Annotated in this window: 49 protein-coding genes (2 of these 49 cut by a window edge); 30 read left to right on the forward strand and 19 right to left on the reverse strand. The window is 42.5% G+C overall.

Annotation, left to right across the window (positions count from 1 at the left end):
- From metE to J2W55_RS04535, 3 genes are all read left to right on the forward strand, one after another.
- Window positions 1-308, forward strand: the 3' portion of a protein-coding gene (gene metE / locus J2W55_RS04525; RefSeq protein WP_310093478.1) for a 5-methyltetrahydropteroyltriglutamate--homocysteine S-methyltransferase. 1,999 nt of this gene lie to the left of the window's left edge; only the last 308 of its 2,307 coding nucleotides appear in the window; the start codon falls outside the window, past its left edge; the stop codon is at window positions 306-308.
- Window positions 309-365: 57 nt separating this feature from the next.
- On the forward strand, window positions 366-1,364 hold the full coding sequence (locus J2W55_RS04530; RefSeq protein WP_310092444.1) for a beta-ketoacyl-ACP synthase III: 999 nt from the start codon (window positions 366-368) through the stop codon (window positions 1,362-1,364).
- 113 nt (window positions 1,365-1,477) lie between these two features.
- Window positions 1,478-1,861, forward strand: coding sequence for an acyl-CoA thioesterase (locus J2W55_RS04535; protein ID WP_310092446.1), 384 nt, complete (start codon window positions 1,478-1,480; stop codon window positions 1,859-1,861).
- Between the two features lie 75 nt (window positions 1,862-1,936).
- Here the strand turns inward: J2W55_RS04535 and J2W55_RS04540 are convergent, their stop codons facing one another.
- The 6 genes from J2W55_RS04540 to J2W55_RS04565 all read right to left on the reverse strand — a co-directional run bounded on the left by J2W55_RS04540 (window position 1,937) and on the right by J2W55_RS04565 (window position 7,092).
- Window positions 1,937-2,560 carry a porin family protein gene (locus tag J2W55_RS04540; RefSeq protein ID WP_310092448.1) on the reverse strand — a complete coding sequence of 208 codons (624 nt, stop codon included), beginning with the start codon at window positions 2,558-2,560 and terminating at the stop codon, window positions 1,937-1,939.
- 145 nt (window positions 2,561-2,705) lie between these two features.
- Window positions 2,706-3,566 carry a YitT family protein gene (locus J2W55_RS04545; protein ID WP_310092450.1) on the reverse strand — a complete coding sequence of 287 codons (861 nt, stop codon included), beginning with the start codon at window positions 3,564-3,566 and terminating at the stop codon, window positions 2,706-2,708.
- A gap of 176 nt (window positions 3,567-3,742) precedes the next feature.
- Window positions 3,743-4,999 (reverse strand): aspartate kinase, encoded by a 1,257-nt coding sequence (locus tag J2W55_RS04550; RefSeq protein ID WP_310092452.1) that lies wholly within the window; start codon window positions 4,997-4,999, stop codon window positions 3,743-3,745.
- Complete coding sequence (locus J2W55_RS04555) at window positions 5,000-5,803, reverse strand: PdaC/RsiV family protein (protein WP_310092455.1); 804 nt, start codon at window positions 5,801-5,803, stop codon at window positions 5,000-5,002. It lies immediately after the preceding gene.
- Between the two features lie 3 nt (window positions 5,804-5,806).
- A complete protein-coding gene (locus J2W55_RS04560) occupies window positions 5,807-6,226 on the reverse strand; it encodes a GNAT family N-acetyltransferase (RefSeq protein WP_310093480.1) in 420 nt (139 codons plus the stop codon).
- 179 nt (window positions 6,227-6,405) lie between these two features.
- Window positions 6,406-7,092 (reverse strand): YggS family pyridoxal phosphate-dependent enzyme, encoded by a 687-nt coding sequence (locus J2W55_RS04565; protein ID WP_310092458.1) that lies wholly within the window; start codon window positions 7,090-7,092, stop codon window positions 6,406-6,408.
- A gap of 117 nt (window positions 7,093-7,209) precedes the next feature.
- On the opposite strand from J2W55_RS04565, the gene J2W55_RS04570 reads away from it, so the two are divergent.
- From J2W55_RS04570 to J2W55_RS04580, 3 genes are read left to right on the forward strand one after another with little or no spacing between them, the layout of a single operon-like run.
- On the forward strand, window positions 7,210-7,836 hold the full coding sequence (locus J2W55_RS04570) for a DUF4296 domain-containing protein (protein ID WP_310092460.1): 627 nt from the start codon (window positions 7,210-7,212) through the stop codon (window positions 7,834-7,836).
- A complete protein-coding gene (locus tag J2W55_RS04575; RefSeq protein WP_310092462.1) occupies window positions 7,836-10,199 on the forward strand; it encodes an endonuclease MutS2 in 2,364 nt (787 codons plus the stop codon). Before J2W55_RS04570 ends, J2W55_RS04575 begins: the two co-directional genes overlap by 1 nt.
- A gap of 31 nt (window positions 10,200-10,230) precedes the next feature.
- Window positions 10,231-11,316: an SGNH/GDSL hydrolase family protein gene (locus J2W55_RS04580; protein ID WP_310092464.1), complete on the forward strand. Its 1,086-nt coding sequence runs from the start codon at window positions 10,231-10,233 to the stop codon at window positions 11,314-11,316.
- A 10-nt stretch (window positions 11,317-11,326) separates the two neighbouring features.
- Here the strand turns inward: J2W55_RS04580 and J2W55_RS04585 are convergent, their stop codons facing one another.
- Window positions 11,327-11,893: a hypothetical protein gene (locus J2W55_RS04585; protein ID WP_310092466.1), complete on the reverse strand. Its 567-nt coding sequence runs from the start codon at window positions 11,891-11,893 to the stop codon at window positions 11,327-11,329.
- Between the two features lie 202 nt (window positions 11,894-12,095).
- On the opposite strand from J2W55_RS04585, the gene J2W55_RS04590 reads away from it, so the two are divergent.
- The 3 genes from J2W55_RS04590 (at window position 12,096) to J2W55_RS04600 (ending at window position 13,933) form a co-directional block, all read left to right on the forward strand.
- Window positions 12,096-12,791, forward strand: a complete 696-nt coding sequence (locus tag J2W55_RS04590) for a CoA transferase subunit A (protein WP_310092468.1) — start codon at window positions 12,096-12,098, stop codon at window positions 12,789-12,791.
- 64 nt (window positions 12,792-12,855) lie between these two features.
- Window positions 12,856-13,206 carry a four helix bundle protein gene (locus J2W55_RS04595; RefSeq protein ID WP_310092470.1) on the forward strand — a complete coding sequence of 117 codons (351 nt, stop codon included), beginning with the start codon at window positions 12,856-12,858 and terminating at the stop codon, window positions 13,204-13,206.
- Window positions 13,207-13,276: 70 nt separating this feature from the next.
- Window positions 13,277-13,933, forward strand: a complete 657-nt coding sequence (locus tag J2W55_RS04600) for a 3-oxoacid CoA-transferase subunit B (RefSeq protein WP_310092473.1) — start codon at window positions 13,277-13,279, stop codon at window positions 13,931-13,933.
- Window positions 13,934-13,956: 23 nt separating this feature from the next.
- On the opposite strand, the gene J2W55_RS04605 is transcribed toward J2W55_RS04600, so the two are convergent.
- The 4 genes from J2W55_RS04605 to J2W55_RS04620 form a co-directional block, all read right to left on the reverse strand.
- Window positions 13,957-15,042: an NHL repeat-containing protein gene (locus tag J2W55_RS04605; RefSeq protein WP_310092475.1), complete on the reverse strand. Its 1,086-nt coding sequence runs from the start codon at window positions 15,040-15,042 to the stop codon at window positions 13,957-13,959.
- 156 nt (window positions 15,043-15,198) lie between these two features.
- Entirely contained in the window at window positions 15,199-15,831 is a 633-nt protein-coding gene (locus J2W55_RS04610) for a uridine kinase family protein (protein WP_310092477.1), read from the reverse strand.
- Entirely contained in the window at window positions 15,824-16,843 is a 1,020-nt protein-coding gene (locus J2W55_RS04615; protein ID WP_310092479.1) for a DPBB and LysM peptidoglycan-binding domain-containing protein, read from the reverse strand. Before J2W55_RS04615 ends, J2W55_RS04610 begins: the two co-directional genes overlap by 8 nt.
- 21 nt (window positions 16,844-16,864) lie before the next feature.
- Window positions 16,865-17,626, reverse strand: a complete 762-nt coding sequence (locus J2W55_RS04620; RefSeq protein ID WP_310092481.1) for a DUF4905 domain-containing protein — start codon at window positions 17,624-17,626, stop codon at window positions 16,865-16,867.
- 95 nt (window positions 17,627-17,721) lie between these two features.
- Here J2W55_RS04620 and J2W55_RS04625 point away from each other — a divergent pair, with 95 nt between their 5' ends.
- From J2W55_RS04625 to J2W55_RS04640, 4 genes are all read left to right on the forward strand, one after another.
- Window positions 17,722-18,201 (forward strand): Dps family protein, encoded by a 480-nt coding sequence (locus J2W55_RS04625; protein ID WP_310092483.1) that lies wholly within the window; start codon window positions 17,722-17,724, stop codon window positions 18,199-18,201.
- Window positions 18,202-18,374: 173 nt separating this feature from the next.
- A complete protein-coding gene (gene kduI / locus J2W55_RS04630; RefSeq protein WP_310092485.1) occupies window positions 18,375-19,205 on the forward strand; it encodes a 5-dehydro-4-deoxy-D-glucuronate isomerase in 831 nt (276 codons plus the stop codon).
- A 31-nt stretch (window positions 19,206-19,236) separates the two neighbouring features.
- Window positions 19,237-20,055, forward strand: coding sequence for an SDR family oxidoreductase (locus J2W55_RS04635; RefSeq protein WP_310092487.1), 819 nt, complete (start codon window positions 19,237-19,239; stop codon window positions 20,053-20,055).
- Between the two features lie 122 nt (window positions 20,056-20,177).
- A complete protein-coding gene (locus J2W55_RS04640; RefSeq protein WP_310092488.1) occupies window positions 20,178-20,960 on the forward strand; it encodes a DUF4350 domain-containing protein in 783 nt (260 codons plus the stop codon).
- A gap of 307 nt (window positions 20,961-21,267) precedes the next feature.
- On the opposite strand, the gene J2W55_RS04645 is transcribed toward J2W55_RS04640, so the two are convergent.
- Together J2W55_RS04645 and J2W55_RS04650 are read right to left on the reverse strand one after the other, a co-directional pair.
- Window positions 21,268-21,459: a hypothetical protein gene (locus J2W55_RS04645; RefSeq protein ID WP_310092490.1), complete on the reverse strand. Its 192-nt coding sequence runs from the start codon at window positions 21,457-21,459 to the stop codon at window positions 21,268-21,270.
- Window positions 21,460-21,660: 201 nt separating this feature from the next.
- Window positions 21,661-24,135 (reverse strand): DUF5686 and carboxypeptidase-like regulatory domain-containing protein, encoded by a 2,475-nt coding sequence (locus J2W55_RS04650; RefSeq protein ID WP_310092492.1) that lies wholly within the window; start codon window positions 24,133-24,135, stop codon window positions 21,661-21,663.
- Window positions 24,136-24,734: 599 nt separating this feature from the next.
- Between J2W55_RS04650 and J2W55_RS04655 the strand changes: the two genes are divergently transcribed.
- The 6 genes from J2W55_RS04655 to J2W55_RS04680 are packed head-to-tail and all read left to right on the forward strand — an operon-like array spanning window position 24,735 to window position 32,053.
- Entirely contained in the window at window positions 24,735-25,571 is an 837-nt protein-coding gene (locus tag J2W55_RS04655; protein WP_310092494.1) for an ATP-binding cassette domain-containing protein, read from the forward strand.
- Between the two features lie 4 nt (window positions 25,572-25,575).
- Window positions 25,576-26,367: a hypothetical protein gene (locus J2W55_RS04660; RefSeq protein WP_310092496.1), complete on the forward strand. Its 792-nt coding sequence runs from the start codon at window positions 25,576-25,578 to the stop codon at window positions 26,365-26,367.
- An 11-nt stretch (window positions 26,368-26,378) separates the two neighbouring features.
- Window positions 26,379-26,780: a GntR family transcriptional regulator gene (locus J2W55_RS04665; RefSeq protein WP_310092498.1), complete on the forward strand. Its 402-nt coding sequence runs from the start codon at window positions 26,379-26,381 to the stop codon at window positions 26,778-26,780.
- Window positions 26,764-27,498, forward strand: coding sequence for a hypothetical protein (locus tag J2W55_RS04670; protein ID WP_310092500.1), 735 nt, complete (start codon window positions 26,764-26,766; stop codon window positions 27,496-27,498). Before J2W55_RS04665 ends, J2W55_RS04670 begins: the two co-directional genes overlap by 17 nt.
- A gap of 19 nt (window positions 27,499-27,517) precedes the next feature.
- On the forward strand, window positions 27,518-28,405 hold the full coding sequence (locus tag J2W55_RS04675; protein WP_310092502.1) for an ABC transporter ATP-binding protein: 888 nt from the start codon (window positions 27,518-27,520) through the stop codon (window positions 28,403-28,405).
- A 12-nt stretch (window positions 28,406-28,417) separates the two neighbouring features.
- On the forward strand, window positions 28,418-32,053 hold the full coding sequence (locus tag J2W55_RS04680) for an ABC transporter permease/M1 family aminopeptidase (protein WP_310092504.1): 3,636 nt from the start codon (window positions 28,418-28,420) through the stop codon (window positions 32,051-32,053).
- A gap of 48 nt (window positions 32,054-32,101) precedes the next feature.
- On the opposite strand, the gene J2W55_RS04685 is transcribed toward J2W55_RS04680, so the two are convergent.
- Genes J2W55_RS04685 through J2W55_RS04700 form a run of 4 tightly spaced genes read right to left on the reverse strand, consistent with a single transcriptional unit; the run spans window position 32,102 to window position 34,794 of the window.
- Window positions 32,102-32,761, reverse strand: coding sequence for a response regulator (locus tag J2W55_RS04685; protein ID WP_310092506.1), 660 nt, complete (start codon window positions 32,759-32,761; stop codon window positions 32,102-32,104).
- Between the two features lie 3 nt (window positions 32,762-32,764).
- Window positions 32,765-33,559 carry a sensor histidine kinase gene (locus tag J2W55_RS04690; protein WP_310092508.1) on the reverse strand — a complete coding sequence of 265 codons (795 nt, stop codon included), beginning with the start codon at window positions 33,557-33,559 and terminating at the stop codon, window positions 32,765-32,767.
- Window positions 33,517-34,185: a hypothetical protein gene (locus J2W55_RS04695; protein WP_310092510.1), complete on the reverse strand. Its 669-nt coding sequence runs from the start codon at window positions 34,183-34,185 to the stop codon at window positions 33,517-33,519. The genes J2W55_RS04690 and J2W55_RS04695 overlap by 43 nt, the downstream gene beginning before the upstream one ends.
- A 6-nt stretch (window positions 34,186-34,191) precedes the next feature.
- The gene (locus tag J2W55_RS04700; RefSeq protein ID WP_310092512.1) at window positions 34,192-34,794 is read right to left on the reverse strand and encodes a hypothetical protein; all 603 of its coding nucleotides are present in this window, start codon (window positions 34,792-34,794) and stop codon (window positions 34,192-34,194) included.
- Between the two features lie 181 nt (window positions 34,795-34,975).
- On the opposite strand from J2W55_RS04700, the gene J2W55_RS04705 reads away from it, so the two are divergent.
- Entirely contained in the window at window positions 34,976-35,599 is a 624-nt protein-coding gene (locus J2W55_RS04705) for a Vps62-related protein (protein WP_310092514.1), read from the forward strand.
- Window positions 35,600-35,701: 102 nt separating this feature from the next.
- On the forward strand, window positions 35,702-42,013 hold the full coding sequence (locus tag J2W55_RS04710; RefSeq protein ID WP_310092516.1) for an FG-GAP-like repeat-containing protein: 6,312 nt from the start codon (window positions 35,702-35,704) through the stop codon (window positions 42,011-42,013).
- An 81-nt stretch (window positions 42,014-42,094) separates the two neighbouring features.
- Here the strand turns inward: J2W55_RS04710 and J2W55_RS04715 are convergent, their stop codons facing one another.
- The gene (locus J2W55_RS04715; protein ID WP_310092518.1) at window positions 42,095-42,265 is read right to left on the reverse strand and encodes a hypothetical protein; all 171 of its coding nucleotides are present in this window, start codon (window positions 42,263-42,265) and stop codon (window positions 42,095-42,097) included.
- A gap of 208 nt (window positions 42,266-42,473) precedes the next feature.
- Between J2W55_RS04715 and J2W55_RS04720 the strand changes: the two genes are divergently transcribed.
- Window positions 42,474-45,428 carry an endopygalactorunase gene (locus J2W55_RS04720; protein WP_310092521.1) on the forward strand — a complete coding sequence of 985 codons (2,955 nt, stop codon included), beginning with the start codon at window positions 42,474-42,476 and terminating at the stop codon, window positions 45,426-45,428.
- A 252-nt stretch (window positions 45,429-45,680) separates the two neighbouring features.
- Complete coding sequence (locus J2W55_RS04725) at window positions 45,681-46,277, forward strand: RNA polymerase sigma-70 factor (RefSeq protein WP_310092523.1); 597 nt, start codon at window positions 45,681-45,683, stop codon at window positions 46,275-46,277.
- An 83-nt stretch (window positions 46,278-46,360) separates the two neighbouring features.
- On the opposite strand, the gene J2W55_RS04730 is transcribed toward J2W55_RS04725, so the two are convergent.
- Window positions 46,361-46,828, reverse strand: coding sequence for a GNAT family protein (locus J2W55_RS04730; protein ID WP_310092525.1), 468 nt, complete (start codon window positions 46,826-46,828; stop codon window positions 46,361-46,363).
- A gap of 199 nt (window positions 46,829-47,027) precedes the next feature.
- Here J2W55_RS04730 and J2W55_RS04735 point away from each other — a divergent pair, with 199 nt between their 5' ends.
- From J2W55_RS04735 to J2W55_RS04765, 7 genes are all read left to right on the forward strand, one after another.
- Complete coding sequence (locus J2W55_RS04735; protein ID WP_310092526.1) at window positions 47,028-48,095, forward strand: FecR family protein; 1,068 nt, start codon at window positions 47,028-47,030, stop codon at window positions 48,093-48,095.
- A gap of 220 nt (window positions 48,096-48,315) precedes the next feature.
- Window positions 48,316-51,657: a SusC/RagA family TonB-linked outer membrane protein gene (locus tag J2W55_RS04740; RefSeq protein WP_310092527.1), complete on the forward strand. Its 3,342-nt coding sequence runs from the start codon at window positions 48,316-48,318 to the stop codon at window positions 51,655-51,657.
- A 10-nt stretch (window positions 51,658-51,667) separates the two neighbouring features.
- Window positions 51,668-53,110, forward strand: coding sequence for a RagB/SusD family nutrient uptake outer membrane protein (locus J2W55_RS04745; RefSeq protein WP_310092529.1), 1,443 nt, complete (start codon window positions 51,668-51,670; stop codon window positions 53,108-53,110).
- 15 nt (window positions 53,111-53,125) lie between these two features.
- Window positions 53,126-53,818: a fasciclin domain-containing protein gene (locus tag J2W55_RS04750; protein WP_310092531.1), complete on the forward strand. Its 693-nt coding sequence runs from the start codon at window positions 53,126-53,128 to the stop codon at window positions 53,816-53,818.
- 77 nt (window positions 53,819-53,895) lie between these two features.
- Complete coding sequence (locus J2W55_RS04755) at window positions 53,896-55,587, forward strand: glycoside hydrolase family 28 protein (protein WP_310092533.1); 1,692 nt, start codon at window positions 53,896-53,898, stop codon at window positions 55,585-55,587.
- Between the two features lie 143 nt (window positions 55,588-55,730).
- The gene (locus J2W55_RS04760) at window positions 55,731-57,149 is read left to right on the forward strand and encodes a chondroitinase-B domain-containing protein (RefSeq protein WP_310092535.1); all 1,419 of its coding nucleotides are present in this window, start codon (window positions 55,731-55,733) and stop codon (window positions 57,147-57,149) included.
- 4 nt (window positions 57,150-57,153) lie between these two features.
- On the forward strand, window positions 57,154-57,671 hold the start of the coding sequence (locus tag J2W55_RS04765) for a discoidin domain-containing protein (RefSeq protein WP_310092537.1). The gene runs 1,543 nt beyond the window's last position; only the first 518 of its 2,061 coding nucleotides appear in the window; it begins with the start codon at window positions 57,154-57,156; its stop codon lies off the right edge, out of view.

Here is a 57,671-nt window from a genome sequence, read left to right on the forward strand (position 1 = left end):
CTGATGTGATCACCATTGAAACTTCGCGCTCACAGATGGAATTGCTGGAAGCTTTTGCCAATTTTAAATATCCAAATGAAATTGGGCCCGGCGTGTATGACATTCATTCGCCGCGGGTACCTACGGTTGACGAGATGGCAAACCTGCTTGAAAAAGCCTCGGCATTATTACCGGCCGGAAATTTATGGGTTAATCCCGATTGCGGTTTAAAGACCCGTAAATGGCCCGAAACCCAAACCGCGCTGGTAAATATGGTGAAAGCAGCAAAACAACTTCGTCAGTTAGTTGTAGAAACAACAGTTTCCTGACGGGTAAAACAGGCAATTTGCGTATAATTGCCTGTTTTTTGAAGAATTTGAGTATTTATGAGATTAAAGAGTAGCGCGGTTATAAGGGGCGTAGGTGGTTATGTTCCGGATAGTGTCCTGAGTAACAGCGATTTAGAGAAAATGGTTGAAACCAACAGCGAATGGATAGTTTCAAGAACCGGTATAAGAGAGAGAAGGATTTTAACCGATAAAAAGCTCGCTACCTCTGATATGGCCACCTGGGCTGTAAAAAATTTGCTTGATAATACTAAAGTTTCTCCAGACGAAATTGATTGCATCATAATTGCTACCTCAACTCCCGATCACCTGCTGCTGTCAACCGCCAGCATTGTTTGTGATAAAGTGGGTTTGGTTAACGCTTGGGCAACAGATGTTAATGCTGCCTGCAGCGGGTTTCTATATGCCTATACCATGGGTTCAAGTTTGGTTGAAGGTGGTCGTTATAAAAAGGTAATTGTTGTTGGTGCCGATCAAAACAGTGCCATCATCAATTATAAGGACCGGAATACCTGTATACTTTTTGGCGATGGGGCAGGGGCCGTTTTAATTGAGCCCGCAACCGATGGTACTGGCTTAATTGACAGTGTTTTTAAAACTGAGGGCAAAGGCAGGGAGCATTTACTGGTTCCGGCCGGAGGCTCAAAGATCCCGGCTACAAGCGAAAGCGTTGCCCATCATAAACATTTTATACATCAGGATGGCCGTGTAGTTTTTAAGGCCGCTATTAACGGTATGACAGATACCTGTAAGGCTATACTGGAACGTAATGAGCTAAATATTGATGATATTGACTGGCTGATACCACACCAGGCCAACTACAGGATAATACATGCTGTTGGCGATCATTTGGGTTTACCTGCCGAACGTGTGAAAGTAAATATAGACAGATACGGAAATACAACCGCCGCTACCATACCACTATGTCTTTGGGATTTTAAAGACGATTTTAAATACAATGATACCATGATATTAACTGCCTTCGGGGCTGGGTTTTCATGGGGGGCCACCCTCCTTAAATGGGGAAAACTGAGATAGGTGTAAAGCACTTTTCCATAATTTATCATTAAATAAAAATGCGCGTTATTGCGAGGACAAGCAATAACACGTGTTTTGCCATGGATTGCCCTTCCTCATCAACAATAATCAAAATGACAACAGAAGAAAGAATAAAAGCGTCCGAAACACGGATATTTAAGGCCGTGTTCCCTAATACAACCAATCATTACGATACGCTTTTTGGCGGCACCGCCATGCACCTGATGGACGAGGTAGCCTTTATAACCGCTACCCGTTTCACCCGCAAAAGAATGGTAACCGTGTCGTCAGACAGGATAGATTTTACCCGGCCAATACCTGCCGGTACCATCATTGAACTCATAGGCAAAATATCCTATATAGGTAATACCAGCCTAAAAGTACAGGTAGAGATCTATATTGAAGAAATGTACTCCTTTGAACGCGAAAAGGCCATCACCGGTACATTTACCTTTGTAGCTATTGATGAGCATAAGCAAAAGGTAAGCGTGTTGTAGCAATAAACCTAAAGGCAGGCATCTCGCGAGCGGGAATAAAAAAGGGCAGAAAGCTTAGCTTTTTGCCCTTTAATCTTATTTTATTATAAAATTAAGTCCAATGTTAAAGCTGCCGCGACCGTTTCTAACGGCTGAACCCGTGTTTTCTTTAAAAATATTGGTTATACCGGCCTGCTCATCGTATTCAAGTAAGAGTTTAACCTTGTTCGATAGTTTGATCTTGGTGCCAATCCCTAATGCCAAGCCAAAATCAGTGCTGTGGAAAGAGTCTTTAACATCTATATCGCCATTGGTTGCCTCAGCGCCTGCTAAATAACCCGCATAAGGGCCAAAATTGAGGTACCAGTTGCGTTTTTTACCAAAATGCCAGTTGGCCATTATGGGTAGGGTTATATAATTTAAACTAAAGTCGGTAGCGAATTTTTCGTCGCTAACGTTTGCAAAGAAGCCGGGACCCCAACCTTTTTGATCGAAAATTAATTTTGTTTTCAAGCTCCAGCGATTGGAGAAATAAAAGTCTGTGGCTATGCCAGCATTAAAGGCTGATTTAAAACTGGAATTGAAAAAATCAGAATTACTAATGTCGGAAAAGCTGTAACCAATATGGATGCCCAGTTCAACGTCGCCTTTTTTCTGTTGTGCCAATGATGCGGTATAAACGCCAAATACAATAATAATTGTAGTAAAGATTTTTTTCATATATGTGATTTAGTTTAGGCCGTAAAGGAAATACTTTTTGCAGTAATTGTCCTATTATTAAAAAAATAGTTGACGATTTTTTTTGACTAAAACCAAATGTTTAATCACAGGGAATTGCATGGCGGTTAATAGGTTAAGTAAAGATTTAATGCAGGCCCTTGCGTTTAAGCAAGCCACCGGTAGTGTCATCAATGCTTTGCTGCACAATAAATGCCTTGGGGTCAATGTCCAGAATGGTTTGTTTGAGCGATGGTATCTCGAGGCGTGTGGCTACGGTAAAAACAATATCCCGTGGGTCGTTAATATGGCCATCCTTACCATAACCGCTTTTGCCCTGGTAAATGGTTACGCCGCGGCCCAGGGTTTCGGTAATGGCCTTGCGTATAGCCTCGCTGTGGGTTGAGATAACTGTTATTCCCGAATATTGCTCAATACCATTCAAGATAAAATCGATCATCTTGGCAGCAGCCATATAGGTAAGTATAGAATACATGGCCGGTTCAACACCCAGAAAAAATGCAGCCATGCTAAATATCAATACATTCAGCAGTAAAATAAAATCGCTTACCTTGAGCAATTGGGTTTTTTTGCTCACCAAAACGGCGGCTATTTCGGTGCCATCAAGCACGGCGCCGCCGCGCATAGCCAAACCGCTGCCGGTACCAATAAATACCCCGCCGAAAACAGCAGTAAGTAGTTTATCATGGGTTACATCCGGAAATTGTATGATCACTAAGCTAAGAGAGAGCAGGCCAATGGCCAGTGTGCTTTTGATAGCAAACTTCATCCCCAGTTTTTTATAACCAAGCCACAGAAACGGTACGTTGATAAAAAAGATTAGAACAGAAATAGGCGCATACGTAATATCTGATATCAGCATGGATATACCGGTAGCACCGCCATCAATAAAATGACTCGATAATAAAAAGCCTTTTAACCCAAATCCTGCTGATAGTATTCCAAGTCCTATTGTTATTGTATCCTTAACCGTTTTGATAGCGTCCATGCCCAAATATAACAGATTAGGGCTAAAACGGACAATGGCGAGCGGGTTTAGTTAGTTTTTATCCGCCATAACTATGAACTTGTTTTGGCATCCCACGCACTGGATGACGGTACTGGCATCCATTTTTTGCAGGTGAGATGCTGGATTCAATTCAGCATCTCACCATCTTTAAATCCTTACTTTACTACTACCTGTGCAGTGTTCCGGCTAACCTGTTCAAGCAATATGGTTTTACCTGCGGTTAATTCTTTTAATGAATTTTCCGGATGATGCCTTACCGTGATCAGTGTGAGGTCTTTATTATATTTAACCTTAAAATCCTGCTGAAGGCTATTGAGCAGTTTTTCAAAACGATCTTCGTAAAAATCAAAACAAACAGAAAAGCTCAGCGCCGATGTTTGCATTACATTTACCTTTACCTGATTTTGCGCAAACAGGCGGAAAATATCGCTCAGGTGATCTTCGCTTATAAAAGAATAGTCTTTGGAGGATACTGAAAGCAACACCTGATTCTGTTTCAGTATAATTACTGGTTTAACAAACAGGTTAGCGCCATCTTCCTTAATAATGGTCCCGGCGGCGGCAGGATTGGCAAATGGTTTAACCAGCAGCGGGATATGCGCGTTTTGGAGTGGCTTTAAGGTTTTTGGATGAATCACGCTTGCCCCGTAATAGGTCATCTCGATAGCTTCAGAGTAAGACAGCTCATCGAATTTTACCGTGTCCTTAAAAAATTTCGGGTCGGCGTTTAGTATACCCGGTACGTCTTTCCAGGTGGTGACAGACTCGGCACCCAGGCATGATGCGAATATAGATGCCGTATAATCAGATCCCTCGCGGCCCAGTGTGGTGGTAAAGTTTTCAGAGGTGCCGCCCAAGAAGCCCTGGGTTACAACCAGGCCTTTCTGCAGTAAAGCAGGGATATCCTTGCTGATGCTTGCCCTGGTTTTGTCCCACTGCACAACGCCCTCGCGGTAGGTATTATCGGTGTGGATATAGCCTCGTACATCAACCCACTGATTTTTTACACCGGTATTGTTCAGATAGGCGCTGATGATGCGTGTCGATACCAGTTCGCCGATGGATACGAGCTGGTCATAAATAAAATCATAATCGTCATGGGGCTCGTCCTCAATCATCCAGTCAATCTCCACAAAGGTGTTGGCTATATCATCAAATACCGGGTGTTGCGGTTCAAACAGCTCATGCAGTATATCAAAATGGTATTGTTTTATACCATCATAAATAAGGTGCATATTGTCGCTTTGGTCAACATAGGCTCGGGTAAGGCTTTCGAGCGCGTTGGTAGTTTTACCCATTGCCGATACCACGATGAGCAATTGATTACCGGTATATTTTTTTACAATACCGGCCAGATTAATGATACCGCTTGCATCCTTAACTGATGCACCTCCGAATTTAAAAACAAGCATTTATTTAGCGTATTTGGCCACAACCGTATTTGGCCGCAGTAGTGATTTTATTTGTGAATAGGGGATAACCAGCGTAGTGGTACCTGCCGCATAAGGCTTAATTTCGTACTGATTGTATAAGAACTTAAGGCCTATTGGCGTAATTAAAAAATTATCATTCAGGGCGAATTTATTGTCTTTGAAAAAATAATTATTAGCTAAGGACGCTGTATCGCTCAGCTTTTCATCTTTTCTGAATATTTTTTCGGCAATGCTATCCAGCTTGTGATGATACCCCTCTGTAAAAAGATCATTAAGGGCAAAATCCTTATTGATTTTGGTGTTCCAGTTTATAAAAACGGTAACCGAGGAGCCATGGGCTCCGCCCTGAAAAGTATAGCCGCTGATCTCAAGTGAGGTAAGGCCCGAGTCCTGTATTATAACTTTGGCCTGGCTATTTAACTCAAAATACATTGCCGATCTGGGATCACTTTTTTTAAAATCGGTATAAGCCTGCAAAAACTTCTTACTCATCAGTTCAATACTGCTATCGGGTTTGCCATCCATAGCAAACAAGCCGGTTAGTTTGCGGGTAACTGAATCATTGAGGGTTTTCTGACCGGTAAAAACCGGGTACTTTACCTGTACAACGGTACAGGCGCTGTCTGGTTTATTACCGCAATCTGCCGCGCGCTCATGTATGGTTTTATAAGTATAGGCAAGCGTATCTGGCGGGCCTTCCTGGTGCTTGTTGGGTACACCCCATTGGCACGATGCAAATAAAAAACTTACGGCGGTTAAACAGATCAGGCTATTTATTTTCATAGGTTAGTAGTTAAAAAGCTGCTCCCTTGATAACGATGCATTGAGCCACCCGGCTTCAATACTGGCTTCATATTTTTTGTAAAAGTTTATCGCGGGCTCGTTCCAGTCAAGTACCTGCCACACCATGCCGCTAAACCCAAGCTCTTTGGCCTCGGTAATTAACCGGTCAAATAGTAATTTACCAACGCCTTTGCCACGATAGTCTTCGGTTACAATAAGGTCTTCCAGGTACATGCGGCAGCCTTTCCAGGTAGAATAGCGAATATAATAAACGGCAAATCCTACGATCAATCCGTTGGTTTCGGCTACAAAAGCTTTCCATACAGGTTTGGGGCCAAAGCCGGCATCTTCAAATTCCTGCAGGGTTACGGTAACCTCCTCGGGTGCTTTTTCAAAAAGTGCAAGTTCATTTACCAGTTCCATCAAACGCGGGCAGTCTTCTTTGGTGGCCGTCCTTATGGTGAGCCCATCAACTTCCTGAAGGGGGAGTTTTTGACCGGTGTGGGCTGATATATTGTTATTATCCATGTTTTGTGCTTGTTAAGTATCCTGATGATCTGGGATGGATCCGGGATCTCAATTTCCGAGATACGAAATCAGGATCAATTATTTTTCCAGTGTTTAATAATCCGGTTGCCAAAAATAGTGCTTCCAACACGGATCATATTGCTGCCCTGCTCAATGGCCAGCTTATAATCTGCCGACATCCCCATCGATAAGGTATCAAAACTATCTACCTTTCTGAAATAACTTTGCTTAACGCCATCAAAAAAAGTCTTCAGCTCATAATATTCTTCCTTGATCTGCTTTTGGTTATCAGTATTGGTAGCAATACCCATCAGGCCACGTATACGGATGTTTTTAAACATGGCGAATTCTTCTGAGCGCAGCAGTTCAATGGCTTCATCAAAGCCAAGTCCAAATTTGGTTTCCTCGTCGGCAATATAAATTTGCAGCAGGCAATCAATCACCCGGCCGGCCTTTTCGGCGTGTTTATTTATTTCATGCAACAGTTTCAGGCTATCAACAGACTGTATCATAGTTACAAAAGCGGCAATATATTTTACCTTGTTGGTTTGCAAATGCCCAATTAGGTGCCATTGAATATCTTTTGGCAGTTGTTCATATTTCTCAACCATTTCCTGCACGGTGTTTTCGCCAAACAGGCGTTGCCCGGCATCGTAAGCCTGCTGCAGATCGGCGGCAGGTTTTGTTTTTGACACAGCCAATAAAGTTACACCTGCGCCCGTTTCTATTTTTAAGTTTTTGATATTATCTGCAATGCTCATTTATCCGTAAATTTGTCGTTGTAAAAAAGCCTCACCTTGTTCTCCCCAAAAAAGAGGGTTCAAAATAGGATTTAGGTGAGACAATTTTGCTTAATTAATCAGCCGCTAAATTACAGAATGCATAAATATTTAATCTTGTTTTTTTCAGTTACCCTTTTTTTATGTGCCTGTAAAAGCAATGGTGTCCCAAACGGGGTCATTAAGCCTGATGTTATGGCTAACCTGCTTGCCGAGGTCCACATCATTGACGGCAGTTTGTACAACGGCTTTCAAAGCCCGGATACTTTGTATAAATATGGCATGGGCAATTACCTGGCCACCTTCGAAAAGTACCATACCGATTCGGCCACGTTCAGAAAGAGTATGAATTATTACGCAACAGATCCTGACAAACTTTCAACGATATATGACCAGGTTGATGCTAAGATCAAGGCCCTGTCTGATTCTGTTAATCTTATTCAAACCAAAAAGCGGCAAGCCACGTTAAAAGCCGACTCGCTGAAAACAGATTCAATAAAAAAGGCGCAGAAAAAAATGTCAAAGGCCGAGTTAAGGGCTGACTCTTTAAAAAAGGTCAAAGAGCAAAAGTTAAAGGCCGCTCATATCGTGGATTCTTTGAAAAAGTTGCAGATAAAAATGCCAAAACCAGTACAAAGGATCGATTCTATTAAAAAAGCGATACGGCAAAAAAGAAAAGCCCATATTGCCGATTCTCTTAAAAAAGTTAAAACAAAAACATCCTGATGCTTTACCCAAAAAATAGTGTTGATAAGCTGGGGTTTACCGAGGTAAAAGAATTAATAAAAGCACATTGCCTGAGTGAAATGGGTCAGCAAATGGTTGACAAGATACAGGTGATGAGCAATTATGATCAGATATATAAGTTTTTAAACCAGGCCAATGAGTTTAAAAATATACTGGTTAACGATGCCGCGTTACCCATTCATCATTTTTTCGATATCAAATCCCTGGCCAATAAGGCCCGCATTGAAGGCGTATTTTTAACCGAAGAAGAATTTTACCAGGTGCAGGCCTCCCTGCAAACGGTGTTTGCAGTAATTGCCTATTTCAGCGAGCGCGAGAGGTTATATCCCAACCTCGAGGCTTTATTTGAGCACCTGCCCATTGAAAAAGCTATTCTTAAAAAGATTGATGCCGTTATTGATGCCAAAGGAAAAATAAGGCCCAATGCATCGCGCGAGCTTAATGAAATAACAATGGGCATTGCTAAGGCCGAGCAGGAAGCCCGCAAAAAGATAGATCATATATTTAAAGCGGCATCATCCAGCGGCTGGACCGCTGATGGCTCACTTACCGTGCGCGACGGGCGCCTGTGTATCCCCTTGCTGGCCGAAAATAAGCGCAAGCTTAAAGGTTTTATTCATGACGAGTCGGCATCCGGGCAAACCGTTTATATGGAGCCTGAAGAAGTGTTTACACTCAATAACCGCGTGCGCGACCTTGAATTTGAGCGCCGTCGCGAAATAGTTAAAATATTAACCGTTTTAACAGCCGAACTACGACCGTATACGCCGCTTTTACTATCATACCACAGCCTGCTTACCAAACTTGATTTTGTGCGTGCCAAGGCCTTGTTTGCCATTGATATTGAAGCCGAAATGCCGCAAGTGGTTAATGAGGCACGATTGAAATTGTTTAATGCCCGGCACCCGCTGTTATTCCTGAATTTTAAGCAGGAACAAAAAACGGTTGTGCCCCTCAACGTACATATAGACGATGCTACCCGTATCATCGTAGTATCAGGGCCCAACGCCGGGGGGAAATCGGTTTGTATGAAAACGGTTGGCTTGCTGCAAATGATGGTGCAGGCCGGTTTATTGATACCTGCCGCCGAGGCCAGCGTGGTGGGCGTATTCAAACAACTGTTTGTTGATATTGGTGATGACCAGTCGATAGAAAGTGATTTGAGTACCTATAGTGCCCACTTGAGTAAAATGAAAGCTTTTGTTGAGGATGCCAATGGCAAAACACTGGTGCTGATTGATGAGTTTGGTACCGGTACCGATCCGCAGTTTGGTGGCCCTATTGCCGAAGCCGTGCTGGAATCACTTAACCATAAAAAGGTTAGGGGCATGGTTACTACGCATTACTCCAACCTTAAAATATTTGCCAGCAATACTGAAGGGATAGAGAATGCCTCCATGCTGTTCAATAACGTGGAGATGAAACCCCTTTATCGGCTGGAAATTGGTAAGCCGGGCAGCTCTTATGCTTTTGAAATAGCTCAAAAAATAGGATTGCCTCCCAGCGTTCTTAACCTGGCCAAAAACAAAATAAGCGAGGGCCAGAAAAAGGTAGATACCCTGCTGGTTGACCTGGAACGCGAAAAACGGGAAATATTTGAAACTAAACAAAAGCTGGATAAACAGCAGCGTCGCGTTAACGAGCTGCAAGCCGAGAACGAAAAGTTAAAAAGTTATCTGGACGAAAATAAAAAGGTGTTGATCAGGGAGGCAAAGGAACAGGCCAAAAACATTATCCTGAATGCCAATAAATTGGTTGAGAACACCATATCTGAAATAAAAAGCAGTAATGCCGACAAGGAGAAAACCCGTACCCTGCGCGAAAACCTCAACATTGAGCTTAAAAAGAATACAGTTAAAACGGAACCCATAAAACAGAATGCTGCTGCTGATGAGGAACTTAAGCCCGGTGATTGGGTGAAGTTAACCGACTCTGAAACCACCGGACAAGTAATTGAACTGATCAAAGACAATGTGGTAATTGCCATTGGCGATCTGCGTACCGTTGCTAAAAAGAAACGGGTTGTAAAAGTTTCCAGGTCGTCAGTACCAAAGGATATCAGGAGGAATTTTAATTCGCATACAAGTGATTTTGCCAGCTTTAGTCCCGAAATAGATGTGCGCGGCATGCGTACCGAAGACGCGCTGCACGCCATTGAAAAGTTGTTTGACCGTGCCCTGATGATGGGTTTTAATAACCTGAAAATAATTCATGGCAAGGGCGATGGTATTTTGCGTAAAATGATCAGGCAATACCTTAAAAAATATGACCAGGTTGACCGTATGGAAGATGAACATGCAGACCGGGGCGGCGATGGTATTACGTATGTATATTTGAAATAACTTTTATAAATTTAAGCGGTAAACTTTTAAAATGCGTAAAATCTACTTTATAATCCTGTTCCTTAGTTTTAGTGTTGCGGCCAGCAATTGCACCGGGCAAAATCTTGTTCTTAAAAGCAAGGACCGGCATATCCGTTACACAGGCCGTATCAACCTCACTGATGAGGCCGCCGAACTCTACTGGACTGGTTCATCAATAAAAATTAACTTTAACGGTGCCGGGGTTTCGGCCTTGTTGCAGGACGAACGCGGCGACAATTATTTCACGGTAATAGTAGATGATAAGGTGGTTAATACCATTCACCTGGATAATACCAAAAAAGTTTACACGCTTGTGGAAGGTTTGCCGGCCGGACCGCATAGCCTGGAGTTATTTAAACGTACGGAATGGGAAATGGGGAAAACTGTTTTCTATCAGTTTATTTTGGCCAAAGAAACAAGTATTTTGCCGGCACCCGAGCCTAAAAAACGCCGCATGGAGGTTTTTGGAAACTCTATTACCTGCGGCTATGCTGTGGAAGACACAACGGGAAAAGACAGGGGCAGTGCGCCGTACGAAAACGGTTATATAGGGTACGCTGCCATTACCGCCCGCCATTTTGATGCCGATTATGTTTGCACCTCCAAAAGCGGCATTGGTGTTCTGGTAAGCTGGTTCCCGCTTATTATGCCCGAAATGTATAACCGGCTCGATCCGACAGACCCTACCAGTTTGTGGAATTTTTCGAGATATACACCCGATCTGGTGGTTATTAACCTGTTTCAAAATGATTCATGGATAGTTAAATTACCCGATAATCAACAGTTTAAAGAAAGGTTTGGAACTAAAGCACCCGAACCAGCCCAGATCGTCAAGGCATACCGCGACCTTGTGAAAAACATCCGCAAAAAATATCCTAAAGCACAAGTCATTTGCGCGCTTGGCAGTATGGATGCCACCAAAGAAGGTTCGCCATGGCCCGGCTACATAGAAAAGGCTGTTGCCGAGCTAAATGACAAGAATATTTATACTCATTTTTTCCCTTATAAAAATACAGGAGGACATCCCAGCGCCAAAGAACAGCAAGCTATGGCCGATGATTTGATCAGCTTTATTGACAAAAAGATAAAATGGTAAGCTACTAAAGCTATTCCCCAACCTTTTGCTGATCCGGAGTTTCATTAGGGCCGGGAATGTTTACCTGCTTTTTATCGCTATTGCCGTCGTCATCAGCCGTTCCTTCGCGGTAAGGCTCCTGCGGATTTGGTCTTTGGGCCGGTGTGTTTTCTTCATTATTACTTTCCGGTTGCTCGTCAGACTGCCCGGTTTGGGTAGTGGCATCCATCACCTGCCCATAGTTTGATTGTCCTGCCTGGTTAGGATCTGTAAAATTGCTGTTTTCGGGGTGTTCTTCGGCAGGTTGGGTCCGCCTGAAATATTCGTTGGTATAACCTGCTGTTTGCGATGGATTGGCTTTATCATCGCCAGAGGGGGTAATATTGTTGCTGCCAAAGCTTTGCCCGCCCATGCCCCTGCTTTCCATGCCTGGCGCATCCTGTTTCTTCATATCATCTTTTGATGTAGGGTAGCCATGTTGCAGGTCTTCTTCTGTAAGATCACTATCATCGTCAACACGATAAGCATTGGGTTTGTTACTTGTTTGTTCCTGCTGATCTTTATCATCATCATAGAACTCATTATTTTCAAGTGTCATAGATTTTGTATATTAATGTATAATTATAATGCCTGAATTTTTCAATTGTTTTAATTATTTAACTTAAAAGATAATGGAAAGAGCTTCCATGGTCATTTAACGAGGAATCATCATATGCCTGATCTTTTATCATTGATGCATCGGTTCCGCTGTCTTTCTTCCGGCTTATTTTAAGTATTTTTGAAATAACCAATTATTAAATATGAATAAAATAGTTAGTGGTGCTGATGAGGCCATCCGCGATATTGAGGATGGAATGACATTGATGCTGGGCGGTTTTGGATTATGCGGCTTGCCCGAAAATTGTATAGCCGCCCTTGTTAAAAAGAAGGTAAAGCAACTTACCTGTATATCGAACAATGCCGGGGTTGATGATTTTGGTATCGGCCTGATGCTGAAACAGCGACAGGTAAAAAAAATGATCTCTTCATACGTAGGCGAAAACGCGGAATTTGAAAGACAGTTACTTAGCGGTGAACTGGAAGTTGAGCTACTGCCGCAGGGTACGCTGGCTACCCGCTGTATGGCTGCCGGGTACGGCATGCCCGCTATTTTTACCCCGGCTGGTGTTGGCACCGAGGTAGCCGAAGGTAAAGAGGTGCGTAACTTTAATGGTAAAGATTATTTAATGGAGCTGGCCTTTAATGCCGATTTTGCCCTGATAAAAGCCTGGAAAGGCGATACTATGGGTAATTTGATATACCGGTCAACCGCCCGCAATTTTAACCCTGTAATGGCCATGGCCGGTAAGGTAACCATTGCCGAAGTTGAAGAGCTGGTGCAACCCGGCGAGCTTGATCCTGATCATATACACACCCCGGGCATATATGTGCATCGTATTTTTCAGGGTAGAAATTACGAAAAGAGGATAGAGCAACGAACGGTGAGGGCAATTTGAAAATTAAGCAATTTGAAGATCTGAAAATGAAAGGCAATGACTTGGAAACAAAGTAAATTAATTAATGAGAGACGATAAGGAAAACTTGATTGTCAAATTAACATTTGAGTTTGCGTTAGATATCATTGAGTTTTCCGAAGAATTAGAAGCTAATAAAAAGTTTGCCATTGCCAGACAAATTATCAGGTCAGGTACTTCAATAGGCGCAAACGTTCGTGAAGCTCAAAATGCTGAAAGTAAAAATGATTTTATACATAAACTAAAGATAGCTGCTAAAGAAGCTGATGAAACAGAATACTTTTTACTGCTTTGTAAATCTTCTAAAAGCTATCCGTTTAACGAAACATTGATTGGTAAATTAAAGGCGATCATTAAAATTATATCAAAGATCATATCAACTTCTAAAAGTAATTAGTCAATTGGAAAATAGATTTTTAATCAATCATTTTCAAATTTTCAAATCAACAAATTTTCAAATTAATAACATGCTTGATAAAACTGGAATAGCAAAGCGAATAGCTAAAGAAATAAAAGATGGTTATTATGTTAACCTGGGTATAGGTATCCCTACGTTGGTGGCCAACTACATACCCGAAAATATGGATGTGGTGCTGCAGTCAGAAAATGGCTTGCTGGGCATGGGGCCGTTTCCGTTTGAAGGGGAGGAGGACCCGGATGTAATTAACGCGGGCAAGCAAACCATTACCATGCTGCCGGGATCGGCCATATTTGATTCGGCCATGAGCTTTGGTATGATACGGGCCAAAAAAGTTAATCTGACCATACTGGGTGCCATGGAGGTATCTGAAAACGGTGATATAGCCAACTGGAAGATACCCGGTAAAATGGTGAAAGGCATGGGAGGTGCTATGGACTTGGTGGCATCGGCCGAAAATATAATTGTTGCTATGCAGCATGTGAACAAGGCGGGCGAGTCAAAACTGCTGCCGCAATGTACATTGCCTTTAACCGGTGTTCGCTGCGTTAAAAAAATAGTAACTGAATTAGGTGTATTTGACGTTTTGCCCGAAGGTGGTTTTAAACTGCTTGAACGCGCGCCCGGCGTAAGTGTAGAAGACATCAAAAAAGCCACAGCAGGGAAACTGATCATAGCCGGAGAGGTTCCCGAAATCGTTATTTAAAATGAGGAGAGAGCTTATTATTACTATTTGTATTTAGTGATCTTACGTACCACAAAGTTGTAGTAATTATAGCTTTCAGGAATGTAAATTGCATTTTCATGAATACAAATTGAAGTTACATCGGTAAACAGTGATATGCTATATTCTTCATATGGGTTGGCATTTTTGCTATAGATATTTAAAGGGGTTTCAACTCCGTTTGTGCCCCAATGGGTAATCTTATTGCTGCGGTGAAGTATAAATATACTTTCATAAGGCGAAAGATTGAAGTTTTTGTCTCTTTTTGCTATAGCTATATTCCTGATATAATCATCGCGCGTGCCGACATAATTTAATATGTATTTTGTACTTACACTACCGGTTAGGGTTACTTTTCTAATCGTTTGTCCAGTAAGATTGTTTTCATTTCCGTCAATCACCCATAATAAGCCATCGGCGGATAGCCTTATGCTGGTTGGATTTGTAAAGTGTGCCTGTTGCCCGGTGCCATCAGCGCTGCCAATAGCAGTGGCACTGCCGGCTAAGGCCGAGCAAACGCCCTGAGGCGTTACTTTTAACACCTGGTGTAAACCAATATCAGTAATATAAATAGTTCCGTCATCACTTAAGGCCAGGTCGGTGGGCTCTTTTAGTTGCTGGCCGGTTATGGTTAAATAATGTATAACACCATCTGGCGTTATTCTGCCAATGCCGTATTTATTGTTGTTGTAGCCAACAATATAAATATCACCATTTTTTGCAGCTTTTATTCCTGCGGTATTTACCGGGCCGCCAAACTGACTTACAACACCTTGCGGTGTTACCTTGCTTATGCCAACGTAATTGGTAAAACTACAGGTAACATAAAGATTCCCTTTGGGGTCGCTGCAAATTTTAATTGCGGATTTAATGGGTACAGGATTTGTAGAAGTACGGGGTGTTAAAATTCTTTGAAACAGGGAATCGCCAGCTGAGGTGGTTAACACGCTCACATTGTTTTTAGCGATAGCGTTTTGAGATGAGTCTGCTATTTGTGGCTTTATTGATTCCGCTTTTTTACAGCTTTGCCATATCAGTAAACATAAAACACCGCTTGCAAACAGCGCGTATTTACAGGATAAGCTTTTCATAAAGTATTTAAAATTGGGTTTACCTATCAAAAATACCTGTTAAAGCAGCTCTTAAAACATGTTTATTAATTATGTATATTAAAATGATTAATTTAACAAAAGGAGAAATAATATGAGCGATTAATTTAAATAGACCGGACGGGAAACATCAATTTTTTAAAACAATTTTTTTCTTAGCTCGGCAGATATTTCTTGAGTTACAGCAATAATATCCTGTGCTACGTGGCTGTTATTGGTAATAATCCTGTCGCATTCGTCTTTGTAGGGCAATAGGTACTCTTTGTAAGCAGGCACTACATGGTTCATCCATTTATACATCACATCATCATGTGAATAGCCGCGTTCAATCAGGTCGCGCTTAAGACGGCGCTGCAGTGCTACATCTTCATCAGCATCAATAAAAACCTTGAAGTTAAGCAGGTTTGATATTTCCTTAAAATGCAGAATGAATAAGCCTTCTACAATTAAAATGGGAGCTGGCTTTATTTCCAGTATTTTAGGTATAGCAGCAGGATTGTTAAAAGTATATTCGGGCTTAAATATAGTTTCCTTATTTAAAAGTTTGCTTATATCCTGTTGAAAGTGCTCATGATCAATAGTGCTTGGCAAATCAAAATTATACAGCTTGTTTTCTTCGGCCGTCATGTTATGGGCTACCGGAAAATAATAGTCATCTTGCGACACCAGGCACACTTCATCGGCGCTAAAATGCTCCAGAAAGCATTTCAAAAAAAAGGTTTTGCCGGATCCGCTACCGCCGGCAATTCCAATGATATAAGGTTTATTCATTCGGGCTACCGTAGCTGATATTTACGTGAATGCGTTTATCTAAAGCACCTAATGCATCGGCAGTGTTCTTGGTCATCACAATAAGCACATCCTTAGTGGCTTCACTTTCTGTAAAACGGCCAACAACCTTTGCATATGTGGTATGGTTATTCATTGGGTTTGTAATTTTAATTACGGTACCGATAGGAGCTGTACGGTGCAGCACCAGTTCTTTTTTAGGGTCAAGGCTGGTATCATCTATCCAGGTGGCTACGCCGGTTTCATTCTTTTCGTACAGGCCATATTTGTTGGCCTTTAGCTTATTGCCCGCACTGTCAATAGCTGCAACGGTGGAGTCCTGTTGTTTTATTGCATCCTGCTGCACTACCGGTCTTTCATCAGCTGGCAGGCCGGTACGTACTTTTATTACCTGTCCGGGCGCAAGGTTGGTTGAGGTTAAGTTGTTCAGTTTGGTAATATCTTCAACCGAAGTGCCAAAACGTTTGGCTATTGAAAAAAGCGTTTCGCCGGCTGATACCTTGTATTGTTGTACGTTATCGGTATTCACGGTTTTTTGCGGGGTTGTATCGGCAGCTTGTGTTGCAGTGGTTGCCGGTTGCTGTGCGGGCGCCTGGGTTTGCTGCTGTACCGCAGCAGGCTTGGTTTGTTGTTGTGTAACCGGTTGTTGTGCCGCGGGCTTGGTTGGCTGCTGTGCTGCAGGTTGTTGAACCTGTTGCCTGGTTTGCTGGGCTGCCGATGGGGTGGCAGTTTGTACAAATGATTGTTCTGTTGGTACTTTTATAATACCGCCAATTTTAAGGGCGGCATTATTATTAAACTGAATAACGGCTTTGGGGCTTACATTATACCGGCGGCCGATTGAGTAATAATTGTCTTTAGGATCAAGCTTATGCAGGATGATCTTTTTGCCATTCTGATTTTCAACTCCTACTGAATCGGCAGCGGATTTTGCAAAAAGGGATATAGAGAATGTAAGTAGGGGAGCGATCAATAATAAAATCTTTAATTTCATAATAAATTATAATACAGTAACTTATAAGTTTAAAACTATTAATGCCGATCTTTCTTTTAAGTAGACCAGGTTATTCTTATGTACTACAAACGCCTCCGGTTGCAATTTTTGTATATTGCTGTTCAACAAATCCTGATAAACAATTGCACCCTCGTTGTTGATAATAAATAAGTGTTGTTCTATCTTTTCCTGAAAAAATGTGTGCAAAGATACAATTCTATAATTATTGTGCTCCATATAATGCACCGTATTTCCATAAGGTTGGGCAGGCAACTGTAAATTATTAAAAAAATCAGCGGACAATAACTGCGGGCTCACAATATGGTTATGCAATAAATAATCTGCCAAAGGTTCGTAATTCCTTACGGTTTGGCCGGTTTTAATATCAGCCAAAAATAATTTGGGTGGTTGTACCTGGGTATTATAAACAACCGGACCATTTACTGATAAATGATCAAGGGCCAGTGTATAATTGCTCCACAGCGTTTTGCCGCTGGCATCAATGGCCATAAGGCCTTTGTGCGTCGGCCCGGTTGCCGATTGGTAATTATGCAGCAGCAGTACGCCATCATAAGCTGCCTCTATGCCGGTAAGCCAACGCTCGGGCGTGGTAAGGCCCTTAAAATTAACTTGGCCGTTAAATAGGTTTACAGCGCCAAAAGCTACTTTTTTTTCTTCGCTGTTTCTTAATTCAACAAATAACGAAGCGCTTTTTTCGTCAATTTCCATACGCCAAACCGGCCAGTCAAATTGTTCATGAATAAAAGGTAGCAACTTTGTCATAAAGTACACAAATATGAATATTAAAATCAAATCTCCTTATATTTACCAAACATTGCTACTAAGCCGGTGTTAACATTTAAAATCACTATTTACACATGAATGCGAAAGAAATAAGTCTTGAAGAAGGTAAAGTAAAACCTGTTGTTGACCATTTGAATGATCTGTTGGCCAATTACCATATTTACTATCAGAAAGTACGCGGATGCCACTGGAATATTAAAGGTCAAAATTTTTTCACTTTACATTTAAAGTTTGAAGAACTATATACTGCTGCACTAACAACCATTGATGAACTCGCAGAAAGAATCCTTACTTTGGGCAAACCGCCCTACAGCACCTTTAAAGATTATATTGAAACATCACAAATTAAGGAAATACAAACCATTGGTTTAAAAGACACTAAAATGGTTAAGGCTATTATTGACGACCTTGCTATTTTAATTGCAAAAGAAAGGGAGATATTGGACATTACCGCTGCTGCAGGCGATGACGGATCAAACGATATGGTGAACGCTTTTATGCAGTTTAACGAAAAAAATACCTGGATGCTGCGCTCGTTTGTTAACGAAGACTAACGAATAAGCACTCTTAAATTATCCGGAGCCGCTGATGTACAATCTGCGGCTTTTTTTATTCCGGTTATTTAGGCGCAAATGAATGAGCGCAATCGTTTGAGTAGAATAAACCGCCGAATACTTTTGATTTAATGAAGATACATTGTAGAATTGCCTAACCAAATAACAATGCCTTGAAAGTAATACATAGCGTACACCCTGAAGATTTTAAAAGCTATCAGACCACACAGATCAGAGAACGGTTTCTGATTGATCAACTGGTACAAACCGATAAGTTAAACTGTACTTACACACATTATGACCGAATGATAGTGGGTGCTGCCTATCCTGTAAATAAACCAGTTGAGCTGCAGAACTACCCCAATTTACGGGCTGAGTATTTTTTGGAGCGCCGGGAAATAGGTATTATTAATGTAGCCGGCGATGGCGAGGTTACCGCCGACGGAAAAACTTTCCAGGTAAACAAGCTCGACTGCCTTTATATAGGTAAGGGAGCAAAAAGTGTCACCTTTGCCAGTAAAAACAGTGCGCAGCCTGCGGTGTTCTATATCCTGTCGGCCCCGGCCCACGCGGTGTATCCTACCACATTAATGACCAATGACGATGCTGCCAAAGTGCACACCGGCTCAAATGAAACGGCCAATAAACGTACCATCAATAAATACATTCACCTTGAAGGCATTAAAAGTTGCCAGTTGGTAATGGGCCTCACTATACTGCATGAAGGCAGCGTGTGGAACACCATGCCTGCTCATGTGCATGACCGCCGCATGGAGGCTTATTTTTATTTTGATGTGCCTGCCGGTCAAAAAATATTCCATTATATGGGTGAGGGACAGGAAACGCGGCATATCCTGATGGATAATTACGACGCGGTGGTATCACCGCCATGGAGTATACACTCGGGCAGCGGTACTGCGAGTTATAGTTTTATATGGGGCATGGCAGGCGAAAACCTTGACTATACTGACATGGACCCTATTGCCATTCCCGACATCAGATAAATTCAATCCATTACCTAAAAAACATAATACATTGGAAAATCCATTTTCATTAGCCGGCAAAGTGATTGTAGTTACCGGCGGTACAGGAATACTTGGCGACGCGTTTGTAAACGCCATAGTTGAAGCCGGCGGAGCAGTAGGTATACTGGGACGTAAAAAAGAGATAGCAGAAGAACGGGCCGATGTCATTAATAAAAATGGCGGCAAGGCTATTGCCTTGGTTGCCGATGTACTAAATGAAGACGAGCTGATAGCGGCTAAAAATAAAATTGTAGATGCATTTGGCCAGGTTGACGGCTTGGTTAACGGCGCGGGCGGCAATATGCCCGAAGGTGTTCTGGCACCTGAGGAAGACATTTTTAAAATGAACATAGCAGGGATGAAGAAAGTAATGGACCTCAACACCTGGGGAGCTATTATACCGACACAGATATTTGGCGAGGCTATTGCTAAGACAGTTGGCGTGGGCAGTATCGTAAATATTTCGTCTATGAATTCAAAACGGGCCATTACCAAGGTATTGGGCTATAATATTGGCAAAGCCGCGGTTGATTGCTACAACCAATGGTTTGCGGTGGAGCTGGCAAACCGCTATGGCGACAAGATAAGAATGAACGCGCTTGCACCAGGCTTTTTTCTTACCGAGCAAAATCGTTACCTGCTTACCAAAGCTGAAGGGGGTTATACACAAAGAGGTGAGCTGGTGATCAAACAAACTCCATTTAAACGTTTTGGCCATGCCGATGAGTTAAAAGGTGCTCTTACCTGGTTACTGAGCGACGCGTCTGCTTTTGTAACCGGATCAATGATTTGTGTTGATGGCGGATTTTCTATATTCGGAGGAGTATAACTAAAACATTATGGGTTATTCCCGAACCTATTTTATTAAAACTAATTGAGGCATAACACTGTTTAAATAGTTTAGATCGTTATCGGGGCCTCTACTTAATTACCACATTTAAGCACGTTTTTATGAAACTCAAAGTAACCATCATAACGCTGTTGGTGAATGCTGGTCTAGTTGCCAGTGCCCAAACAGTTACGCTCGATTATTATTTTAACCACGAGGTGCATAAAAATGCCGAAGGGCAGCCGGTGCGTTTTCATTATTTATGGACGGATAAGGAAAACACTGGCTTCTCCATTTTTGGCGATGCGTTTACAACAGCGGGCGCTAAGTTAGATACGCTTAACCAAGCACCCACCACTGATAATTTAAAGGATGCTGCCATCTACATTATTGTTGATCCTGATAGTAAAAAGGAAAGCCCGTCGCCAAATTACATCCAGCCAAATGATGTTGAGCAAATTGCCAAGTGGGTAAAAAAAGGCGGTATATTATTGCTGATGGCAAATGATAGTGCCAATGTCGAATTACCACACTTTAATACGCTGGCTGCTAAATTTGGTATGCACTTTAATAATGATTTGCAGAACCATGTAATTGACGACGCTCATTTTGAAGATGGCGCGGTAAAAACAACAGGTAACCCGGTGTTTAAAACGGCCGGTAAAATATTCATGAAGGATGTATGCTCTATAAGTACAAGCGGTACTGCCGTCCCTGTTTTGAAAAACAATAATGGCGCCACTATCATTGCTTCTGCGAAATATGGTAAAGGGACTGTTGTTGCCGTAGGCGATCCATGGTTATACAACGAATATACTAACGGCAGGCTCCCGGCCGGTTACGAGAATGATAAAGCTGCCGATGACATAGTGCAGTGGTTATTACAACAGATATCAAATAAATAACTGGTAATAAATAAGACTTTTTTATTCCGACCTGCCCCTTGGAGGCGTGTTAGCGGTGCAGTGCAACTATATTTTATAACCTATACCTGACACAAGACTCCTTGTAAAATATAGCCGCAAATTGTATATTTGTGTTAAGTAACTGTTAGGTAACGGCAGTTTATTATTTCCTGTGGTGTAATGGTAACACTTCTGATTCTGGTTCAGACGATCGTGGTTCGAGCCCATGCAGGAAAACCCAACTGGGCAAGCATGGATTTTCATCGCTTGCCTTTTGTTTTTTATCATGTAACCTGCTGTTAGTCTGCTAAATAATTTCTGCAATCTCATTTATCCGGGCGGTTCTATCTATCAATTTTTCAAAGATGAATTTTTCCGGAAACATCGAACCAACTAATTCACGGTTTAATTTATCATCTTCCAAGCCAATTAAGCCATTGATTGAGGACAATGCAGTTATAACTCGGTTTAAATCGTCTTCAATACTGTGAGTGGCCATGGAAAACCAGCTGTTACAATAATTATGACATTGACGGAAATGGTACAGCTAATTATGCTTATTCAGCACAATCGCTGACTAACGAATCCTCGCCCACAGCTGCACCTATTAGCAACAAACCGCTCTCTATACAAGAATGAGTGGTCATTCGTCCTGGAATATCCACCAATTGGCGATAACGAAAAATAAGTTTCATTGGTTTTAAAATTCAGGTTGGAAACTGAATTTGATGCTGAAGATGCGCGCGCCGGGTTGGTCAAGATAAGTGTAGCGGCGAATGAGGTCGATCCGCAAAAATTTAAAAATATTGCCTATGCCGGCCCCGGCTTCAATATACGGTTTACTGCCAAAGGTGTAGGTGCCGTTGGAGCTGTTGGTTGCAGCGGGTAAGCGATAAAGGCCTGTGCTTTGTGCCGGATCGTTTTCGGCACGCAGGCCACCGTACAATACTTTGGCAGAGATGAATTCCCGCCATTTTAGGTGCTTGATTAGCGGGACTTTGTTTAACAGGAAACCGTTAAAGGTGTGCGTAAGGTTAAGGCCTAAGTAGTGATCGCTCACAAATTCAAGATAGTTCATGGCATTATAAGCATCTCGCTTATAGGCGAGCGATTGATTGGCGGGGCTAATATTGAGCAAGGGAAAAGGCACTTTGCCCAGCACATAGCCGCCGAGCAGGGTAACATCCGTAAAACCCGCCTGAGAGAGATAAAAACGTTTATAAATGTTAATGCCAAAGTCGGTATATGCATAATTGCCACCAAGGCTACGGTTAATAAGAAGGTCATAAATAGGATAAGGGTTATGGATACTATGCCGCGTGCGGCTGCCCTGAATAAGCTCTTCATGCGGCGCATAGCGTAAGTGAAGGTTTAGCTCGCTGGTAGTTAAATTGTTCACCAAGCTGCCATCATCATTTTTTTGATAAACCAGCGCTGCAGCCGGTGTTTGCCGCCAGTTTTTATAACCCAGAATGTACGAGAAATGATTTTCGAAATCACGGAAGTATTGTAGCTCAAATATTCTACTATATAGCCAATAATTGGTTTTTCCGGTTTGAAAAGATGAGAATGCTGTAGCACGGTTGGTTACCGAAAAAGTATGACCAGGCACATCTACATCATATAAATAGCTTACCTTAAAATAATTATTAGGAAAACGGTAGGGCGCTGTTTTATTTAAAGAAAAATAAGCGATTGCATTCCCTTTTACCCGATGGTCTTTAGTGCCATAGGCGCCATATCCCTCAAAATAAAAGTTGCTATCCAGCAGTGGCGTAGTTCGTCCGCCCAATTCCAAATGCAAGCCTTCCTGGCTATTAAAAGATAAAAAATGTGCAATTGGTCCGATTTGCACCGGCCCGGTATCGGCATAACCTGCCGTAAGAGTAGACAGCCACCACATTGTTCTTTTGTAAGACGGCATCTGTTCCAGTTTGTACAACTTTTCGTAAACCTGTGCCTGGCCTTTGCTAAGCGTATCAAAACCAGCTTTGCCCATAGCCACCTGTAAAGCCTCACCCTGGTAAAATGCCACAGTTTGCGGCATGCCGATTTTGTAGTTACGATATATCACCTTACGCTCACCAAATACACCCCAGCCTTTTTTAGTCAGTCCAAAATCTGCCTTAACCCTGCTGCTGGCCAGTTCATACCTGCCGTCAGTTTGCCGGGCAAAATCTAACAGCACATCAAAGCTTCTTACGAAATTTACATTAATCTTCCCATTTAGCCTTAATTCACAAGCGGTTACTGCAAAACGCCCATCCAGCGTTACAACCAACTTACCCTCAAATAACAGATCTCCTTTTGCGCGTGGCGTAAAAGCGAGCTCCACCTGTTTACCCATAGCTGTGCTAATGGTATCCGTAATAAAAAATTTATAATAATTTGGCGCATGATCCGCTATAGGGCTCAAAAACTCGTTAGCTATAATAAAGAGGTTATTTTCATAAATATCCACCTGATGGCCATACAATTGGTTTACATAAAGTTTAACCCCCGCGGTATCAATAAACTGCAATATGTTAACGCCTTTATAGGCTTTCTGTATCTGTATTTTCTTCTCCGGCTCCTTTCGAAAATAAATGTCCGACAGCTTTTCTTCCAGCAACACCGGCATAAAAGTTTGCCCCTGCACAGTATCCAACATAAACTTATATTGGCTAAAAAATTTACTCTCAACAACTTTCTGCGGTAAATTAAAAAAAGATAGCCCCATTCGTTCATACTGCTCATATTGCAAATAAGCTGCAGACTCTGCGCGGTTCTCCTGCTTATGATCGATCACTTGCTGGATGAGCGCGACTGCCGGGTTTCCTTTGTTGCGATAACGCTGCCCCCTCACCGAGGTTATCGTTACATTTGCCAGCTGATTGGCATCCCGCTCAAGCAATACTTGCAATTTATTCGCTTGCCCGGGTACAATTACTTTGACGGTGGGTAAATAACCAACATGCGAAAATGCTACCTGTGTAAACCTTGCTGCCCCGGACAGCCGAAACCGCCCCAACGAATCTGCCCGTGTGCCAACATTACTGCCTGCAAAAGTCACTGAAACTAATGCAAGGGGCTCTCCACTCGACGCATCTACCACTTGTCCTGTTACTAACGTCTGGGCTTCGGCCCATAAGCCTGATATTGAAATGCATATCAAAAAACAAAGACACAAACGCATGGTTAATTAACCGTTTCTGTGAAAATATGTTTTTACCTTAAAAAGCATTTAGATAGTGTTCACATTCTTTTGACCTAACAACCTGTAAAAAACCAATATATTCTTTAACCTGGATAAAACTGATGGTGCCACCTTCGTATTGGATACCATCTATATAATCGGTATTCACACTCGATATAGTGCTGGTTTTTCACAGTTTCCTGCCTGCGGCGTCATATGTAAAGGAGTCTGTGCCTGTAGTTGTAGTTGCCGTTTGTAGTAAATTAAGCAGGTTATAGCTGATATTGGTGACCGCCCTGCTGGCGTCGACCTTCATATTACCATTGGCATCGTACCGGTAAACCTGGTTAATAACACAATTAATGCCTTAAATTAGCGCTCCGGCAATTGAGGTCCCAATTAAGGCAAACACAAATTCTGGTCGGCTACCTGTCTCTCTGGTTATCAGCTGTAACCTAAAAAAAGATAAAAATCATACTCAATGTTGTAAATATAAACGGAGGTCCACTATCTAATTATATTTTTCAAATCATTAGGAAATATCAAAAATTGCTTGTTGATTTGTGGTGTATTAGATAACTAATACACTGATACTCGATATGATAGAAATTAGCGATCTCAGTTTTGGCTACAATAAGCAACCTTTGCTTTTTAATAACCTGAACCTGCAATTGGAGCAAGGCCATATTTATGGCTTACTCGGTAAAAACGGGGCGGGAAAATCAACTCTGTTAAAAAATATGGCAGGATTGGCTTACCCCAAAAAGGGGAAGTGCTTGCTTAACGGCAACAGCGTTTCGGGCAGGTCTGTTTCGATATTGGAAGAAATCTATTTTTTAGCCGAAGATGTTTATGTGCCCTCCTTTACTCCGGCGAAGTTTGTGGCAAATACCGCTGGGTTTTACCCTAAATTCAGTAAATCTGATTTTTATACCTACCTCAAAGCATTGGATGTTGATGAGAACGCTGTGATGGACAAACAGTCCTTTGGGCAGCAAAAGAAGGCCATGATTGCTTTTGGGCTTGCCACTAACACCAGCTTGCTTATTATGGATGAACCTACCAACGGATTAGACATTCCATCAAAAGTACAATTCAGAAAGCTGATTGCCTCGGTGCTAACCGATGAACGCTGTATCGTAATATCAACTCACCAGGTCCGTGACCTGGATAGCCTGATTGACACCCTGTTGATTTTACACGAAAAGGAAATTTTAGTTAACCGACCTATGGACGAGGTAGTTGAAAAACTAACGTTTGGCTTTTACGCCGACACAGAAGGGTTGAAGCCTTTATATGAAGAAAAAGATATGCGCGGTACCAATGCGATTTTAGAAAACACTACAGGTCGGTTTAGTAAAGTTGACCTTGAGTTGTTATTTAACGCAATAATTTGCGGCAACAAAAAAATAGTTGAATTATTAAAAGCACCGTAAACCTATGTCAAATTTTTTTAGTCCGGCCCGGTTCAGCAGGCTTTTTATAAAGCATAGCCAGGAGCATTACGCCAGGTATCTGATGTCTATGGTGGTATTGGTAGGTGTGATGGTGATGGGGGGTAGCTTTTTGATATATATGATTAATACCTCGCTTGATCCTGTGTTCCAGATGCTATTATATGCCTGGTTACTTTTGCTTGGGGGCACTATTTTCACAAGTACAATATTTGCAGAGTACGGCAACAGTAAAAAAGTTATAACAAAATTATCATTACCGGCCAGCCATTTCGAAAAATATTTGGTAGCCTGGTTATATTCTTTCGTGATTTTATTCATTATGGTCACCGTTAGCTTCTATGGCGTAATGGCGTTCCTGATCAATGTAAAGCATTTTCCACAGCAACGACCTGAACTATTTAATCTTTTGCAAAGGCCGGGTGCCCTCCAATTTCCAATAATATTTATAGTACTGGTACTATACTCGCTTTTGCATTCCATTATTTTTTACGGTGCTATCCATTTTAAAAGTCTCCACTTTATAAAAACCGCTTTTTTATTTTTTATAGCGATTGCTGTAATGATGTGCGGCAACAAGCTTTTGTATGATCTATTGTTCAAAAAAGACACGATTGCAGGTTTGCCTTTTACAAACGTAGCTTATTTGGAAAAGGGGCGCGTAGTAGTAATTAACCTTGCGGATAACAAGGAGTTTTACTCGTTGATCATGTATATGGTATTAGCGGTTATGTTTTGGATAGCAGCGTATTTTAGATTGAAAGAAAAGCAGGCATAATTTAATAATGCATGGATTTTAAAGAAAACGAACCAATATATCTGCAGATTGCCGGGTCGGTGAGCGAAAACATATTGACAGGTAAATGGCCGGCAGGTGAAAAGATCACCTCTATCCGCGATTTAGCAATTGAACTTGAAGTTAACCCTAACACGGTTAATCGCGCGTATGAACTTTTGCAAAATCAGGAGGTGATCATTAATAAACGCGGCATGGGGCTTTTTGTGGCCGCAGATGGCGCAGCAAAAATAAAAGCCATCCGCAGGGAACGCTTTATGCAGCAGGAGCTTCCTGAGTTTTTCAGGAATATCTTGCTGCTCGATATTGAGTTGAACGATCTGCAATCTGTTTATCAACAGTACAAAAAAGAAAATAAAACAAAAAAAGATGCTGGCCATGAAAACGAGCAATAAAATTTTATTAGCCATTTTACTTACACTGGTTATTTCAAATATCGTGTATGCTATAGCCATGAAAAGGGAATATCTAACCGGTCATTACAAAAATCCTTATTTTGATTTTACCACCCTGCATTATCACAATTTTAATGAAGTAACCATCAACCCGTCAGAAAACGTTAATGTAAAACTGGTACAGGGGCCGTTTAAAGTGATGGTCCGTAATATCAGAGAAGACTATTTGGTATTTAAGCAAACCGGCGGCAACCTACAGGTTGATTTGAACTGGGGATACGCACGTTTTAATACCGGCGATATGTATATGGTCATCATATCGTGCCCCAACCTTAAAGCAGTACACACAAATGCAATCTATACCTTAAATAAAGTCGGCTACACAGATACAGCTGCCTTTGATGGCTGGTCGGCTCACCATGTAATGATTGACGGCTTTAAACAGGATAGCTTAATCATTACCCAACAATGGGGGAGCCAGGTAGTGCTGGCAAACAATACGCTTAATTATTTAAGCGCCGCAACCAGCATTAATGAGCATAGCGTATCTAAACTAACTGTACTTAAAACCAATAATATCCAGCACAGTAATTTTGATATCCGTAACAAAGGGCAGCTCATTTTAGGCGATGCAAAAATTACTGATCTGCATTATCAGTTAGCAGATAGTGCCCTGCTGATCATGAATGGAGCCGCCATCAGGTCAATAAAAAAATAAACAGCTTAACCCAATCCTTATGGAATTACAGATCAATTCACTTTCCAAAACATACTCCAATGGCGTACATGCGCTCAAGGATGTATCGCTTACGCTCAATAATGGCATGTTTGGTCTTTTAGGGCCAAACGGTGCAGGAAAATCATCGTTAATGCGCACCATAGCAACGCTACAGGAGGCCGATGCGGGCAGCATTTTTTTAGATGGCCTTGACGTACTTAAAAACAAAACCGAAGTACGGCAATTGTTGGGTTACCTGCCGCAGGAGTTTGGTGTTTATCCCAAAATAAGTGCAGAGCGCATGCTTGACCATATTGCTCAATTAAAAGGCGTAGGCAATAATGCGGAACGAAAAGAGTTGGTTGCGGCCCTGCTTGATAATGTGAACCTCGGCAAGGATAAAAAGAAAAATCTTGGCACCTATTCGGGTGGAATGAAACAGCGTTTCGGCATAGCGCAGGCACTGATCGGTGATCCCAAACTCATTATAGTCGATGAACCTACTGCCGGTCTTGATCCGGCAGAACGTAACCGCTTTTATAACCTGTTGAGCCAGCTCGGGGAAAATACCATTGTGATCCTCTCAACCCATATCGTGGAGGATGTAAGCACACTTTGTTCCAACTTTGCCATTATTTGCCAGGGGAAGGTATTGTATGCAGGCGAACCGGATATCGCGGTTAATGAAATGGAAGGCCGGATTTTCAGCAAGGCCATAGATAAAGCCGAGCTGAGTTTTTACCAGGATGACTTTTCTGTGATCTCCACCCAATTAAAAACGGGCAAACTGCATATCCGTATCCTATCAGAAACGGACCCTGGTAAAGGATTTGCTCCGGCTGTGCCCAACCTGGAGGATGTTTATTTCAGCAACATTGCTACCCGCGTAGATGTAAATACCATTTAAACCCTTACCATTATGTTTTGGAAAATATTTGCTTTTGAGATGCAGAACCGCCTCAGAAGGCCCCTGGTGTACGTTTATTTTTTTGCTGCCCTTATCTTTATAACCCTCTCTTTTGCAACGGGTTCATTGCCTGTGGGTGAAAAAGAACATATTAATAGCCCTATGCTGATCGCTTTCTCTATGGGATGGATCAGCATTTTCATGATGCTGGTAACCTCAGGCATTATGGGCATGCCTTTGTATAAAGACATTGAACACAATACAAAGGATTACTACCTGACATACCCTATTACCAAAGCTGGGTATTTCTGGGGCCGCTATTTCAGCTCGCTGACATTTGTATTAATTATAGGTAGTGCGGTAATGATGGGTGTGTTTTTAGGTACAAAACTTGGACCGCTCATGCATTGGAAAGATGCCAGCAATTACGGACCCAATAACTTTATGTATTACTGGCAGCCGTTTTTATTGATAGCCATGCCCAACCTCATTTTTACCTCATCGTTATTTTATGGTTTGGTTGCCATCACCCGCAACATTAAGGTGATCTATAGCGGCGGCATCATCCTGTTTTTGGGTTATATGATAGCCACATTCTTTTTGCAGCGTACCAATAACCAATTTGTGATTAACCTGGCCGATCCTTTCGCTTTTATTGGTATCAGGTCGCAGAAGCAAATAGCTACTGCCGCTATGCAAAATACCAATATGATTGAGTTTGCCGGCCCCTTATTACTTAACCGGATCCTGTGGCCTGGGATAGGTTTGCTTATATTATTATTTACTTACATCCGCTTTAATTTTGAAGATTTTTTTAGCGGCAAACGCGATAAAAAGGTGATCAAAGATGAGGTGGTGAACCGCGGTGCGATACGTCCTAAAGTAGCCACCTCATTTAGCGGCAGCTATAACTATAAAACCCTGGTAAGCCTTACCAAAACTGAGCTGCTCAATATCATACGCGACAATTATTTTTGGATCATTATTATTTGCGGGCTTCTTTTTTTAGGATTTGCATTTTCGATGGGCAACAGCTTTTACCGTATTCCCGATTTCCCGCGGACGGTTGAATTGCTGGATATCTTTAATGAAGTTTTCCTTTTCTTTATTTTTTTCATCATTATTTTTTATACGGGCGAAACTATGCACCGCGACCGCATAACCCGCTACGCTTTCATCAACGATTCGTTACCGGCACCAAACTGGGTTTTAAACGGATCGAGGCTGCTAAGTTTAATGGTGCTGGGCCTGGGTTTATCATTAGTGCCCATGTTTTTGGGGTTGGGGGTTCAAATAGCCAAAGGCTTTACGCAGTTTAACTTCCCAGTTTACCTGCTGTCGGTTTTCGGGCTGATACTGCCGCGATTCCTGGAAATGGTAGTGTTTTCATACATGATACATGTAGTAGTAAATAACAAATTTGCAGCGCATGGTATCGGCATTACCATTTGGGTGGCCTTGTATTTTTTACATACTACATCCATTTTTGATTACAACCTGTTATTATATTCTTACACACCCGGCTATCGCATTTCAGATATGGATGGCATTGGCCACATGGCAGGCCCCGTGGCCTGGTTTAACGTGTATTGGATGGTAACGGCCGGCCTTTTAGTTATTGTAGCCGCGCTGTTTTATTACCGTGGGGTTTCTTCAACTTTTAAAGAAAGGTGGCAGTTGGTTGCGGGCAGGTTTAATGGGCCAACCCGCCTGATCACTATTGTATTGGCAGTTGGCTTTTTATCACTATCATCATTTATCTACTATAACGTTAGTTATTTGAACAGTTATCTCACCAAATCAGAAAACGATGAGCGGGCGGTATTATATGAACGAACGCTCAAATCCTATCAAAATCTGCCTTTACCCAGCGTAACATCGGTAAAGCTGAATGTAGATATATACCCCGAAAAACAACAATCTACTACACATGGATATTTTACACTGGTTAATAAATCTCCAAAGATCATCAGCCAGATACTAATGGATGGCGATGGCATTCCCGAATACGGTTTAAAAATAGGAGGGCAATCAATTCCGTTTACCACACCACTCATCTACAACCAGGGCAAATTTAACTGGTTCAGGCCTGAAAAAGACACTTCTGACTTCAGATTGTATAAATTGCGGAAACCGCTGAATACTGGAGATTCAGTTATAGTAGAGTTAAACTCGGCTGTTTATTACCATGGTTTTAGTAATGACCTGTACAGCGCAGATATACTTAGCAATGGCACATTTTTTAAAGGTGGTATACCGGGTATAGGATATGATGAAGATGATGAACTGAGCAGTCCTTATGAACGTAACCTTTACGGCTTGCCAACCAAAAAAGAAGACGTGTTTGAACAAAACGATCCCAGGGGTATCAATACTTTAAGGGCTGGTAAAAGTGCCGGGGTACAAAGTTTTGATATCACCATAAGTACAACGGCCGGGCAAACCGCCATTGCAAATGGCAGCTTGCGGAAGCAATGGACAAGCAATGGCCGCAACTATTTTCACTATGTGCAAAATAAGCCAGGCATGTATCCTGCATTTGGCATTTTAAGCGCAAAGTACGCCCTGCTACATAACGTAATTAAATTAGATAGCGGCCGTCATGTTAACGCCGAAGTATATTATAATCCGCAACATGCGGCAAACATTAATAGGTATAGCGATGCCATTAAAGATGGCATAAAATACTTTTCGGCCATGTACGGCAACTATCCTTATAATGATATGCATATAGTTGAAACCGGTGTTTACGGACCACAGTCAGCCTCATTATCAACCTTGGATACCTATTCCGAGAATAATGGATGGACGGCCGATTTTAGTAAGTCAGGCTTGTTCGATTTTTGTTATTACGCCGCCATCAGGCAGGTATCACAGCAATGGTGGCGTTACCAGGTATCGCCTAACAATACCATCGGATCGTTCGTAATTCCTGAAGGTCTGGCTTTGTACGATGCCTATGTTATGGTAGAAAAAAAATATGGTAAAGATAATATTCACGATGTTTTAGAGGATGAAATGTGGCGGTACCTCTATTTTCATAGCAGGGGCAGCGAACCCGAACATACTTTGCTTAGGGCTAACGAATGGCACCAATACCAGGGAAAAGCCGCCAATGTTTTATACGGTTTAAGAGATCTTATCGGCGAGCAGAATATGAATGCAGCTTTGCGTGAGTTTAAAGACGCCTATATGCTAAAAAAAGAGCCTCCATATCCCGGTAATAACGATTTGTATCGCTATTTGAAAAAGCACACGCCAGATTCATTGCAATATTATTTGACCGATACATGGGAAAAGATCACTTTTTATGATAACCATGTGGTTGAAACCAACGCTACCTCTATTGGTAATGGTCAATTCAAGGTAACACTTAAAGTAAGTACAGGTAAAATTTATATAAACAATAAAGGTATTGACGAGCCAGTTGCTATGAACGATTACATTGACATCGGTATTTTTGGAGCCGATACCCAAAACAGTAACGGTCAAAACAGGGTAAACCCTTTATACTTCAAAAAACATAAGCTCACTGCTGGCCAACATACCTTCACCATTATCGTTAAAGGCAAACCTGAAAGTGCTGGGATAGATCCTTATAATAAACTAATTGATCGCGTACCCAGGGATAATATTAAAGCGCTGTGATTTCGAAACAGAGGGTGAGACCGGGTTGGGTAAACAACTATTAGGTAATTAAACCTTAATGAGCTTATTCTTTATAGCAAACAGCACCAACCCTGTACGCGATTTAAGCTCAAGCTTTTGAAAAAGTGTTTCTCGGTAATTGTCAATTGTGTGCGGACTTAAGTTCATAACACCGGCAATCTCCTTATAGGTAAGCTCAGAACAGCATAATTCCAAAAATTTCAATTCCCGGTCTGATAGTTGATTTATTTCTCTCTTTGTCTCCAACTGGTCGTCCTGAACAGATCTGATTAGTTTACCCGATACAAGGTTGTTTAAATAGAATCCGTGATTAACAACGGTTTGAATGGCTATTACCAGATCGGCCGTTTTCGATTCTTTAAGTAAATAACCACTTGCCCCGCTTTTGATCATCCCAATGATAGGGGCATCCTCCTCAAACATGCTTAAAGCCAGAACTTTTATCTGAGGGTAATTTTTTTTAAGCCACTGGGTCGATTCGTACCCGTTCATAACCGGCATGGTAATATCCATTAATATCACCTCAGGTAAGGCATCCGGAGCCAGTTTATTTATCATTTCTTCGCCATTGGCTGCATCAAACATCACCTCAATTTCATTCAGTTCCGAAAGCAGACTTGCTACCCCGTTACGGAATAGGGTATGATCATCAACAATGGCAATAGGGATAATTTTATCCTGCTGCATATCTTATATTTTTTTAGGTATTCTTATAATAACTTCGGTACCTTTTCCCGGTATAGAGGTATACGTGGCCTTGCCGCCAAGTATGGCGGCTCTTCTTTGTATGGTATGCAAACCCATACCATTGGTCTCCTTCATTTTTTCATCAATAATAAACCCCTGCCCGTTATCTGCTATAATTAACTGGGTACCCTCTTCAGATTGCTCCAGGTCAACACTTATTGTTGTAGCTTTTGCATGCTTTATTACATTATTTATAATTTCCTGAAACAGCCTGAATAATATGATGTCATTCTCTGTTTGCCTGGGATCTGCCTCATAGTTGTCATTTTTAAAATTGATCTGGTATATCTCGGTTTTATTTAACCATTCCAGTTCAAATCCAATAGCGGTTTTCAATCCTTTGCTTATAAGCTCTTTGCCGTACAATAACCGTGTAAGCTGCCGCAGTTCCTTAATGCAACGGCTTGTAAGTTGTTCAGCTCTTTCTATTTTCTCCAATGCCTTAGCGGTATTGCTGATATTTATAGATGTTAAGGTTATGGTTGTGAGGCTAAGCAACTGCCCGATGTTATCATGCAGTTCTGATGCTACATTTTGCAACGTTTGCTCCTGAACCTCCATTTGCGTCTTGAGTAATTCGTTTTCAAAACTTTGCCTTAGGCCTTCCTTTTCTTCGGCGTGGGCCCGCTTTTTACGATTGTATGAAATAACATATAATATCAAAAACAGCGGCGCTATCAAAAATATAACCGAAGTTAATCCGACGAGGGAGTATATGTCCGTTGAAGATATCTGCATATAAAAGCGTATGACCAAAAACTGTATAAAATGATATTTAATATGCTATAAACAACATATCTGATGGAGTTACCGAATAATATATGAGTATCCTTAATAAGATAATTAAAAAATATATTACACGCCGTGCTGCCAAAATAAAAAAACAAGGTGCCGTTAACCCACCAAAACGGCGCGTAGGTGCTTAACCGCATATATTTTTCGTCCATAAGCATGAGGTAATAAAAATATAATGCAGCAAGTACAAACACTATTGACATTACCGATGCCGTATAAAATAAAAACTGCCCCATGTGATTTATAATGAGTTCGGTAATGTACATAGCCATAAAAATAACCAGCCACGTAATTAAGTACGGAAATACATTTTTATAGGCCTTAAAAAGGTAATAAAAGAAAAACGTGACCGTGCCGCACTCAGCCAGCAGTGAAAGGTTATAAACCGGATAATTATGAAGGTGCAGCCCCACCCGCATATAAATGCCAGCTACTTCGGTACCACAGTTTAAAAGCATGTAAAAAATGAGTAGTCTCCATACCGGGTTTTTGTCTTTCGCTAAAAAAAACAAGCTCGCGATAAGGCATACAAATTCCGCTATCGTGTTAATTGTGAAGTAGCTGGCCATATAATTTTAGTTATCCAGTAAAGTAGCACCAATATCCTTGCAGTTTGCCGGTGGCGGGCATAATTCACCGCGGTTTTCAGGTACTGTCATTACTATAAACCCATGCCCCCTGGGGTTAGAGGTAACGGAATTGGTATAGTAATCTACATGGTTGCCATTAATGTATTGCGTTGAAACCATAATCAATGTATTATAGCCCCAATATGCCCGCTCTGGTTGGTGGGGTTGTTTATTGCCGATGTACTCTTTATCATATGTCGACAAATAAAATCTTATTCCGTCGCCATGTTCTTTTTCAATCTGATCAGCAAGTGCTCTCAACCTTTGGGCGCTAAACCATATACAGCGCGTATCGGGTAAAGTATCAGTTGCTAATTTGCTTGAACCATCAGTGGTTATTTTCCTTACAACTCCGGCACGCGGCGCATAATTTTGAACATATTTTTTTGCTACTTTATAGCTAAGCAAATCAGAATCAGGTATGGCTGATGTCATTTCGCTTTTTGGAGTCTCTCTTTGCGTACAAGCGCTCATAAATAAAATAACAAATGTAGCGGCGCATAAAATGTGCTTCGTTTTTTTCTCAAAGGTTAATAATAGGTTTTTCATAATAATTAATTGATTTAAAGCCAAATTGCTTATTTATTTTTTAAAAACCTATTGGGAAATTACCTTTTTTTAAGCTGAAAAAGACCATATAAAAAAGCTGTTTTCACCCTGTAAAATAATCCGGGTAGCTCAGAGATTTGTTTTCGTAAAAATTAATATTTAACCTTTAAGAAACAAAAGTATGAGCACACTCACTATTCCGACCGTACTACGGTCAGCAGCAAAAGGCACAGCGAAAACAGCAGAAATGGGCGAACCATCATTGTATGTAAGCTATACCAGTAACTACAACTTTATATACAATGATCAGGGATCGGGGGCCGATGGGGACGTTGGTATCTGGAGACCATCGCCTACCGACAACAATTATTTTATTGTGGGCGATTACGCGCAGGGCAATTACGGAGCACCTTCCGGTTCGTCCCTTATTGTAACTGCAGTAAATGACGATCCGGACTATCCGTTACTAAAAGCTCCTATCCGTTACGACCAGATATGGAATGACAAAGGGAGCGGCGGCGATTATGATGGTTCTATCTGGCGCCCTGTAGCACCTGATGGCTATGTGGTATTAGGCTGCGTTGCCGCGCTCGGCTACGATGCGCCTTCCATACCCAACTATCGTTGCATACGTAAAGACATGGTAACCGACGCGGCCGTTGGTTCACTCATCTGGAGCGACAAAGGATCAGGTGCAGATAATGACGTATCATTATGGCAGGTTCAGGGCGTTACCGGCGCTTTTGTGGCCCAGGGAAATTACAATCCGTATACCGGTCCTTGCTTTAAGCTGGCAACTATCTAAACCTTACACCTAAACCTTACACCAAAGTGTTAAACCGGCAGCAACGCACAAGTGTACTGCCGGTTTCTTGTTTAATTACAAATCCTTTAAAAATCGTCTATCATGGCTACCCTAAAACAATACAGTACCGCCAATGCGGTTACTGACACTAATACTATACCCGCGGTTGGTATTAAATCCGCAAATTTTCAAGTAGATGGCAGCGGACAAGCCAGTTATGTTATTCCTGTTGAAGTGCCTCCCGGAATAGCAGGACTGCAACCTAAGCTGGAAATCAATTATAATCACCGGCAACCAAACGGCATTCTGGGTGTTGGCTGGAGCCTTACGGGTTTGTCGGCTATTAGCCGTACCAAAGCAAATTATGCCATTGATAATTTTAACGGAGCAGTATCATATGATAGTTTTGATCGCTATGCGCTTGATGGGCAGCGCCTTATTAATATTGATGGTGAATATGGCGAAGCCGGAACGCTTTATTACACCGAGCTGCAAAGCTGGCGCTACGTCAAAGCCGGCGCTGCAGCCGATGACGGTTTTACAGTCACTACAAAAAATGGAGAAAAATGGTGTTATGGAACAACTGATGACAGCCGCATCCTTGCTGCCGGAACCAGCGATATAAGGGTATGGGCCCTGCACTCCATTACCGACAGGAATGGCAATTCCATTATTTATACGTACACACAATCGCCCAGACTTGCCAGTGGCCAAAACGGCGCGGCAGATGAGGGCGCCTACTATATTGACAGTATAAGCTATACTTTAAGAGACGGCCTGGATGCTAACCGGTTTGTAAATTTTGTTTACGAACAACGCCCGGATGTTATTAGTAGTTTTGTAGGTGGTTATCCGGTTCCGTTAAGCTACAGGTTAATAACCCTGTCAACCGCGTTAGCTGGCTCGGTACCAGTAAAATCCTTCACATTTAATTACACCACGAGCGCAAGTACCGGTTTAAGTTGTATAACCAGCATAACCGAGTGCGGCAGCGATGAAGTTACCCAATTGCAGCCTACCGTTATTACGTGGCAGGAGCAGGATAGCCCGGGGTTTGATATCAATGACGCATCGGTACTGGATCAGCACCTTAACGCCATCGGGATTGAAACAATGGACGTAAACGGCGATGGCTGTACAGATGTTGTACAACTATGGCTGGATCATGATGGCGCCATCAATGCCTCCACCTATCTGGCAACACCGGCAAACGGCGGTACACAATACGTACTTAGCAAAAACAGTTATCTCGGCGTTTTTCCGGCTAACAGGCAAATTTTCCCTGCCGACCTCACCGGCGATGGCCGCTCAGACCTGCTTATCGCTTACGCTTCGGGTTCAACCAGTAATCTTAAGTTAGCCGCCTTCCTTTCAGACGGCTCCGGCTTTGTGGCGCAGGATGTTTTTGATACAGGCGATACCTGGAGCTCAAAACACCTGAACTTTTTCCCCATGGATGTTAACGGCGATGGCCGTACTGACCTGGTAGAAATATACGCCCATTATGACCCTTCCAGCGGCGGCGATCTGTTATATTTCAGAAGCTATTTATCTTTATTAGGCACCGGCTCCGGTCCGGCATTTACCGGCGGTATTGTTACCGAAACCACAGACCCAGCTTATCCAACACATGAACTCGCCTTTTGGCCTTTGGATGTAAACGGCGATGGTATGGTAGATCTGGTTCGTATCTGGCAAAATGGTTCCAATGATCACGTAATAGCCACTTCGTACATCAGTGTAAGTAAGGCTATTGATAATGTTTCGTTTTCTAAAACGCAAAAGAGTGATCTTGGCGTACTAAACTTCGCCAATCAGATAGCGTTTTTCCCGGTTGACGTTAATGGCGACGGCGTGGTAGATATGCTGCAGATCTGGAAAGAATCGGCAGGGGGCAAAACCACATTGCACTTCACCACATTCCTATGCAACGCGGGCGGCGGCTTTATAACCGGGCCCGACTCGGCATTTGACGGTCAAACCATTGATCCCGAAAATTATTTCTCACTCAACATTACCGGCGGCGGCTTATCCAATATCATCAATAAATGGGTATCAGGCACGGAGTTGTATTTTACGGTATATACAGCTTCGCCCTCAGGCACATATAGCTTAACTGGCGATATTCATGCCGGACAGGCAGGCTCGGCCATCAACATGGCTAAATTTTATGGCGGCGATGTAAATGGTGATGGTAAAGCCGACTTTATACGCATGTCGCTCGATCAAAATCAACAGATAAACATTGTCCCCTACGTAAGTACCGGTCTTTACCCGGATTTGGTAACTAATATTGTAAATCCCCTGGGCGGCGAAACCAGCATCAGCTATGCTCCGCTAACAAACAATACCGTGTATACCTCCAATGCTGATACCAGTTTTCCGCAAGGCCCGGGGCTGCGCTATCCTCATCCTATTACACCGGCGCAGTTCCCCGTGCAGGCTGTAATTGGCCAGTCTATGTATGTGGTTAGCAGTTATACGCAAACCGCCCATAGCGATATTAACCGGTTCACTTATCAAAACCAGTATAATATAACGTACGCGGATGCTTCTATCAATTTACTTGGGCGTGGTTTTGAAGGTTTTAAAACCATAAGCACCCTAAACATTGCTAACGGCTGCAATACTGTTCAAACCTATAATCTTGATTTTCCGCTAACCGGCACTATTGCCGAAAACCGTGTTGACGCCGATAGTTTACTGATGGCACTTACTACTACCACCTATGAGTCATTTGTACGGGCCACGGGCGTTAACCCCAATCAGCAGGTGGTTGAGGTGCTAAAAACCGCCACCTTAAATGCACAATATGATTATGGCGAGCAGAACCTGGATTATGCCATAAAAGAGACTTTTGAGTACGATGATTATGGCAACCTTATCAAAGATTCCTATCTGGGCAATGTTGATCCTGCCACCGGAAAATCGCTAAGCAGCTCAGATGTGGTTTATCATTATAAGCTTTTTGAAAATAATTTACTGGCCGATGGCTGGGTGCTGGGGTTGCCTTTATACGCCAAAGACTCGGCAAATGACAACGATCCTGATATTACCCAATTTAATGCAGGTGACTTTCATCTCGAAAAATCAACTTATACCAATGATACCTATAACGAGGCGTCAAACGGTAAATGGGACAACATAAACAATTGTTATTTGACCACTACCTACGAGTATGACGAGTATGGTAACCGCAAAAGCCAAACCTTGCCGGGTGGGGCTACTACTACTTATGAGTATGAGCCCGGTTATCATACCTATCCCATGCAAACCACGCTGCCTCCCAATGCCGATGGTGTATCGCTGGTTACGTATTATGGTTACGATCCCCGCTTTGGTGCTGAAATTGCTAAAAAGGATGTAAACGGTTTTATATCAATAAACTCATTGGATAGTTTTGGTCGTACGCAATACATCCAGGGGCCGGTTCCGCAAATTAACAACGCAGCCAGCGATCCCAACGAGCTTACCCCACTGGTAACCGGCAACACACAAATAAAACAGGATTTTCTGGATGCCAAAGTAGTAACCTTACAAACCATAACTTTTGAAAGTGACGGCTCGGGAGGTTTATTTAAGCAACTCAACTCGCTGCAAAGCTTCCCTACAGATACCGGTCGTGTTTTTGTATGGTATAAAACGTATGTGGACGGCCTGGGGCGTGAAAGGCAAACCATTCAGCAAACCGGTCAATCGTTGGGCAATATAGTGGTACTTACTGATTATGATTCGGGTGATAAACCTGTTCAAAAGAGCCTGCCATTTTTATCAACGGAATCCGTTTTGCCTCAAACCTCAAATTATATAATTTATACTTATGATGTTCTGGAGCGCATACTTTCGCAAACGCAGCCGGCCGGCGAAAAAGATAAAGGAACGTCTGTTACCACCTGGGTCTACAGCAGCGGCGGATTAGTAACCCAAACAAGCGCCTCTGGCAGCGACAGCAGCTATGTCCAGGCTTTTGTGCACCATACTTATGCCGGTAAGGATAAAGTGATCAAAAATACAGTGACTACCGATGATAATGCCATTACTACCTATAATTACGATGCGGTGGCCCGCCTTTATAAAACCACCGACCCAGCTACAGCTTCAAACCCCGACGGGGTGAGCAATTACATTACTTATGATTCGATAGACCGCCAGCTCACGCTTGATAACCCAGACCAGAATACCACCGGCAACGCTGATATAAAAGCGCTGAGTTATCAGTATGATGCCAGCACCGGCTTGCTCAGTAATCAAACAGATGCAGCCCTGGCAACAACTTCTTATGAATATGATAAGCTGGGCCGCGTGCTTAAAACAACATTCAGCGATAGCCGGGTGATCAACTATGCATATGATGATGCATCGGTAAACGGAAACGGCCGGCTTACCAAAGTGAGCTTATTAGCTGTAGATAAAACAATTGAGTCGCAGTATGAATTTACTTATGACGCTTATGGTAACACCAACCAGGTTGCCCTAAGCATACAAGGCGAAAATGATCCGTTTGTTATCACTAAAATATTTAATCCGCAAAAGCAGGTAATAAGCACCGTTTATCCCGATTCGTCAGAACTTAGCCGCATTTTTGATTTTGGTTACCTGGTAAGCCAGTCATTAGATGGTGCAAGGGTTGATTATTCACTTGATGATTATACCCCTTCGGGCAAAGCCGGGCAGATGATATTTGGCCGCGGAATACTGCCTGCTGATGGCATCATTACCAATTATACCTATAATGTATCGGATCAGCTGTATCACGAAAGCTTAACCGGTAATGCCGGAGATCTTTTAAAATTTAGTTACCAATACGATGCCCTTGGCCAATTACTGCAAGTAACTGATGACCTGGCAGGCAATAACAACCAGGTATTTACCTATCTTAATAAAAGACTGGCATCGGCCATAATCCCCGGATTTGATAACGGCGCGTATGGTTATGATCAATCCGGTAATATTATGAACAAGGACGGTTGCGATTATACCTACCAGGCCCATTTTGCCAAAAGCATCACAAAAAATGGTACGGAAGTATTTTCTGCAGTGCCCGATGCCTGCGGCCGCACGCAAACCCGTGTCTCGGGTGGCGCTACGCTTAACTTTAGTTATGATAGCTTAGGCTGTTTAAATAAGGTAACCGATGATCAGCAAAACATGGTACTGGAAGTTTCATCAGATTACAGTGGTAAGCGACTAAAGGAAACTCAATCCGATGGTTCCGTTACCTTGTATATTGATGCCGCTTACCAGGTAAAGCTATCAGGCAGCGAAACAACCATTACCAAATATCTGCAGGATGGGCAGGGCAGCGTAGCATTGGTAAGCACTATATCAACCGACAAAACCATAAGCTATTTCCGCAGGAATAATAAGGGCAGTATCACCCATACTTTTGACAGTACGGGTGCGATAGCTACTATTATTCAGTATGATGGATATGGCTTATCAAAACTGATTAAAGGCCCCGACGATTTACAGCTCAAATACGAACAGCGGCAATGGAATGAAAAAACCAGTCTCTACTATTTCGGCGCCCGTTATTACGACCCGGTTACCGGACGCTTTTTAACTCCCGACAGCGGTTTAGGCGCCAAAGATCACTTAATGGCCGACGTACAAAACAGGTATGCCTTTGAGCTTAACAACCCGGTGAATAATATTGATACTTCGGGCAACAATGCATCCTGGATAGCCGGGCTTATAATTGGCATAGCGTTAATTGTGGTTGGTGTTGCCTTAATGGTTTTTACAGGGGGGGTATCAGCGCCGCTAATTGCATTGGGATTATCAGAAACAGTAGCCGGTATTGCTTCGGGGGCCATATTGGGCGCGGTTGTAGGTGCAGGCATCAATGCCAGCATATATTCGGCAACCCATAAAAACGACGATAAGTTTTGGGGCGGTTATTTTGCCAGCGCAGCCATCGGGGCAGCCGTCGGCTTTGTTAGCGGAGGGGCATTCTCAGGTATTGGCGCTGCTGTTGAAACCGCCTCGTTTGGTATTCGGGCAGGAGCATACGTAATCGGCGGCTCGTTAGTTACTTCGGGCAGCGACGCGTTGAACCAGTTTACAAATAATGCTATAGATAAAAATATAGTGGGCAAAGATGTAAGTTTAGGTGATGGCGTTGGCCGGGCAGCTATTACGGGGGCCATATTTGGAGCCGTAGCCGGGTTCGCGCAGGCATCGGCTGAGGCAAAATTCCTAAAATCGCGTTATGTGATGGATGGCGAAAACTTGAGCGCGGAACCTTTGGAGCTCAAAACGATAGCCGCCAATGACCCCTCAGCTTCGTTATTGCCTAAACCATACTCCACCATTAAGTATGTGGAAAATACTATAAAGACCAGGGCTATAATGGTAACGATGAACACGGCATCGGCCATTACTGATGCCAGTTTGGAGGCAGCGGGTTTGTGATGATCCCGTTAAACGCGGTTAGCTGACAACTAACCGCGTTTAAATTTTAATAATGAAGCCGGGTTAATGAAGCTGCAGCATTTAAGCTTCTGTGTCAGTATGATCATTGTCATGATCTTTATGTTTCATTTCAGATTGGATTATCTCATTCTCGTAGGCTTTTTCATCTTTACGGTTTTTTTTAACCAGCCAGATCACTAACGCCGCTATCAGCACTAAAAACAAGCCAATCCACCAATAATTGATTTCCATATCGCCAGTTTACGGGTTTATATAAATGTAAATAATTAAACCGTCACCAAGGTTAAGCCTAAATTAAATCTGAGGGCTTAATACTAAATGTCAAAATAGATGAGTAGATAGCTAATCTGTTGTATGTTAAGCGCTCTGATTTGGCATTTATTTGTATAAGCCCATGTTCCGGTTCATACATAAAGGGCGTGCTAATTATTAAACCACAATGAATAAGTTATCAGCATTAAAGTTTATTGCCCTTTTGTGTTTTACTATATCTGTAATGGCAGCACAAAGTCAAACCAAGCCATTTGGAGCGGCCATCACTTTTAGTAAGAACGCTAAAAATATTGCCCGTATAGCCAACGACTCTTTAGTACTTATTAAAGGCACTACTTACCGGTTTACCGTTGATACCCCCGAAGATAAAGGTTTGATCTCTACCGGCATCGCGATAAATGATCTGGCATCTCAGCTGATCGCTGCCAACGGGGCCGCGCTCAAATACCTGGTTACTGATAAGACCGGCGTTACAAAAACTGAAGGTGAGATTAATACAGGCGACCGCCTTAAAGTAATGTCACCTGATGGGGCTCCTAAAATCTACCATATTTCAGTTGAGCAGATGGCGCTTAGCGGTTGTTTAAGCCTTGTGCAAGCGAAGCTTACAGCAAATACGATCCACAACCTGACAATCAATTTTACTGCCGGGCAGCGCAGCCCTGATGCCACCGTAAAAATTTATGTTCCGGCTGGTATCAATGTCACTATGGAAAATACCACGGTGAATGTTATCGGTAGGGGCGATGTAAAACTAAGCGGACTTGCAAAACAATCTATCGGTCGTACCGGCACAAAATATTCTTATTCCAGGGTTGGCAATGCAGCCATCAGCGGATCGGCCACCACGGGCTCGGTCATCATATTGAGGCATCTTGATCTCAGGCCGGCAAACGGTGCCGATCTTGAAATAACCATCGGCGGTGTAAACCTTAAAAAAGCGGGAAAATACCTGTTCAAGGCAACATATACCACCTCAAAGCCACAAATATTGACAAGTCCGGGCACTGGTGCCGAAACAGCGACACTCATCGCGACGCGAACTGTTTTGGATCTGGTCAGGGTGCCTGATACGGCTATGCAGTACAGGGAAACCCCCGTTATGTATACCAAAACAAGCTTTAAATGGGGATCGGGAGGTAATGCCACAGGTATACAGTTACAGCAATCTGTTGATAAGGGCAAAACGTGGTCGGCAGCCGCGGCCAAAGTTGATCTGAAAACAGCTACCGCTTCAGTTTCCGGGCTAATTCCTCATAATCTTTACCTGTTCAGGCTTAAAATTGGCAATGGCGCGCAAAAAGGTTTTTCAAATGTAGTTTCCTTTTATTCGGGCAAAATGGATATCAGGGAGTTTGGTATCACCGGTAACGGTACCGATGATACGGAGGGAATAAACCGGGCCATTGCACATATTCATGAACTGGGTGGCGGTACACTACTGTTTACCAAAGGTATTTACCCGGTACGTACGGTTCATTTAATGAGCAATGTGTTCCTGTACCTCGAAAAAGACGCGGTAATTAAAGGGCTAAAAGGCGGTGACGAGCCCGAAGCTACCTGGTTTAGCGACCGTAAATACCGTTCAGGACTTTCGCCTACGGATGCGGGCCCTTATGCCGATCCTGAAAATTATATGACCAAGCAGGATGTGGGCCATCATTATTTTAAAAACGCCATGTTTGCCGGTGAACGGCTGGACAATGTTAAAATAATAGGCAGCGGACAAATAACCGGCGATGGCAGTTTGGTCAATGGCGATAAGGTAATGAACAATGCACCGGGTAACCGCTGCGATAAGATGTTTTCTCTTAAACTTTGCACCCGTATTGAAATAGGCGGTATTTATCACCCTGAAGACCTGTGGTATGATGAAACCAAAGACGAACCCTATTACATAGGTAAGAACGGTGAAAAAATATTCGACAGCGATCATATGTTAAAGCTTGATCGCTCCGGGCACTTTGCCCTGCTGGCCACAGGTACAGATGGTATTAATATACATGATACCTACATCAGTAAAAACAACCAAACCAATGTGCGCGATGTGTATGATTTTATGGAGTGCAATAAGGTAACAGTTACCAATATATTTTCAAGGGTTAGCTCAGACGATGTGGTAAAACCCGGCTCTGATTGTTCGCTGGGGTTCACCAGGCCTGCAAGTAATTATATGGTGCGTAATATTATTGGCGATACCAATTGCAACCTTATCCAGATAGGATCAGAAACTGCGGATGATATTACCGATGTGTATGTAGATAATATTTATGTGCTGGGTGCAAACAAAGCCGGATTTTCTATCTCAACCAATGATGGCGCGCATGTAAGGGGTATCTACCTCAACAGCGGCCGCACGGGTCCAATCCGCGAGCGATCAAGAATGTACAGGGCAACTTCGCCATTTTTTATTTCTATCTCTAATCGTGGCCGTGTTATAGGCGCCGAGGCAGGACGGTACGTATTTACCGAAAATGGCAAAAAGCATGATGAGCTGCTGATTAAAAACGTAAATATAGGCGAAGTGGAAAACATAAGCCTGAAAGGTTTAGATGTATTTGAGGTGTATGGCGGCAGCTCATACAACGGCAAAAGATGGAAACCCTATGATGGCACCCAGCGAAAAGCAACACCTATTATTGCCGGTTACAAGCTGCCCGATGCTGCCGATGTTGCAGGTGGCCTTGATTTTAAACTGCCTAATGGCGAGCATACAGGCTATATTAAAAACGTAATGTTTGATGATGTGCATTTCCTGGTAAAAGGCGGCAACCCGCTTGCTGATACGGCAAACGTACCGCCCGAACTTGGCGTTGGCCAGTACAACGTAGCAGACCTGAAAGTACAGCCCTCATATGGCCTGTGGGCTCGTCATGTAAACGGGCTTACGGTAAACAATTGCACCTTTAATTATGAGAAAAGGGACAGTAGGTACGCCCTGTTTCTGGATGATGTGACCGGTGCTAAAATAAATGCTGTTAAAGCTGTGCGCGCGCAGGATAATCCTCAAATGATAGGTTTTAAAAGCTCCCGGGATGTGCAGGTACTAAACTCCGTTTGGTACAATGATACCTGGGGCAATAAACCTGCAGCATTAATATTCAGCGGCAAAGAAAATTAAATTCAATACCGCTGCTCAAAACGCCTGTAAATAAAATTTACGGGCGTTTTGTTTTAGTGCCTGTTTCCTATTAACCGGGTTTGCCTGGGGCATCAGCCAAATGACAAGGGGAAATATGCACAATTGTAAAATGAGATTAGTAAATGGTCAATATTGTTTATTTCTGCCTTGCTTTTCTAACCTAATTTAGGGCTACCAATTATAAGCATTTCTCCCACCCGGAATGTACGTACCAAACAAACCTGATTACTAATGTTAGATATTGACGTTAAAGATTTACTGTTAAAAATTGCGCACGATGATGATCTGGCATCTTTTAAAAAGATCTATTTTTTGTATTACGAAAGGCTGTTAAACTTAGCCTGTTCTTTTGTGAAGTTAACAGAAGTAGGCGAAGAGATAGTAGATGATGTTTTTGTAAAGATATGGGAAACCCGGGCCAACCTGGCCAATGTTAATAATTTAACGGTTTACTTATACGTAGCGGTTAAAAACCAGTCGCTTAATTATAATGCGGCTAACAGAATGACTTATGTGGATATTGAATCGGTTAATTTTGAGTTTAAGGACCATAGCGGCTCTGCCGAAGATATATTGATCACTGATGAACTTGCTAAAACTATTGACAATACAGTAGAGCAATTGCCCGCACAATGCAAAATGGTATATAAGCTTGTTAAAGAGGAGCGGCTGAAATACCGGCAGGTGGCAGAAATATTGAACATCTCAGTTAAAACGGTTGAATACCATATGGGCAACGCGCTGAAAACAATAGCCGCCGCAATTTCTGCCCCAACCGTCGGCCATAAAAAAGTGCTTAAAAAAATAGCTAACATTTTTCTTTTTTAGCCAGACCATATTAAAGGATGATCGGCAAGTAAAAGGCCATTGTTTGTAACTTTTTATTTGGGATGCGGGCAAAAGAGAATTGTTTATTCTTCCTGCCAAACAATCTTTACGGCTGAGATAGTTGTGGATTCGATACGGCTATCTGGAAGAATATTAAAATGATTTTTTGTGTAAAAAGTTAACGGCGAACGATATTTATCTCCGTTTACCTTTGAATCTTGATCGTGATCAATTACCCATCCAACTAAATGTTGTTCTCCTTTTTTAATTTCATTTAATATTGCGGTGCCATAACCCTTTCCATGAATTGCACTGTCTATGATAATAGCAAACCACTTTTCGTTATTACGCTTAAATGTAGCCCCCCATGCTGCAATAATTCCTTGCTTGTTAATTAGCAAATAATGTTTTTTTTCTGAGAGGCCGTTTAAATATTCGTCAAATTCTGATATGCTTTTATATTGCAGGCTCATGGGGTATTCATTATTCCACAAATTGCAGACGCTTTCTTTTTGAAAATTTGTTAAGAATGTCGAGGTTATGATCTTCATATATCAAGGCAACAAGAATGACAACTATAAATGTAATCATTCTTTATAGGTTGAGTTGGTATTTAACTATATACTTCCAGATAAAAAAATCACGACTCATCGATGAATATTTTTAGTGCAACCTGTTATTTCATTTAAATTTTATTTTTTTCACTGGGGTGTTTTCATTTTTTCCTGTCCTTGTTAGTGAGCAAAAAAAATGAACCAGGACACACTTTGGATACTTGTTGGAAAAAAACTGAATAATGAAGCTACTCCCGAAGAGCTGCATCAGTTGGAAATGCTGCTTAAGCAACCCTGGGCCAATGTTTATTCGATACAGATATTAGAAGCCATGTGGCGGCAAAATCCCGATGAGCTGCCCCGTTTTATCCCCGGCAAACTACAGCAAAAATGGGACAAACTGGAATATAAACTTGATACCCGTGATAGTGCCTCCGGGCATAACCCGGTAAATGAAGCTGGTATTTTGGCAACAAATACCAAACGAAGATTTATCCCGGTGACAGTAGCCGCGGCATGTTTGGTTTTTGGACTGCTGTCGTTTTTTTACTGGAAAAATTATTATGGTAATTATGATGTTAGAACTTATCAGATTACCGCGCCCCGGGGCAATGTAAGTAAAATTGTTCTGCCCGATGGCACTAAGGTATGGCTTAATGCAGGCAGTAAAATTGTTTATAAAACAAATTATGGCAACAAATGCCGGCGTATACAATTAACCGGCGAGGCATTTTTTGATGTGGTGAAGGACAGTGAGCACCCCTTTATTGTAACCACCGCAGCCATGCAAATAAAAGTATTGGGCACGGCTTTTAATGTGCGTTCTTATGCAGATGATAATGTTGCTGAAACCTCACTGATCAGGGGGCGGATAGAACTTACCCCGGCATCAAATCCTGATCATGTTATCATATTGAAGCCTTCTGAAAAACTCACTATTCCTAACCGGGGCAGGTTTCACAGTGACCAAAACAACGCGCTTATTACCTTAAGCGCCCTGCATACCGCAAAAAACGATTCATTACCCTCAGAGGCCCAGTGGCTTGAAAACAAGCTGGTGTTTGATAACGAATACTTTGATGAAGTTGCCAAAAAAATGGAGAGGTGGTACAGCGTTTCTATCTCATTTAAAAATGAGCAATTAAAACAGAAAAGGTTTAGCGGAAAATTTACAAAAGAGTCATTGAGTACTGCGCTGGAGGCACTTAAAGCTACCAGCGATTTTAACTTTTTGATAGATAATGGAAACGTAACTATTTATTAACCAATAATTTTTAAGATGAAAATATGCGTATGATAAAATTTGACCCATAAATCTTCATAAACCAAAAAGCGGAGAATGTTGGCGCATCCCCCGCAATATTTGGTACCCAACTACGAGTCTCTTAAACCAATAATTAAAGTAACCTAAATACTAAATTATGAAAAAAAATGCTTGCCGCATAAGCAATGTGCGGTTGCGATGCTATTTAAAAATACTTCTTATGGCAAAGTGTACCCTGATCCTGATACTCATATCTTCATTTCAGGTTTTTTCAAAAGGCTACGGTCAAAACAGGATCAACATCAATCTTCGTGATGTGTCCATAAAAAAAGCGCTTACAGAAATTGAAAGAACAAGTACCTACCGTTTCGTTTATAATGATGATGCTTTAAATGCGATACATGTAAGTGATGTAAACCTGGCTAATGCCTCCATAACCGAGGTAATGGACAGGTTGTTAGCCAAAACGGGCCTTACTTACAGGGTAGACAGCAACAACCTGGTCATCATCAGTGAAAGAAAAACGCCGCCGGTCCTTATACCCGTTACCGGCCAGGTAGCGGATGATAAAGGGCCCTTACCGGGAGTAAGCGTAAAAATAAAAGGCACCAACCTGGGCGTGCTGACAGATAATAACGGAAAGTTTACCATCAATGTACCCGATGGTAATTCTATCCTGGTGTTCACATTTGTGGGATATGTTTCAACCGAAGTAACGGTTGGCGACCGTAAAAGCATTAATGTAACGCTTAAGGAATCAGCAACCGACCTGAACGAGGTGATCGTAACCGGTTATGGCCAGTCGGTAACAAAGCGCGACCTTACAGGCGCCATCTCAACAATTTCGGCCAAACAGATAGAGGAGCGCCATCCTATTAACCTCGTGGATGCTTTACAGTCGCAGGCATCGGGCGTATTGGTAGTAAATGACTCTGGCGAACCCGGTGCTTCCGGTTCCATACAGATACGTGGCGGGTCTACCTTTTCAACCGCTGGTAATGCGCCGTTGTTTGTAATTGATGGTATTTTAAGCCCAAGCGCCGATAATGTTAACCCCAATGATATACAGTCAATTGAGGTTTTAAAAGATGCCGCGTCGGCAGCTATTTATGGTTCGCAGGCGGCAAATGGCGTTATATTAATTACCACTAAGCGCGGCCAGGCCGGCAAACCGCTTATTAACGCCCAATATGCCCGTATTTACGGTGTGATGGCCCATAAGCTGGGACAACCCAACTCCAAGGATCTGCGCATTGAACGGAATTTATATAACGGTAATAGCCCTGATAAGCCAACTACCACAAATGATTCGCTCAATGTGGTTTTCAATTCTGATAATGATAACCAGGATGTAATTACTCAGCTGGCTAAAAAAGACATTATTGATTTTGGAGTTAGCGGCGGTGAAAAAAATATCACCTACTATTCAAGTCTCCGTTATATTAATGATGAGGGCTTGATAGTTAACAGTTACTCAAAAACACTGCAGGCCCGTTTCAATCTGGATTATCAGGTGTCACCCAGATTTAAATATAGTAACCGCCTTTCCTTCGGTTATAATACCAACAATAATATCAATGAGGGCAACACGATTAACCAGGCGTTTCAGCGACCTTCAAATTTGGCTTTATATTACCCCGATGGCAGCCTGACGGGTTACATTAGCGGGCGCCGCAACCCATTATCAGTCGCCTTGCTTGAGGTTAACGTAACCAATACCTATACAGGTGATCTGTTTAACCAGATTGACTATACCATTAGTAAAGACCTTCGTTTAACCAATAACTTTGATTTTGGCCTGTCAACACCGCACAATGTGTTCTTCGATCCTAAACTTTTAAGTAGTGCCAACCCTACAGTTAACTCAGGCAAAGAAAGCTTTGCCGTTAATACCAACTGGGCCTACCAGGGGTTTTTAAATTATAATAAAAAACTGGGTGATCACCTGATAACTGCTGTGGCGGGGGTGAGTGCCGAAAAAACTCAGAATAACAATTTTAAAATAGCCGGATCAAACTATGCCAACGAAAGCATTTATACCTCTAACGTAGCAGGTACTATTGACCTAACCAACACCAACACCAATGCGGGCTCAACCAGTCGGGAGTCGTTTTATGCCCGGGCGGGTTATAATTACAAAAGCAGGTACTTATTAAGCGTAGTGTATCGTAAAGATGGGTCGTCAAAGTTTGGTAGTTCAAACCAATACGGTAACTTCTATGGTGCGTCTGCGGCGTGGCGTTTCTCAGATGAGCCATTTATGGCCTGGTCAAGAAATTTCCTTGAAGACGCCAAACTAAGGCTGAGTTACGGGCAGGTAGGGAATGACCGTATTCCGGCCAATTCCAACCTGCTGATCTACACCTTTGGATCTTCGTTCTACAATGCTGTGAATGGTGTGGTTTTAAGCGACCAGTTTGGAAACTCACAATTGAAGTGGGAAAGCAATATCCAGAAAAACATAGGTATGGATCTGCAGTTTTTTAAAGGCCGCTTGAATATAAGCGCCGATTATTATCAAAAAGTAACAAAAAACCTGCTTTATCAGCGCAATATCCCGGTTGAAACAGGCTTCACCAATGTATATGTAAACGTAGGCGATGTTACCAATAAAGGTGTTGAACTTTCTGTGAACGCCACACCGGTAACCAGCAGAAACTTTAGCTGGAATATCAATGCCAGTTTATCCATCGAGCGCAACAGGATCAAGAGCCTTTACAATCATCAGCCATTCCTGGCCTCATCAGGCGGCGCTACTTACCTGGTTCAGGAAGGCGGCAAGATCGGCGATTTTTATGGATATAAGGGCCTGGGCGTTTACCAGTACGACGCTTCAAATGCCTATGATGGCAATTGGAACAGGCTAACGCCGGTAGGGGTTTCGGCCGATGGCAAAACAGCCTCAGGTTACACCCTTAACGGGCAAACGTACTCAGGTACCGTACACCACATGTATGCAGGCGGCGCCCTATTGCTTGGCGGCGATATGATATTTGACAACGTTCAGAAAGACAGTGTAATAGATGCCAATGACCGGCAGGTATTAGGTAACGCGCAGCCGTCGTTCTATGGTGCCATCATCAATACCATCAATTATAAACAATTCAGCTTATCATTTACCTTTAACACCCTTTGGGGCGGCGAGGCTTATGTAAGCGCAAGGCAAACACTTGATGACCTTAGTACCTCGGGCATTGTGGCTGATAACTATACCACCTATCACTCCTGGAAAAATCAGGGCGATATTACTGATGTACCGTACATGGGCCGCAAACATTCTACGGCGAATTTTCCGGGCACGCAAACCCGCTTCCTGGAAAATACCTCTTTTATAAGGCTCAGTTATGCCAAGTTTACTTATAATTTACCATCAAATATAGCCTCACGCATTAAGCTCAAAAATATCGGGGCATATGTATATGGAGCGAACCTGCTCACCTGGACAAACTACTCCTGGTACGATCCTGAGTTTTCGTCGGGCTCGGCTTTAACACCGGGTAATGATGGCGGCCGGTATCCGCGCCGGCGCGAATTTGGTTTTGGTATAAATGTTAATTTTTAAACGAATTTTTATGAAAAAAGTGTTAAATATTGCTTTTTTGATGCTGGCAATCTCACTATTTAGTTGTAAAAAGCTATTAAATCAACCGCCTAAAAGCCAATTAGGGGGTGATAAGTTTTGGAAAACAGCCGACGATGCCAAGGCGGGTGTTGCCGGGATCTATGATGGCGTTCAGGATATGTTTAACAGCCAGTTTATTTATTGGGGCGATTTTAGAAGTGATAACTTTACTTTTCACCCTACTTATTATAGTTCTCTGGCTGTTAATGCTTTAACTCCCACCATCACCGGGTCTGACTGGACACTGATCTATACAACCATAAGCCGTGCTAACTTCGCTATCAAATATATTCCAACTATTGCCGTAATTGACCCAGCCCTGTCAAAAGACCTTCAGGCTCAGGCCTTAGCGATAAGGGCTTACTGCTATTTCTGGCTCATCAGGCTTTGGGGAAACGTCCCCGTATGGACAGAACCATATGAAGACCTGACAACTGACCCCTATAAGGGTGTAACACCAGCGGCTGATGTCGTAAAAAATGTTATCCTGCCTGATCTGCTCAAAGCCTATGATCTGTCAGATAAGACGACCTCAGTGGTTTGGAATATGAATTCAGGTGGCATTGCAGCCACGCTGATGGACGTTTACATGTATAATCATGATTACACCAATGCTTTGTTATGGTGTGATAATCTTTTTGCGTTGAAGCGTTATAGCCTGGAACCTACCGCTACCTGGAAAAATATTTTCACCTCTCCGTTAAATACCAAAGAGGATATCTGGAGCTTAAACTGGGATTTTACGGTTGATGGCGGTAACAAAACGTCGCAGGCAATAGGCGCCGGCGATACCAATAGCGATTTTGCCGTTGACCCGGCCATGTGGAATTATTTTACTACAGCCACAACAGACATCCGAGGCGCGCAGACCGTTGATTTTAAAGTGAAGGCACATGATAAAATTTTAAAGTATTATGCGCCCAATTTGGATAAGAACGGCAATCAGATATATCCTAATTCACCTCAGGCAAACCTGCTTTTTCCGCTATACCGCCTGGCTGATATCTACCTTTTACGCGCCGAAGCTTTAAACAGGACCGGCGACCTGGCCAATGCCTTGATTTACTTGAACATGGTACGTACCAGGGCTGGCTTGCCAGCCTACCAGGCCGGTGATTTTGCCAATGCCGACGCCATGCTTTATGGCAGCCCGGTTAACACCAACGGAATTCTGCGCGAAAGACAACTGGAATTGTTTTGTGAAGCTAAACGCTGGTTTGATCTGCAAAGGACTGGAATAACTATCAGCATTATGGATCCAATACTCAGGAACAGGCAAATACAAAAGGGTTTTCCCGCTACAGGCTTTGGCGACCCAAGGACCATATTCTGGCCCATTGATCAGGATGTGCTGAATGCAAATACTAAACTCACTCAAAATCCACCTTATTAATCAAAACTATATCATATGAAAAAGATAGAACAGGCAGGTTTATGGTTTGCTTTCGCAGGCTTTTTAATAAGCGTGGCAAGCTGTAACCTGGCCGGATTAAAGATGCAGGAAAATGCTGATTATCACCCTTATGTGCTTGATCCGCATATTGATAAAACTACCTGGCAGTTTATTAAAGACCGCAGTTACAACTTTGCTGCAAAGGATACCATTTTTAAACTGATGCGCCAGGCCATTGAATATTCGGGTATTGATACCAATTTATATATCAAAACCAATTGCACATTTATACTATTACACAACGATGCCATTTTCAGGACAACCTTAGTGAATAGTGTACCCACCATTACTGATGATTGTTATTGGGGCAAATACCTGGTAAATGGTAAACCTGGTACAAAATGGAGCGATTACCCCAAGGAGCAGGTGAAAAATTACCTGTTGTATCTTATTGTGCAAGGAGCATACTCATTTAATAATTTAACTCCGACTAACGTTACAGCTACTACGCTGCAACCGTTAAACTATGACCCGTTAAACCCTAACTCCGTAATGACCCTGCGCATTAATAACGATCAGAACTATAACATACGGTTAAATGATTTTTCCAATTCTGTTGGCTATATAAATGTACGGACAACCAATATTTTAGCCATAAACGGAGCTATACAGGTAATTGACAAGGTGCTTTACTATCAAACCAAATAATACTGATCTTACTTAATACCGGTCGTGACACCCCTGCCACGGCCGGTTAATTTAAACAAACCAAAATTGAATTACTGATGACAGATCAAGATAATAAAGCAATATCCCGCCGCAATTGGTTGGGTGCAATGGGTAAGGTTTCTTTAGGCACAGGGTTAATAGCAGTTACATCCCATACCTTTGGTGCTGGGCGCCTGCCACAAGTAAAAGCAACCGGTAATGATATGGGTGCCCGGGTTTATAACATTCGCGACTTTGGCGCAAAAGGCGATGGTAAAGCATTGGATACAGCGGCTTTGCAAACAGCAATTGATACCTGCAATAAAGAACAGGGCGGTACGGTGCTGGTGCCTGCCGGAGTATTTGTTATAGGAACGGTCGAATTAAAAAGCAACGTTACACTTCACATTGCGGCACAAGGGAAATTGTTAGGAAGTGCGGATGGCAGGCAATACCATGCCAGTGACGCTATCCCCCTTGACATTGGATGGACAATGAACGATGGAAATGTAGGGTTGATATTTGCAGCCAACGCCGAAAATATCACTATTGAGGGCAACGGGATCATTGATGGGCAGGGCGCGCAGTTCCGCAGCGATACTAAAGGAGTTTTGCCGCCCGCCGGTATTACAGGCAATCATCGGCCTTACCATTTACTTTTTTACCAATGCAAAAACCTTACCGTCCGTGACATTTCGCTTATCAACAGCGCTTATCACTCTGTGCGTGTTTGCCTTTGCTCTTATGTAAAAATGGAAGGATTGTACATTCGGGGCAAGGTGATTCACAATAATGACGGGTTCCATTTTATTGGCAGTACCTATGTACATGTGAGCAACTGCGATGTGCAAAGCCAGGATGATGCCTGTGCTCTATTTGGCAGCTGTAAGTTTGTAACTGTTTCCGATTGCTCTTTTAGCACACGATGGTCGGTGTTTCGTTTTGGGGGAGGCGAAGCCGAAAATATTATGGTTTCTAATTGCCTTATTTACGAAACCTATGGCTGTCCCATAAAAATGCGCTGTTCTCCCGGATCACGGTTTGAGAATATCACATTTTCAAATCTGGTAATGAAGGATGTAACCGGGCCCATCTCCATAGGTTTGGGTACCGCCAAATCTTCGGTTAATAAAGTTACTGACACCCCGGGGATTATACGAAATATTTCCTTTAACAATATCCAGGCTACAGTGGTAAAACCTGTTCCGCTTCGGGGTTCGGAATTTGCCAGTAAATATAATCCCGGAGAAATATTTTCCTGTATTACGCTGAACGCTATGAACGATGTTTATTTAGAGAATATTTCTTTTAACAATGTGGATGTCACTTTTCCGGGTGGAGGTACCGCAGAGCATGCATCAGTAAGGGATGTTCCTAAAGTTGCGGGCGAATATTACCAGATTGGTATTCCTCCGGCCTATGGCATGTACGCCCGGAATGTGCGGGGGTTAACGCTCCATAACATCAGATTTGCCATGACCAGCCCGGATATGCGCCCGGCCCTAATCCTTGATAATGTACAAGATGCAACAGTGAATGGCTTAAGTGCTCAGGGACAAAAAAATGCGGAATCGTTATTACGATTTATAAACACTCAGGATATTTTGGTCACCGCGCTGCGTGTGCTAACCCCAGTAACAAACTTACTACAGGCCGAAGGTTCAACATGTGCCAATATTAAAATAGAGGGCGGGGATATCTCAAAAGCCGGTAAAGCATTGGTTGTAACCTCAGGCGCATCTACCCAGGCAATAAGGTTACGGGAATAGTTACATCCGGGATACCTGTTTTGTAACAATAATGATAAGGCCAATTGAGTGTATCAATTAGCTTCTTTATACAATTAAACCACTGGGAAATAAGTCGATGTTAGTGGTTTCATATTCCCAGGTCATCATAAAAACTTTTAATAATGTATAAGAGATATCTTCAAATTTATTTAAAAACAGGCAACGCCGCATTAGTTGCTGTGCTTGTTATTTTATTGTTATTGCCGTCAAAAAAAGTCTTGGCAGGCACTATTACGGTTTCATCCATTGCCGAGCTGCAAAAGGCTATCAATAAGGCCAAACCCGGTGACGTTATCCAATTAGCCGATGGTGTGTATACAACTACGGATGATATTATTGTTAATGAAAAAGGCACGCCTTCAAAAAACATCATTGTTGCCGCTCAACATGCTGGCGCTGCAGAAATTACCGGAAAAGGCGGCTTTAGCTTAATAAGCCCCGCAGCGTATATTATTATCCGGGGATTTAAGTTTACGCATGCAGCATCACGGGCCAAAACAGGTGCGGGTACCAGCTTTTGCCGCTTTACTCAAAATATTTTTGAAACCCCCGGCGATGGTGAGGATTTTACTATTGCCGGAAGTGATCAGGAAGTTGACCACAATACCTTTCAAAATAAAAACGCCATGGGCAGATTTATTGCCATTCGCGGGCAGGATAAGCAAATTGCCGAAAGGTTACATATCCATCATAATTATTTCAACAATCAGGCAAGTCAGGGAGGTAAAAACGGTGCAGAAGCACTCCAATTTGGCTTGAGCGGGTTCAGCTTATCATCAAGCAACAGCATTGTTGAATATAACTTATTTGAAAAATGCGAGGGTGAAAATGAATTGATCTCGGTTAAAGCATCAGCAGTAACACTCAGGTATAATACTATTCGTAACTGTCCGGCGCAGTTTACACTGCGTCATGGTAATAAAAGCCTTGTTTATGGTAATTATTTTATCAATACACCGGGGCTAAGAATATTTGGCGACGACCACCTGATCTATAATAACTATTTTGAAAATTGTAGTTCGGCCATTGTAATAGGTAATGGCGACGGCGAAGTAGCCGATGGCGCACAGCTCACTGCTCATGACCGGCCCGACAGGGTACTGATTGCTTTTAATACGCTGATTAATAATAAGGAAAACATTATACAAACCAGTCGTAAAAATGGTATGGGTGCTACTTATATCACCGTGGCCAATAATATTATTCAGGGAGGAGGCCAGGCAGCTGCCATAGCCGGACCTTATTCCAATCCGCAATGGGCAGGCAATATTTTATTCAATGTAAAGGATGCCGGGAATATGCCGGCCGACAGCTATAAAATTGTAGACCCTAAGCTGGCTAAAACATCTGATGGCACTTATCACCTTCAACCAGGCAGCCCAGCTATTAACCATGCTGTTGGTTCATATTCCGGTGTAAAGTTCGACATGGACGGGCAATCGCGTACCACGCAGCTTGATATTGGCGCCGATGAACTGAGCAATTCACCTGTTAAAGCACATATCCTCAATCCCGATGATGTTGATTATAATGCTAAATGAACGTATGAAAAAAATTGCACTACTTCTGTTGAGCTTGCTGATAACCAATATTACATCGGCTCAAAAAATTGAAAGCGAATGGGTATACTGGGGTAAAGATGGTAAACTGGTTTATAAAACCACCCCGGCCGGCGATAAGATCATGGATTTTTCGCACGCTGGTTATATGGGCGGCGGTATAGCGCTGCCCGTTGTGCCGGCAAAACGACTGGTAAAACCTTCCGGCGGAAATGATGATACCCAACTTATTCAAAACGCCATTGATGAGGTAGCTGCAATGCCCTTAAAAAACGGTTTTAGGGGAACAGTTGAACTGGCTCCAGGCACATTCACATGTTCAGGCCTCATTGTTTTGTCGGTAAGCGGTGTTGTGTTGCGTGGCCATGGCAGCGGGGCAGGAGGTACTATCATTAAAATGGTTGGCAGCCCGCATACAGCTATAGTAATTGGCAGGGGTAATACCAACGTGGCATTAGGAAGAACCGAAAAAGCGGATAGCAGTACGGTTAATACTATCAGAAC

Origin of the sequence: Mucilaginibacter pocheonensis (assembly GCF_031456535.1) — a bacterium.
In the GTDB taxonomy this organism is placed as follows: Bacteria; Bacteroidota; Bacteroidia; order Sphingobacteriales; family Sphingobacteriaceae; genus Mucilaginibacter; species Mucilaginibacter pocheonensis.

Excerpts from the sequence above, each read along its gene's own strand:
- J2W55_RS04530 (WP_310092444.1), top strand. The coding sequence starts at position 366 with ATGAGATTAAAGAGTAGCGCGGTTATAAGGGGCGTAGGTGGTTATGTT.
- J2W55_RS04535 (WP_310092446.1), top strand. The coding sequence starts at position 1,478 with ATGACAACAGAAGAAAGAATAAAAGCGTCCGAAACACGGATATTTAAG.
- J2W55_RS04540 (WP_310092448.1), bottom strand. The coding sequence starts at position 2,560 with ATGAAAAAAATCTTTACTACAATTATTATTGTATTTGGCGTTTATACC.
- J2W55_RS04545 (WP_310092450.1), bottom strand. The coding sequence starts at position 3,566 with ATGGACGCTATCAAAACGGTTAAGGATACAATAACAATAGGACTTGGA.
- J2W55_RS04550 (WP_310092452.1), bottom strand. The coding sequence starts at position 4,999 with ATGCTTGTTTTTAAATTCGGAGGTGCATCAGTTAAGGATGCAAGCGGT.
- J2W55_RS04555 (WP_310092455.1), bottom strand. The coding sequence starts at position 5,803 with ATGAAAATAAATAGCCTGATCTGTTTAACCGCCGTAAGTTTTTTATTT.
- J2W55_RS04560 (WP_310093480.1), bottom strand. The coding sequence starts at position 6,226 with ATGGAACTGGTAAATGAACTTGCACTTTTTGAAAAAGCACCCGAGGAG.
- J2W55_RS04565 (WP_310092458.1), bottom strand. The coding sequence starts at position 7,092 with ATGAGCATTGCAGATAATATCAAAAACTTAAAAATAGAAACGGGCGCA.
- J2W55_RS04570 (WP_310092460.1), top strand. The coding sequence starts at position 7,210 with ATGCATAAATATTTAATCTTGTTTTTTTCAGTTACCCTTTTTTTATGT.
- J2W55_RS04575 (WP_310092462.1), top strand. The coding sequence starts at position 7,836 with ATGCTTTACCCAAAAAATAGTGTTGATAAGCTGGGGTTTACCGAGGTA.
- J2W55_RS04580 (WP_310092464.1), top strand. The coding sequence starts at position 10,231 with ATGCGTAAAATCTACTTTATAATCCTGTTCCTTAGTTTTAGTGTTGCG.
- J2W55_RS04585 (WP_310092466.1), bottom strand. The coding sequence starts at position 11,893 with ATGACACTTGAAAATAATGAGTTCTATGATGATGATAAAGATCAGCAG.
- J2W55_RS04590 (WP_310092468.1), top strand. The coding sequence starts at position 12,096 with ATGAATAAAATAGTTAGTGGTGCTGATGAGGCCATCCGCGATATTGAG.
- J2W55_RS04595 (WP_310092470.1), top strand. The coding sequence starts at position 12,856 with ATGAGAGACGATAAGGAAAACTTGATTGTCAAATTAACATTTGAGTTT.
- J2W55_RS04600 (WP_310092473.1), top strand. The coding sequence starts at position 13,277 with ATGCTTGATAAAACTGGAATAGCAAAGCGAATAGCTAAAGAAATAAAA.
- J2W55_RS04605 (WP_310092475.1), bottom strand. The coding sequence starts at position 15,042 with ATGAAAAGCTTATCCTGTAAATACGCGCTGTTTGCAAGCGGTGTTTTA.
- J2W55_RS04610 (WP_310092477.1), bottom strand. The coding sequence starts at position 15,831 with ATGAATAAACCTTATATCATTGGAATTGCCGGCGGTAGCGGATCCGGC.
- J2W55_RS04615 (WP_310092479.1), bottom strand. The coding sequence starts at position 16,843 with ATGAAATTAAAGATTTTATTATTGATCGCTCCCCTACTTACATTCTCT.
- J2W55_RS04620 (WP_310092481.1), bottom strand. The coding sequence starts at position 17,626 with ATGACAAAGTTGCTACCTTTTATTCATGAACAATTTGACTGGCCGGTT.
- J2W55_RS04625 (WP_310092483.1), top strand. The coding sequence starts at position 17,722 with ATGAATGCGAAAGAAATAAGTCTTGAAGAAGGTAAAGTAAAACCTGTT.
- J2W55_RS04640 (WP_310092488.1), top strand. The coding sequence starts at position 20,178 with ATGAAACTCAAAGTAACCATCATAACGCTGTTGGTGAATGCTGGTCTA.
- J2W55_RS04645 (WP_310092490.1), bottom strand. The coding sequence starts at position 21,459 with ATGGCCACTCACAGTATTGAAGACGATTTAAACCGAGTTATAACTGCA.
- J2W55_RS04650 (WP_310092492.1), bottom strand. The coding sequence starts at position 24,135 with ATGCGTTTGTGTCTTTGTTTTTTGATATGCATTTCAATATCAGGCTTA.
- J2W55_RS04655 (WP_310092494.1), top strand. The coding sequence starts at position 24,735 with ATGATAGAAATTAGCGATCTCAGTTTTGGCTACAATAAGCAACCTTTG.
- J2W55_RS04660 (WP_310092496.1), top strand. The coding sequence starts at position 25,576 with ATGTCAAATTTTTTTAGTCCGGCCCGGTTCAGCAGGCTTTTTATAAAG.
- J2W55_RS04665 (WP_310092498.1), top strand. The coding sequence starts at position 26,379 with ATGGATTTTAAAGAAAACGAACCAATATATCTGCAGATTGCCGGGTCG.
- J2W55_RS04670 (WP_310092500.1), top strand. The coding sequence starts at position 26,764 with ATGAAAACGAGCAATAAAATTTTATTAGCCATTTTACTTACACTGGTT.
- J2W55_RS04675 (WP_310092502.1), top strand. The coding sequence starts at position 27,518 with ATGGAATTACAGATCAATTCACTTTCCAAAACATACTCCAATGGCGTA.
- J2W55_RS04680 (WP_310092504.1), top strand. The coding sequence starts at position 28,418 with ATGTTTTGGAAAATATTTGCTTTTGAGATGCAGAACCGCCTCAGAAGG.
- J2W55_RS04685 (WP_310092506.1), bottom strand. The coding sequence starts at position 32,761 with ATGCAGCAGGATAAAATTATCCCTATTGCCATTGTTGATGATCATACC.
- J2W55_RS04690 (WP_310092508.1), bottom strand. The coding sequence starts at position 33,559 with ATGCAGATATCTTCAACGGACATATACTCCCTCGTCGGATTAACTTCG.
- J2W55_RS04695 (WP_310092510.1), bottom strand. The coding sequence starts at position 34,185 with ATGGCCAGCTACTTCACAATTAACACGATAGCGGAATTTGTATGCCTT.
- J2W55_RS04700 (WP_310092512.1), bottom strand. The coding sequence starts at position 34,794 with ATGAAAAACCTATTATTAACCTTTGAGAAAAAAACGAAGCACATTTTA.
- J2W55_RS04705 (WP_310092514.1), top strand. The coding sequence starts at position 34,976 with ATGAGCACACTCACTATTCCGACCGTACTACGGTCAGCAGCAAAAGGC.
- J2W55_RS04710 (WP_310092516.1), top strand. The coding sequence starts at position 35,702 with ATGGCTACCCTAAAACAATACAGTACCGCCAATGCGGTTACTGACACT.
- J2W55_RS04715 (WP_310092518.1), bottom strand. The coding sequence starts at position 42,265 with ATGGAAATCAATTATTGGTGGATTGGCTTGTTTTTAGTGCTGATAGCG.
- J2W55_RS04720 (WP_310092521.1), top strand. The coding sequence starts at position 42,474 with ATGAATAAGTTATCAGCATTAAAGTTTATTGCCCTTTTGTGTTTTACT.
- J2W55_RS04725 (WP_310092523.1), top strand. The coding sequence starts at position 45,681 with ATGTTAGATATTGACGTTAAAGATTTACTGTTAAAAATTGCGCACGAT.
- J2W55_RS04730 (WP_310092525.1), bottom strand. The coding sequence starts at position 46,828 with ATGAAGATCATAACCTCGACATTCTTAACAAATTTTCAAAAAGAAAGC.
- J2W55_RS04735 (WP_310092526.1), top strand. The coding sequence starts at position 47,028 with ATGAACCAGGACACACTTTGGATACTTGTTGGAAAAAAACTGAATAAT.
- J2W55_RS04740 (WP_310092527.1), top strand. The coding sequence starts at position 48,316 with ATGGCAAAGTGTACCCTGATCCTGATACTCATATCTTCATTTCAGGTT.
- J2W55_RS04745 (WP_310092529.1), top strand. The coding sequence starts at position 51,668 with ATGAAAAAAGTGTTAAATATTGCTTTTTTGATGCTGGCAATCTCACTA.
- J2W55_RS04750 (WP_310092531.1), top strand. The coding sequence starts at position 53,126 with ATGAAAAAGATAGAACAGGCAGGTTTATGGTTTGCTTTCGCAGGCTTT.
- J2W55_RS04755 (WP_310092533.1), top strand. The coding sequence starts at position 53,896 with ATGACAGATCAAGATAATAAAGCAATATCCCGCCGCAATTGGTTGGGT.
- J2W55_RS04760 (WP_310092535.1), top strand. The coding sequence starts at position 55,731 with ATGTATAAGAGATATCTTCAAATTTATTTAAAAACAGGCAACGCCGCA.